The following is a 52,605-nucleotide window of genomic DNA, read 5'->3' on the forward strand; positions in this document are numbered from 1 at the left end:
CCGCTGATCCGTGCGCTCTTCGAATATCGGCAAAGCCTGCATGAAGCTCAGGTAAAGGCGATTGTGTCCGACAGCAGCGACCCGTTGGCATTGAAAGCGGTCGGCGGCAAGGCCAGCAGCATCAAGGTCAACACGAGCCTCCAGGTTGCGACAAACAGCGATGCGCGGGCGGTGCGGATGTCATCAACAGGTCCATCCAACCACAAGATCAACGTGGGTGTCGATTTACGGGGCGAAGTCCATGACGGCGTTCGCCGGATGGGTTTCTCAAGCCGTTCCGACCACCGCATCAAGACCCATTTGGACAAGGTTGGGCAAACTGATGCCGCGCTGCTGCGTCTCGGCTCTGAGAGCAGGTCGGATCATCGGGTCAAGGCTCACCTCGACAAGGTGGGGCAGACCGATGCCACGCTGCTACGCTTGGGTTCTTCAGGAAAGACCAGCCACCGCGTCAAAACGTATCTCGACAAGGTTGGCCAGACCAACGCCATGCTCCTGCGTCTCGGGGCCGATGACCGCTCCAATCACCGTATCAAAACATCGGTTGATCAGGTGGGCGGTGTGGGAAGTATCCTGTCGCGCGTGGCGCGTGGCCCGGTATCGCAGCACCTGGTTAACACAGGTGTCGATCTCAGAGGGTCAGTCCACAACATTGTGCGGCGTGTTGGCGCTTCAAACGCATCCAACCACCTAATTCGCGCTGGTGTCGACCTTACCGGCGGTGTCAATCGCATCATCTCCCGCCTCGGCGCGTCGGGCCTGACCAACCATCTGATCAATGCTGGCATCGACCTGCGGGGAGATGTTCACACCCTGGTGCGCAGGCTAGGCGCGTCAAGCGGGACCAATCACCGGATCAACACCCTCCTTGCGCTCAACCCACAGAGCAACGACCTGGTGTCTCGCTTGGGCGCGGTGGGCAGCACGTCGCACACCATCAGCACGCTGCTCGGCCTCAACCCGAACAGCAATCCTCTGGTAAGAATGATGGGTCACTATCGCAACAGCAGTCACACCATCAATACCCTGCTCGGACTCAACCAGAATAGTGATCCTCTGGTGCAAGCGATGGGTCGATATCGGAACAGCGCCCATACCATTAATACCCTTTTGGCTCTGAACCCGAACAGCAACCCGCTGGTAAGGACGATGGGGCACTATCGCAACAGCAGCCACACCATCAACACGCTGCTACGGATGGACCCAGGTTCAAACAGCACCATTGTTGACGTACTTCGTCGCCCGTTTTCGACGGTCAACTTGGATATGGAGACTTACTTCACCGAGCAGCAGCAGCACCTCCTGGACACGCTTCTGCTGGGTCCGAACGGGACAATCACGATCGGGGGGCAGTTCGAGTTCGAGCCTTCACAGCTGTTCTCCACCTGGTTCGAAAGCACGGCGCAGGATCTGTTCATGAACCCGATGAGCAACCTGTCGGCCATGCTTGATGAGTTGCGCGCCGCAGTGATTGCCGACACCCAGCAGAGGGAGGAGGAACTGGCCCGTCAGGCTCAGATCGCCAACCTGCAACGCTGGGGCATGATGGCCGAAAACCGTCTGGAACAGAACCTGGTCGGCGCGTTCGATGCCGCGCAAGCTATCCGAGATCTGGAGCAGGAGACCGGCGTTCACCTGATGACGGGCAACCAGCTGACTGATCTCTTTATGAATGAGGACGGGACGATCAACTACGACGCTACCAGTGTCGCTGTTGGTCCGGGTGGCAACCTGGCGGCGTTCAATGAGGCGTTCCGTGGTCCGAACGGTCTTGAGGCACAGCTTCTGGCAGCCAATCAAGGCATCACCACCGAAGGGCAAATGGTTGACGAGCTTGCCCGACGCCTGATGCTGATCGGCCAGCAGGCCAGCTTCTCGGTTTGGGCTGACTTCTTCGGTCAGGTAGGTTCTATTGACCCATCCACACCTGACGCCCCTCCGCCTCTCGTATATCAGTCACCACGACGGGAGGTTCAGATGTCTCCCATCACCAGTCTTGCCCTGAAGCAGCAGACGGATTCCGCAAAAGAGAGCGCGACCGAACTGAAAGCAGTCCGTACCGAACTGGCTGCGGCCCGGAAAGAGCAAGAAAAGCAGTCCGCCACCCTGCTGGAATATCAGAAGAAAATTTCAACCGTACTCACCAAATTTGATGTAGTGGGTCTTCCCCCTGAAAGGACGTAACCATGAAACTTGTCAAACCAGTTGCGATCTCAGATAGCGATATTCTTGAGGTCCAGGTGAACGATGTTGATCTGGTGGAGCCGGTGGACGAATGGGATGCAGGCACCGCCTACGAGGAAACCGATCAGGTAATCGCAACAGAGGACCAAACGATCTATGTCTACCAGTGCGTGAACCCGTCGGGGTCCACTGGTGATGATCCCATTTCTGATGACGGCACAAACTGGGTGATCTACGGGGTGAAGTCCCGGTTTCGTCCTTTCGACAATCAGCTTTCACCGCAACTGGTTGGCAACTCGAAAATCAGATACAAGCTCGACTTTATCAATAACCTTAAACCGGCTGGATACTACGATGTCATCTTCTTGAACGTCGATGCTGACACGGTGAGGTGCGCTACAAGGCTGATCTCAAATAACGGGGTTATAACAGACCGCTCAATTGACATCGGCAGTTCGGTTGACGACAGGTTTGCTGTCTTCGAGAACGTGTACATTGATGACACGATGTACCTTCAGGTAACTGCGCAGATAGCGGATTCCGCGGTAATCCGACTTGGCGAGATCGTCATTGGGATTCCAGTTGATCTTGGTGATATCGAAACTGGCTCGCAGACTTCGATTGTCGATTTTTCCACGAAGAATGTTGACGAGTTTGGTAATGTTTCCATCGTGGAGCGCGCCTACGTGGATACAAGCACGTTCAAGTTTTCTTTCCGAACAGATCAGACCAGGCGCGTCAGCTATGAACTGGCTCAGGTCCGAGCAACCCCTGCCTGCTACCATGGAGGCGAGGGCGAAGAAGACAAAGGCCTGCTGGTTTTCGGGTTCTGGCAGGACTTCCGCCTGACTGTGAACACCAACAGTTCTGAAGGCACCCTCGAAGTTCAGGGCCTCACCTAAACCCCTTCAATACGGAGTAGGACGAAATATGCCGAAGGAAGAAATGACCGACAGAAGAGAATTTTCGGTTCACGAATTGCTGAAATTGGTATTGTTGATTGGGGGTGTTGTGACCCTCCTTTCTGGCCTCATGGGCTGGTCTTTTCTTCGGTGGTCGGAGTGGCGAGAGGTTCCTGCGCGGCTGTTGGCTGTCGAGACCCGGCTTGCTGCATTACCAGATAAGCTGTCACCCAACATTTTGGATTTTCGCGGGATCGGCCTGGTCCCGCAGAGGACGGTCGAACGGGGTGGACTGCTGACAGTGGTGTATGTGGTGCGCCGCACCATCGACTGTGAGACTACCGTTCGTGTCCAATTTTTCAATCACGACAAGAACCTGACTGTCTACGGGTATGATATGCCCGCAGTGCGCAGCCCAGTCTCATCTGGTTTCAGCGCCTTCGCGGCGCGGGTTCGTATCCCATCTGATATACCCGCAGGCACCTACAGTTATTGGCCAATCATTATACCGAGGGAATGTGGCGTGTATGGGCCGACCACCCCGCCGATGTCCGAGCCTTTCGAAGTTCAGCAGCAAGTGATCGACTAAACCACATCACAATCTGAAACCCGGCCCGCCATCGCGCGGGCCTTTTGCATTGGAGATCCACAATGTCCATGAACCCGGCAATCCGGCTGCTGCAACTCGGCCTCAAATCCCTCGGATACGATCCTGGAAAGGTCGATGGCTGGTGGGGCCCTGTTACTGCGGCCGCCGCGCGGGGCCTGCTCGACCAGGGGCCGACCAAATCGACCGTGTGGGCCGTCAACCAGCTTCAGCGCGGCCTGGCGGGCCTTGGCTACTATGAGGGCAGGGTGGACGGCGCATACGGCACCCTGAGCCGCATTGCATTGCGTCAGGCCATCGACGCCGACGGCGTGCCGATGGCAGCCTATTCGCCAGACAGCGCTGTTCTGGTGCCGACCAAGCCGACGCTCGGCGCGGTGCAGCATGACAAGGTGCTGCGCCAGGGTGGGGCAAACACGATCATCGACACCTACTGCCTTCACTGCGCCGCGGTGCCGGGCAGTTGGGCATCCGACAAGAGCAATGCGGAAATCGTGAAGGCGATCCACCTGATGCACACGCTGCCGAAGAGCAAGGGCGGGCGAGGGTGGAGCGATACCGGCTATCACGCGATCACCTGCCCGGATGGTGAGATCATCTATGCCCGCCCGATGGACCGCTATGGCGCCGGGGCGGTGGGGTACAATCGCGGCGTGTTCCACCACCTGATGATCGAGGTCCGCACGATCACGGCCACACGGCATCCGGAGGACTATTTCACGCCGGAGACGCTTGCCAGCACCCGTGGCCATTTCGAGCAGATCGCGCAGCGCACACCGATCCGCCGACTGATGGGACATCGCGAGGTTGCAAATAAACTTTGTCCCGGCTTCGAGGTCATCGACCGCGACTGGACCGACCGGGCTGTTGCCTGATCCCCAACCATTCCGAGGCATGAGCCTCACCACCCCCGAAAGGAAATCCCATGTTTGACATTCTGAGCAGCCCCGAGCTGCAAACCGCCCTGCTGACGTTCTTTGGCGCCGTCCTCACCTTCATCCTTAACCGTGCCACCGGGGCGTTCCAGGCCGCGACCGGCATCCGCATCGAGGAAAAGCACATGCGCGCGCTGCACTCGGCCATCATGACCGGCGTGGAGGCGGCGATGATCGACGGACCGGAAGCTGGTATCGAGGTGATCAAGCACCGCGCGGTGAGGTATGCACAGCAGTCGGTGCCTGATGCGATCCGCGCGCTGGTGCCGGGCGACGGTGTGCTGGATCGGCTGGCAGAGCGGTACGTGCGCGAGGCGATGGCAGGGGTCGGCCTCTGACAATCAGTCGCTATTGCCGTCGCAATTGATAAGCCCGCGCTCCGTTAGTTCGGGGCGCGGGCCTTTTTGGTTTTTAGTGGGGTTAGTTGGATTGGTTCTCTTGCGCGGTTGCTCGGTCGAGGCGATCAATCTCGGCCGCGATCAGGGCGCCGGCACGCACGAGGTCGGCGCGTCGATCCTTTGGCTTCCACCATTCATCATCCCACGGCCAACCTAGCGGAACCTTTTCTGCGGTCAGTTCGCGAATTCTATCCGTCATGCAGGCATGGTCCGCATAACATCTGGCGGCCTTGAGGATCTGGCGGCGACTGGCGCAATCATCGTATGATGCATCGAAGTCTTTCACCTCAATCTGTCGTTTGCGCTCAGCCGCGATGCTTTCGATTCCGTTCATGGGTTCCTCCGGGGGATTGTTGGATTCAGTAGGGGTCTTCTTCATCCTCGCCGTCATGGTGCTCAATCTGAGACGCCGGACGGTATTCGGCGGGTCGCACCGGACGGGGATCGCGAGCGGACCAATGATCCCGCGCGACTTCTTCTGATATCGGGCGCAGCGCATAGATCGCGCTGGTGCCGTAGAATTCTGTCACCGTGTCCCCGTCGGCCCCAGCCGGGATGTCGATGCGGATCATCTTACCGCTACCGATGTATTCCTCTCGGGCCATGCCGACGCGCTGGCGATGTCCCATCAATTCGAGCAGAACCCAACCAAAGGACTGCGGCGCGGTGTCTGTTGTGGTCTCGGTCATAAATGTCTCCTTTCGAGCGGTGGGTTTAGCTGGACTGTGGCCCGAACGGGTCGCGCTCACGGGTGAAGTCGATATTCCAGGCTTCCATGACGTGCGGCTGTTGGCCGTCGACCGTCAGGAGTTCGTGCATCAGCTCTGCGCAGATATACGCCATAGCTGCCGCCTGTTCCTTGAATTTTAGATCGTCCGGTCCGGGGAGAGTCCGTTCGTCTATGACCCGCCAAGATCCAGGGCCGCCACGAATACGGAATGCCCGCCCCTCGTTCGTGATGATATCCCAGTGACCAAAATTCCTACGGCTCACGCGAAATGAGGTTGGGTATTGGTTTCGGTCGTCGTGATCAAACGCGTTGCTCATGTCTGGTCTCCCCGTGCGCGGATGGCGACCTGCGCATACTGTCGGGCCATCTTCCGCATTCTTTTCGCCGCCTCTTTGGTTTTGATCGTAGCCTCTGGCGTCAAAGGTGGATCGCTGTCCGGGCCGAGTGCGTTAAGCGCCGCAGCTTGCCTGTCCAGAAACACCGCCTTTGCATTCAAGAACTCAGGGCCAAGGTGAATTTCGTTCTGCAACTCCGCACACGCTTCCCGTTCCGCCTCAACAGCCGCCTGCTTCTCGGCTTCGGCGGTGACGCGGGACACGTAGCCCGCAGGCGGCGGCAACTCCAAGTCTTTGCGGGGCATGGGGTCAAGCAACGGCTTGTCGGTATCAGCCATCGGTGGTGTCTCCTTTGGTGAGGGCGCGGAGGGCGGCAGGATGGTGCCGCTCAAGCCATGAAACGATGTTCTCGGCATAGTCGATATCGCGCACATCCATCTCGTGTGTTTCGCTGATGATGTTTTCGATTTCGTCTACGATGTTTTCGCGGTCCTCTGCGCTCACAGGGGCGGGCGCGCTCCATGTGTCTGGGCATCCGCTATGTTGCTCCGATGTGGGCGCGGGCATGGCGGATAGAGCGGCGCGGGCCATTTCTCGGTAGTTCTCTTTGATGCCCTCATACTGGTTAGTCCAAGTAAGGTCTTGCCGCCAATCTTCATCGTTGATTGCGGAGGCCACCCGTTCCACCTGCTCATCTGTGTGGGTCATACTGCATACCTCATTACGGTTTGCCCTTCTGGCGTGAAGCGGATGCGCTTGTTGGCTGCGTCCAGTTCAGTAAGGTCAGGGTGTGATTGCTTGGCGATAAGAGGCCAGAGACTACCTGAAACCTGCCGCCATCCGTCGCCAATATCGGGGCTGCGCTCGATCAGCTTAAGCAGGATAATTTCGTTTTCAGTCAGTTTCGATACTGTCATACGTGTCTCGATCATTGGGCTATCTCCCCGCATGTGTCGCACTGAATCCAGCAATCGTCAGTTTCGTCGCCCGCAATGAACATCTCACCGGGGCAGGGCTTGGGCTTATACCCGTGCGGCGCATCCTCATCAGGCTCGTGGATGCGGTTGCATGGCTGGCCGTCCTCGGTGCCGATTTCGTGGCGCTCAGCGTCGGGGCTGGCGAGTTTCCATTGGTCATACGGTGTCATGCCGCCCCCCTTTTGGCATTCAACGCCCTATTGAAATTGAGAATTGCCAGGTATGGCGTGTCACCAAAACCAGCTATGCCTTCCGACAGATTTACGCCCCAAAGGACGCACCAAGAATCTCCATCCCTGAAAGGGACTAAATTAAGGAGTGACACCAGATTGTATTCTTGCCGCTCGATCTCACAGAAAAGGCGACTTTGAGCCGCTTCCCGCATTGTATTGACGTAGCCTTCTTCGGTGTTGCTCATTAGTTTTCCTCCTGATGATGCGTGAACCCTAGCTTCCGCCGCCACACCGTTCCGAATGTGTCTGCGAGTTGATAGTCAGACAGTTCCGCCCGCTTCATTTCCCTCGTGACAGCCGCAACGTCAGTGATTTCCTTTGCCAGAAGATCACGGTTGTCAGTGGCGGGATTGTCGGGATGGTGACTGTCGTATCCGTGGCGCAGTATCTTACCCACGATCTGGATAACTTCGGCGCATTCTTCGGCCAGCATAGCTAGGCGCTCAGCTTCGGCGGGGGTAAGGTTGTTGAAATGGGGGGTCATGTCGGGGTCTCCGTCTTGAGGGCGAGGATAACCGGGCGTAGTTCATCCCACAGTGCGGGGATGCGAATGCTTGCCAAATTTAACCGCCGCTGGTTTTCCCGGTCTCCCGCCTCCGCAGCCGCATCCAGCGCATCATTCCGGGCGGTGGCAAGCTGAGCCTCCAACTCGATGATGCGGGCGGCTTGGGCGCGGAGAGTGGCGGCAATTTCTGTGCCGGTTCCCGCCAATACCGTGAACGTGGAAACCTGCGGGTGGAGCGGGATAAATCGCTTTGCCATCCGCTCCACAGCCTCCGGTGAAATATCAGTCATGTCCGTTCCTTCCATCTGAACAGCCCCAGAGCGCCCTTCACGGGGATAAACGGCACGGGCTGGATGTTTTCCAGCACGAGGCCATAGGGACCGAAGAACCAGGGTTCATCGCTAGTCTCGATGCAATCCACGATATCGGCGGTGCCGATGATCCCGCCGCGCGCGCGACCCTCGTTGCTGTGGTGCATAGACGCGATGTTTCCATCTTCGCGCGTGATTTGCCGTTCGCCATGGTCGCCATGTTTCACTCTGAGAACGTGTAGGACCGACTCGTAGTCAATTGCCTTCGGCTCATAGAGGCTGGCATGCAGACAGATCGGGCCGCGATAGTTGAACCGCCTCGGCCTGTTCTCAATCCGCTTCCCTGCGTTCAGGATGGCCCAAACCCACGGCTGGCGGATTGATAGGGCGCGCTCTGGTAGATCGCTCATCTCCGTTCCTCCCCAAGCGCCGCGTGGATCATATCCTCGGCCTCGTCCCAATCGGCGCAGTCGGTGACTTCTTCGAGATCAAGTCCCTCGAACGCCAGCCCGGCAGCCTCAATCAGCGGCAGAACCTTGCGGCAGGCGGCTTCATAGGCTTTGAGCCTGTCCTGCGCGCGGGACAGGTTGTCGGTCATCATGTCAGGTGTCATGCTACCCTCCTCGGCAGATAGAATTTCCCATCAGGCGAATAGACCTCGAACAGTTGCGGCAAGGTCAGATCACGGTGGCCCGGATGGACCCGCTCAGGGTCGTTGCGGAACTCCTTGCGACGACCACCGACTTGCTTTTCCGTCGGCTTTTCGCCGGAGAAGGTGGCCGGGCTCCACCCGCCGAACGGGTTGCGCTCTTCGACAAACCAGAGGTCAGGCATGTTCGGCCTCCGCGATTGTGGCGGAGATCAGAGGGCCTAGGCCTATCGGCGCGGTTTGATCACGGCGCTGGTCTGGGTGAAAGTCTGGGGGTGTGGTTCCAGAATCGCCCCAGACGTTCCCGATTTTTCCCAGCGCGAGTGCTGGAATGCATGACGATACCACGCGCAAAATTGCGAAGAATAGCCATATAATCAAGGGGTATTGGGGGTGTTTTTTTAGTGGAGCGGGTAACGAGAATCGAACTCGTAACTAAAGCTTGGGAAGCTGCCGTGATACCTTTTCACCATACCCGCGCGCCTTGGATTGGATATGCGCGGGACGCAGCGCCGTCAAGGGGGCGGCGCGCACAAAGCGGAGGGCAGGATGAGTTATAAACCCGACGGATACAACAGCGCGTCACCCTATCTGATGGTGCAGGATGCCGAGGCGACGCTGGCCTTTCTGGAAACCGCATTCGGCGCGACCCGGTTGCGGGTGATCGCGCGGGAGAACGGAGAGGGGATCATGCATGCAGAGGCGCTGGTGGACGATACGGTGATCATGATGGGCGAAATGCCGGACGGCCCCAAAGCCCATGTGCATGTCTACGTGCAGGAACCGGAAATGGCCTTTCGCCGCGCGCTGGCAAGTGGCGGGACAGAGGTACAGGCCCTGACGGACAAGGGCGATGGTGACCTGCGCGGCGGGGTGCGCGATGCCAATGGCACCACCTGGTGGATCGCACGGCAGCTGGACTGACCGATCTCAGCTTGGGCCCGGTGTCGTTGCCGTGAACAGGTTGATCAGCGCGGGAATGCGGATGCCCTTTGGTGTCTCGAAAGTTTGCAGGCCTTCACTCAACGCGGCAACCAGCCGTGCGCGGTCGGCGTCATCCGCCTCGAAATGGGTCAGGGCGCGCTGCGCCGGGCCGATCTCGCACAGCAATTCCGCCACCTGCGCCGCATCGCCCGGTGGGGTGAGGTCCATCGCGGTGGCGCGGGCGGTGATGTTTTTCAGGCCCGCCGCACCCAGCTGCGCCACGACCTTTTGTCTGTCCCGCAGGGCAAAGGGGCCGGGCAAATCCGGGTCGGTTTTGGGGACCGCACCGATCACCGCCTTGGCGATGCCCGCCGGCATGGTGAAAAAGGGGTTCTCAGCAATGTCGCCCCATGTTGCAAAGGTCAGCTGCGCACCGGGGCGCAACCCGCTGGCGATATTGGCAAACGCCGCCGTGGTATCCTCAAAGAACATCACGCCAAAGCGGGAAATCATTGCATCGAACCGATGCGGTTGAAAGTCAAAGGTCTGCGCATCGCCGTGGATGAACGACAGGCCGGGCGCGTCTGCCGTAGCCAAACGGGCATGCGCCAGCAGCGAACGGGAGATGTCCAGACCGCAGGCGCTGCCATCGTGTCCTGCCAGCCGTGCCGCCGCCGCTGTGCTGGTGCCTGCGCCACATCCGATGTCGAGCACATTGTCGCCCGGCTGGAGATGCGCCGCGGCCAGCACCTGATCAAGCACCGGCGCAAGGGTCCGGTCCATGGTCTGCATCTGGGCCACCCAGATCGGGCCTGCCTCCCCATCCCAGAATTCCTGTTGGTCCGCGTTGCTCATGCCCGGCGTCTCCTGCGTCTGCCGCCCGCATCGCCACCGTGATCGCCCCCGGTGTTGAATGTGGCCGTGGGCAGGGTGACGATGGAGCGCAGGATGGGGAAGGGCTCAACCGCATTGGGGATCGCAGAAGCATTGACGAAATGCTCTTGAAAACGCGGCTCGATGGCGGTTTCGACCTTGTGAATCTCGCGTACCGTCTGTTCGATCTCTGCCCGTGCGTCGGTGTTCAGCAGGGCAATCCGCGCGCCGGTCCCGGCGGCATTGCCTGCCGATGTGACCTTGTCCAGCGGTGCGTCGGGGATCATGCCCAGCACCATCGCGTGTTTGGTGCTGATATGCGCGCCAAAGGCCCCGGCCAGCACAATGCGGTCCACCTTGTCCACGCCGAACTTGTCCATCAGCAGCCGCGCGCCCGAATAAAGCGCCGCCTTGGCCATCTGGATCTCGCGGATGTCGCGGTTGGTGACGGTGATCAGGGGGCCGCCACTGCCGGTGCCGTCATAGACCAGATAGGAATTGGTGCGCCCGTCGGCAAAGACCGCAGATGACCCTGTCTGTTCTGCCGTGCCAATCAGGCCGGGGGCATCCACGATGCCATGAATGCGCATTTCCGCCACCATCTCGATGATGCCGGAACCGCAGATGCCGGTGACGCCGGTGGTGGCGATCGCCGCCTCGAAGCCGGGATCATCGGACCACAGGTCGGAGCCGATGACCTTGAAACGTGGCAGCTTGGTCACCGGGTCGATTTCGACCCGTTCGATGGCACCGGGCGCGGCGCGCTGGCCAGAGCTGATCTGCGCCCCCTCAAAGGCCGGACCGGTGGGCGAGGAACAGGCCAGCACCTTGGTCTTGTTGCCCAGCAGGATTTCCGCGTTGGTGCCGACATCCACAACCAGCAAGAGGTCGTCGGATTTGTCCGGTGCCTCGCTCAGCGCCACGGCGGCGGCATCCGCGCCGACATGGCCTGCGATGCAGGGCAGGAAATAGATCCGCGCGGCAGGGTGGATGTTCAGCCCGATGTCGGTGGCGCGCAGCCGCATGGCGTTGGACGTGGCCAGTGCGAACGGGGCCTGGCCCAGCTCAAAGGGGTCGATGCCCAGAAACAGGTGGTGCATCACCGGGTTGCAGACAAAGACCGCATCCACGATCAGGCCTGCATCGACCCCGGCCTCACCCGCGATCTGGTCAAACAGCGCGGTCATGCCCTCGCGCACCGCACGCGTCATTTCGTCCGCGCCGGAGGGGTTCATCATCGAATAGCTGACCCGGCTCATCAGGTCCTCGCCAAATCGGATCTGGGGGTTCATCACGCCGGAGGAAGCCAGCACAACGCCGGTCTGCAGGTCGCACAGATGCGCAGCGATGGTGGTGGAGCCGAGGTCCACCGCAAGGCCATAGACCGTCCCGTCATAGTAGCCCGGCCAGATGTGCATGATCCGGGGAGGGTTTTCGGCATCGCCCAGGTTGACCGCGACGGTGACCTTCCAGTCGCCCTTGCGCAGGATCGGCTGCATGGTTTGCAGGATGTGAAGATCGGCGGCGACGTTGTCGATTTCCCATTGGTCGCGCAGCGCGTCGCGCAGCCGCTCCAGATCGCCGGAGGGGTCGTGCATGTCCGGCTCTGCCACATCCACATAGAACAGGCGGGTAGAGGGGTTCAGCACGATGTCGCGCGCCTCGGCCCGTTTGCGCACCACCTGTTTGTGCACCTGGCTTTCGGGGGGCACGTCGATCACCACGTCGCCCTGAACGGTGGCCTGACAGCCCAGCCTGCGGCCTTCCTTGAGACCGCGTTTGTCCTGATAGCGCTGCTCGACCGCGTTCCATTCGGACAGGGCGTCGGGTTTGACTTCAACATTGTGCTTGGAAAAGCTGCCGTAGCTGGGCGTGATCTGGCATTTCGAACAGATGCCGCGCCCGCCACAGACCGAATCCAGATCAACGCCAAGCTGGCGTGCCGCAGTCAAAATAGGTGTGCCGACGGCAAATCGCCCCCGTTTGCCAGAAGGGGTAAAAATCACCAGGGGATCGCTGCTCATCTCGTGCCGTCCTTAACTGCTTTTGGCCACCATAGCGGCCCGTGCGGCAGGTGGAAGCCAAAGGGCGGCAATAAATGAACGCTGGGCGTCATTTAGGCAATCCCGATGCACGACGGCACCCTTATTCGTGGCGCGTTTGACCGTCCGGCGGCGTGAAACGCGCAATCAGACCCGGCGAAACGTGATAAGGTCACCGGGCTGTCACTCAAGGTAATCGCAGATTTTTGCCAAGGTATCGAAACGCCGACCAAAGAAAGGTGGATGCAGCGGCGATGATCGTTGGGTTTGTCCGCCATCAAAATCCATGCGGCTGACGTGCCGATGCAAGACCCGCCGCAAAAGCGGCGCAATAGGTCTTTCCAATCCAGGCCATCCGTGAAATATGAAACCGCCAAATGAACCCATCCAAGCCGAGGTGCAAAATGGAGATTCGTGAGGCCCTGACCTTTGATGATGTACTGCTGGTGCCGGGGGCGTCCTCGGTCTTGCCTTCAACGGCGGATACAAGGACATTCGTCACCCGCAGCATCGCGTTGAACATCCCGCTGCTGAGCTCTGCCATGGACACTGTGACCGAGGGGCGCATGGCCATCGCCATGGCGCAGGCAGGCGGCATGGGTGTGGTACACCGCAACCTGACCATAGATGAACAGGCCCGCGAAGTGCGCCGCGTCAAACGGTTTGAATCCGGCATCGTCTATAATCCGATCACGCTGACCCCTGATCAGACCCTGGCCGATGCCAAGGCGTTGCAGGAACGCTATAACGTCACCGGATTTCCGGTGGTCGATGGCACCGGGCGTGTCGTCGGGATCGTGACCAACCGCGACATGCGCTTTGCCAGCGATGACAAGACCCCGGTGCGGGTGATGATGTCTTCCGACAATCTCGCCATCCTGCACGAACCGGCGGACCGGGAAGAGGCGATCAGCCTGATGAAGGCGCGCCGCATCGAAAAGCTGCTGGTGACTGATGCAAAGGGCAAGCTGACCGGCCTGCTGACGCTCAAGGATACCGAACAGGCCGTGCTGAACCCGACCGCCTGCAAGGACGCGCTGGGGCGGCTGCGGGTCGCTGCGGCCACCACCGTGGGCGACGCGGGATTTGAACGGTCGCAGGCGCTGGTGGATGCCGGTGCCGACATGATCGTGATCGACACCGCCCACGGCCATTCCGAAGGGGTGGCACTGGCGGTCAAGCGGGCCAAGACCCTGTCCAATGAAGTGCAAGTGGTTGCGGGCAATGTCGCCACCGCCGAGGCGACCCGCGCCCTGATCGACGCCGGTGCGGACGCGATCAAGGTGGGAATCGGCCCCGGCTCCATCTGCACCACGCGCATGGTGGCGGGGGTAGGTGTGCCGCAACTGACCGCGATCATGGATTGCGCGGCGGCAGCAGGTGACATTCCCGTCATCGCGGACGGCGGCATCAAGTTTTCCGGCGATTTTGCCAAGGCGATCGCCGCCGGGGCCTCTTGTGCCATGGTCGGCTCCATGATCGCGGGCACGGATGAATCCCCCGGCGAAGTCATTCTTTATCAGGGGCGTAGCTTCAAGTCTTACCGTGGCATGGGCTCGCTCGGCGCGATGGCCAGCGGGTCGGCTGACCGCTATTTCCAAAAGGATGCCGCCAGCGACAAACTGGTGCCCGAAGGGATCGAGGGTCAGGTGGCCTACAAGGGCAGCGCGGCAGCGGTTGTACACCAGATGGTCGGCGGTCTGCGGGCCGCGATGGGCTATACCGGCTGCGCCACCGTCGAAGAGATGCGCAAGAACTGCAACTTTGTCAGGATCACTGGTGCGGGGCTGAAGGAAAGCCATGTCCATGATGTGCAGATCACCCGCGAGTCGCCCAACTATCGCGCTGGTTGAGAGCATAGAAATCATGAGTTTCAACATGTTCATGGGTGTTCTTAATGTGACTCCGGCCCGATGACACCGGGGGCGCGGGTCGCGGCGGCGATTGAAATTCTTGATGACATCCAGGGCGGTCAGGCGGCGGAACAGGCGCTGACCCGCTGGGCGCGGCGCAGCCGCTTTGCCGGTTCCAAGGACCGTGCCGCGATCCGGGATCATGTCTTTGACGTGCTGCGCTGTCGCCCGCTGGCGGCCCATTTCGGGCGCGGTGAGACCGGGCGCATGCTGATGCTAGGTCTGCTTCATCTGCAAAAGGCCGACATTGCCGCGCTTTTCTCGGGCGAGGGCCACGCGCCCGAACCTGCATCGGCGGCAAAACTGGATTTTCCCGCACCGCCCCAGGATCGTGCAACCCTGTGGTGCCTGCCGGAATGGCTGCTGGCGCCGTTCGAAGCCTCTCTGGGCGATGATGCCGCGCGCACCGCCGACGCGCTTCAGGCACGCGCGCCAACGGTGCTGCGCGTCAACCTCGCCCGTATCGAGCGGCAGGCCGCAGGCGAATTGCTGCGTGAACAGGGCATCGACACGGCGGTGAACCCGCTGGCCGATGCCGCCCTGACCGTGATCGAAGGGCAGCGCCGCATCCGCAATTCCGCAGCCTATGCCGAAGGGTTGATCGAGCTTCAGGACGCCGCAAGCCAGGCCGTTGTCGCCGCCCTGCCGACGGGTGGCCGGGTGCTGGATTACTGCGCCGGGGGCGGGGGCAAGTCGCTTGCCCTGGCGATGGATCCGGCGCGGCAGGTCACGGCCCATGATGTTGCCCCGGCCCGCATGGCCGATCTGCCCACCCGCGCGGCGCGGGCAGGCGTCACCGTGGAAATGGCCGAAACCGCCACTCTGGCCGATGCAGCGCCCTATGACGTGGTTCTGTGTGATGCGCCCTGTTCCGGCTCGGGGGCCTGGCGGCGCGCCGCCGAAGGCAAATGGACGCTGACACCCGCACGGCTGGACGAACTAACCGCGATCCAGGACGATATACTTGACCGTGCCGCCGCGCTGGTCGCGCCCTCGGGCGTGTTGGCCTATGCCACCTGCTCTGTGTTGCGGGCGGAAAACGAGGATCGGCTGGCAGCCTTCCTGTCCCGCCATCCCGGCTGGACCTGTGTGTTCGCGCATCGTTTCACCGTCGATGCGGCGGGGGACGGCTTTTATACAGCGCATTTACAGCGTGTATTAGATTAATCAGACTCAACCTGAGAATGCATCTGGGCCTTGGTTAAGGTCCAATTAACCCTCCGGACCCTTAATGGACGACGATTCGAGGACCGTCGGAGGATAAATCTTGTCTGTATCGCTGGGGCAGAACGCGCCGGACATCATTCCCGAACCGCACCCACCTGCGGGGCCGGTGGGTGCTGGGCCGTTAAGGGTGCGCAGCAGGCAAAGATGGTTTCTGATGGCACTCGGGGCATTGCTGGTCGCAGTCGGGATGTTCGTGTCGCAGCGCCTTCTTGCGCTGGGTCTGTTTGGTTCCGGGGCGACGCTGGTGGTCTTTGGCACCGTGCTGAGCCTGCGCGCCGCGGGCCAGGCGGTGCGCCGTACGGGGGCCGTCGATACCATCGGGACCTTCATCGAATATGATATCACACCCTGTTTCATCGCAGAAAAGGACGGTCTGATTCACGGCTCGAACCGTGCCGCACATCGCCTGTTCGAACGCGACAGTTTCACGACACTGGGGGCGGCCCTGGCCGAAACTTTTGCCAATCCGGCGGGCATTCTCTACCGCTTGCAATCGCGCGCCGACGCCACCGGTGCCGCGCAGGAGGACGTGGCGACCCGGGCCGGGCATCTGCGTCTGACCGTCCATGAGATCGCGCAGGATCGGTTCCTTTGGCGGCTTGAGAACATCGGCGCGCGGGCCGCTGCGCGCAGCCCGCAAGAGGGGGTGCAATTGCCGATGCTGATGCTGGGGCGCGGTGGCGCGATACTCTTTACCAACGACGCCGCGCGGCGGCTTCTTGGCGGCCGGGTCAAAACGCTTGACCGCATTTTCACGGAGCTGCCGGTGGTGCCGGGGGCGCTGGCTGAAGTGTCCTGCCCGGACGGGCCGCGCCGGATGCTGGTGGCGGAAATGGATGCCGGGGCAGGCCGCCGCGTCATCTATCTGCTGCCGCCGCCCGAGAGGCCGGCAGAGACACCATTGCAGGGCTGGCAGGCGTTTCAGGACATGCCTGTTCCCATGATAAAGGTCGCGCCGGACGGCGCCGTGCGGTCCTTCAACCGGATGGCGGCGGGCCTGATCGGCACGAAACTGGTTGAAGGGATCAACATCTCGCAGTTGATGGAGGGGTTGGGCAGGCCGATAGCGGATTGGCTGAACGACACCCTTTCGAACCGGATGGTCCAGAAGTCGGAATTCCTGCGGCTGACCCGCTCGGACAAGGAAACTTTCGTGCAGGTGGTGCTGAACCGGATCACGGAAGACGGCGAACCGGCGCTCATTGCGGTGCTGCACGACGCCACGGAATTGAAATCACTGGAGGCGCAATTCGTGCAGAGCCAGAAAATGCAGGCGATCGGCCAGTTGGCTGGCGGTGTCGCGCATGATTTCAACAATCTGCTGACGGCGATTTCGGGCCATTGCGACCTGCTGCTGTTGCGCCATGACCAGGGCGATTCCGACTATGGTGACCTGGTCCAGATCAACCAGAACGCCAACCGCGCCGCCGGTCTGGTGCGACAATTGCTGGCCTTTTCCAGAAAACAGACCCTGCGGCCGGAAACGCTGGATCTGCGTGACACGCTGGCGGACCTGACCCATCTGCTGAACCGGTTGGTTGGCGAAAAGGTGACCCTCACACTCAGCCATGATCCGGTGTTGCGCCCGATCCGCGCGGACAAACGGCAGCTTGAGCAGGTCCTGATGAACCTTGTGGTCAATGCCCGTGACGCCATGCCGGCGGGTGGTGAGATCAGGATCGTGACGGAATGCCTGTCGCTGGACGAACCGCTGACACGGGACCGCGTCACCGTGCCGGCGGGCGACTACGTGACCGTCGAGGTGATCGACAGCGGCCAGGGTATCCCTTCGGACAAGCTGCAAAAGGTGTTTGAACCCTTTTTCACCACCAAGCGCACCGGCGAGGGCACCGGCCTGGGCCTGTCCACCGCCTATGGCATCGTCAAGCAAACCGGCGGTTTCATCTTTGTCGATTCGCAGCCCGGCACCGGCACCACCTTTGTTCTGTACTTCCCGGTGCATGATCACCGCCCGGTGGTGACGGCGCGGCCGGAGATTGCGGAGCGGACAAATACCTCCGGCGCATCGGATGGCGTGATCCTGCTTGTGGAAGACGAAGCGCCGGTGCGTGCCTTTGCCAGCCGGGCGCTGCGCCTGCGCGGCTTTACGGTTCTTGAGGCTGAATCAGCGGAGGCCGCGCTGAAAACCCTTGAAGATGAGGAACTTAAAGTGGATGTCTTTGTCACTGATGTGGTCATGCCGGGCATGGATGGCCCCAGCTGGGTGCGCGAGGCGCTGAAGGAACGGCCGGATGTGCGGGTTGTCTTTGTCTCCGGCTATGCCGAAGACAGTTTCGGTGAGGAGCAAAGCAGGATACCGAATTCCGTTTTCCTGCCGAAACCGTTTTCACTGAACGAACTCACCGAGACGGTGCACAGGCAGATGCATTGAGCCGGATGCGTTGAACATAGCAGCATTCCTGAGCTGGACACCCGGATCTGGCTGGGTGGCTGCCTGAGACCCACGAGCAGGTCATCACGGGATCCGACATGCCTGGGCACCCGCTTTCGTCATGGTGGTCCGCCAGAACCGTTACCCTCCGAAAGGTCGAAAGCCGACGCTCAGACTGAGCAGTTCAGGTGTCTGCTGTGCGGGACACAGTTGCCATTCGATCAAGACGGGCACAGCAAACTAGCTCTCGTCAAAGCGTTCCCAGCCAAATGCGGACAAATCCGTCCATGACAATTTTCTCCGAGCCATCTCTTCAATATCCTTCATTTGTTTTTCCGAAATGGAAAGCGCCGTTTCGGCAAAGAACTCGTAGGTTAAATCACCGTCTTTTCTAAGCGATACGTGCAGAAACGGTCCTAAGCCACGGTCGGACACTTCAAGGATGGAGGTAGACCCCTCAGGCGGATAAAGCATCTGAAACTCAAGGTCGCCAGCTTTATGGATTTTATTTTTCAGCGGCTTCATCCTTTTGGATCGGATCGAAAATATGACGCGATCGAATATGCCTCACGCATTTATCAGTGGTCAATAAGGGCTCAGACCGGACCTGCGCTGCAACTGGATGATCAGTTTGGAGCCGACCAGCAGGCCCGCCAATGATGCAGGTCGCGCGGGGCTATGGGATGGACTGGTAAAGCGCGAATTCCTCGGCGCATTTGCGGCGAAACCGTTCCTCGACACCGGGCGAAAGCCTGAGCGCTATCGCGGGGGAGACGTTTTCGCGGGCAAGGGACAATGTAACCTCCAGACGTTCTTCGAGAAAGGCATTGAGCCTCGGCTGGTCTTCGTAGCGGAAGAAATGGGTGATGCCGGTGCCATTCGGCTGGCTTTTCATGAACTGGACCTGGCTGCCGACATCGGCAAATCCGGGTTTGTCGCTTTTCATATAGGCCAGGACAAAATCATCGAAGCTGATGCCATGGGTCGCATTCGGCTTGCCCTCCATGAAGGGGCGCTGGCGGTAGCGATACCAGCTGCCCAGCCAGGAGATCGGCTCGCGCATCACGGCCATGACTTCAAGTTCCACGCCGCAGACCCGTTCAAACATCGGGCGAATGAAGCGGTTATAGCGATAAACCGGCGCATGTTTCAGCATCGGCGGGTCGGAGATCACCATGTCCGCCCGCGCGGCAAGCGCACTTTCATAGGCGGTTGTCCCGGTTTTCGGCACCGATAGGAAGGCCAGGCGTTCCTTAAAGAAAACAAGCATTTAAGACGACCTCCCGCGCAGTTTCATCCGGAATTCCCGCTGTAAACTACTTCTTAACCCATTCCCATAAAAGATGGGGAAAGAAATAAAGTGATTGAAATGTTCCACTTTTGGTCTCATAGAGAACATTAGAGGAACAAAAACCGGCACAGGACGGCGATTGCCGATCCCGCGCCACTATGACACTAAGGGAACGGGCATATGGCAACGGCAGATTTATTGACAATGGACAACAAGAAGTCAGCGGACAAACAGAAGGCGCTGGACAGCGCCCTGGCCCAGATCGAACGCCAGTTCGGCAAGGGGTCGATCATGAAACTGGGCGCTGAAGGTGCGATTCAGGACATCACGGCGAGTTCCACCGGATCGCTGGGGCTGGACATTGCGCTTGGCATCGGCGGTCTTCCGATGGGCCGGATCGTTGAGATCTACGGCCCTGAATCCTCCGGCAAGACGACGCTGACGCTGCACTGCCTTGCGGAGCAGCAGAAAGCGGGCGGCGTCTGTGCCTTTGTGGATGCGGAACACGCGCTCGACCCGCAGTACGCCCGCAAGCTGGGTGTGGACATCGACGAGCTGTTGATTTCCCAGCCCGATACCGGCGAACAGGCGCTTGAGATCACTGATACGCTGGTCCGGTCCGGCGCGGTCAATATGGTTGTCGTCGATTCGGTCGCCGCGTTGACGCCGAAATCCGAACTCGAAGGCGACATGGGCGACAGCTCTGTCGGCGTGCAGGCCCGTCTGATGAGCCAGGCCATGCGCAAACTGACCGGGTCGATCAGCCGTACCCAGTGCACCGTGATCTTCATCAACCAGATCCGGATGAAAATCGGCGTCATGTTCGGCAGCCCCGAAACAACCACGGGCGGCAATGCGCTGAAATTCTACTCTTCGGTCCGGCTCGACATCCGCCGCATCGGCGCGCTCAAGGACCGCGACGAGGTCGTGGGCAATGCAACCCGCGTCAAGGTCGTCAAGAACAAGGTCGCGCCGCCCTTCAAACAGGTGGAATTCGACATCATGTATGGCGAAGGAATCTCCAAGATGGGTGAGCTGCTGGACCTTGGCGTCAAGGCGGGCGTGGTCGACAAATCCGGCTCCTGGTTCTCTTACGGGGATGAGCGGATCGGGCAGGGCCGCGAAAACGCCAAGACGTTCCTGAAGGAAAATACAGCCATGGCGATGGAGATTGAAGACAAGATCCGCGCAGCGCACGGGCTGGATTTCAACGGTTCCGACAATGACGATGCGGACATTCTTGAGGCCTGAGGCCCGGACCAATCGCAATTGCTGCAAGACAGAAGGGGCGCGCCGAAGGGCGACGCCCCTTTTTCCATGCCGCCCCTGTGGACAGGCAAGGCTGCCAAGGCTATCTGACAACGACGCGCATTTGCCCCGGAAGGCCTGACCGATGAAGACCCTGAATGAAATCCGCTCCAGCTTTCTGTCCTATTTCGACAAGAACGGCCACCAGATTGTCCCCTCCAGCCCGCTGGTGCCGCGCAATGACCCAACGCTGATGTTCACGGCGGCGGGCATGGTGCAGTTCAAGAACCTGTTTACCGGCGTCGAAACCCGTGACTACACCCGTGCGACCACCGCGCAGAAATGCGTGCGCGCAGGCGGCAAGCACAACGATCTGGACAATGTCGGCTATACCGCGCGCCACCACACGTTTTTCGAAATGCTGGGCAACTTCAGTTTCGGCGATTATTTCAAATCCGAAGCGATCCCGCTGGCCTGGGACCTGCTGACCAAAGTGTTCGGCATCGACCCCGACCGCCTGCTGGTGACGGTCTATCATACCGATGATGAGGCGGTGGCGATCTGGAAAAAACATGCGGGGCTGAGCGATGATCGGATCATCCGGATTGCGACGGATGACAACTTCTGGTCGGCGGGCCCCACCGGCCCCTGCGGCCCCTGCACCGAAATCTTCTATGATCACGGCGATCACATCTGGGGTGGCCCTCCGGGCAGCCCGGAGGAAGACGGCGACCGCTTTGTCGAGATCTGGAATCTCGTTTTCATGCAATATGAGCAGTTCGAGGATGGCACCCGCCGCGACCTGCCGAACCAGTCGATCGACACCGGCATGGGGATCGAACGGGTTGCCGCCCTGTTGCAGGGCACCAATGACAATTACGCTACCGATCTGATGCGCGCGCTGATCGAGGCCTCGGCGGATGCCTCCAGCACCGATCCGGACGGACCGGGCAAGACCCACCACCGGGTCATCGCGGACCATCTGCGGTCCACTTCCTTTTTGATCGCGGATGGGGTCATGCCTGCCAATGACGGGCGCGGCTATGTGCTGCGCCGGATCATGCGCCGTGCCATGCGCCATGCGCATCTGCTGGGCGTCCAGGACCCGCTGATGCACCGGCTGGTGCCATCGCTGGTAAGCCAGATGGGTGCCGCATACCCCGAGCTGGGTCAGGCGCAAGCGCTGATCACCGAAACCCTGCTGAGTGAGGAAACCCGCTTCAAACAGACGCTGGACCGGGGCCTGCGGTTGCTGGAAGACGAGGTCAGCGGGTTGCCGGAAGGCGCGAACCTGTCAGGGCAGGCGGCCTTCAAGCTTTACGATACCTTCGGCTTCCCGCTGGACCTGACGCAGGATGCGCTGCGCGAGCAGGGGCGCGCGGTGGATACCGACGGCTTTGACACCGCCATGGCGGAGCAGAAGGCCAAGGCGCGCGCGGCCTGGGCCGGGTCAGGCGAAGCGGCGGATGCAACCGTCTGGTTTGATGTGGCCGAAAAACACGGGCCGACCGAGTTCCTGGGCTATGACACCGAAACCGCAGAGGGCCAGATCAAGGCGCTGGTGATGGACGGTGTCCTGACCGAGATGGCCAAGCAAGGCGACAGCATTCAGGTGGCGTTCAACCAGACACCGTTCTACGCCGAATCCGGTGGCCAGGTCGGGGATACCGGTGTGATCCGCACCGACACCGGCGAGATCACGATCACCGACACCCGCAAGGCGGCGGGCGTCTTTGCCCATTTCGGCAAGGTGACACAGGGCGAGGTCAAGGCGGGGCAGGCGGCTGTGCTGATTGTCGATCACGCGCGCCGCACCGCGATCCGGGCCAACCATTCGGCAACGCACCTGCTGCACGAGGCGCTGCGCGGCGCATTGGGTGATCACGTCGCACAGCGCGGCTCGCTCAATGCGCCGGATCGGCTGCGGTTTGATTTCAGCCATGCCAAGGGGCTGTCTGCCGCCGAACTGGCGCAGGTCGAAGCGGAGGTGAACAGCTACATTCGCCAGAATGCGGCGGTCGATACGCGGATCATGACACCGGACGACGCGCGCGCGCTTGGGGCGCAGGCGCTGTTTGGCGAGAAATACGGCGACGAGGTGCGCGTGGTCTCGATGGGCCGTCAGGACGGTTCGGGCAAGGGGGCGGACAAGAACACCTATTCGCTCGAACTCTGCGGCGGCACCCATGTGCGCCAGACCGGTGACATCGGGGCTTTTGTGCTGCTGGGCGACAGCGCCAGCAGTGCCGGTGTGCGCCGGATCGAGGCGCTGACAGGGGGGGAAGCGCTGACCTGGCTGCGTGCGCAGCAATCGGCGCTGTCACGCGTTGCCGAAGCGCTCAAAACCGCGCCGGGTGACGTGCCGGATCGGGTGCGCGGCCTGATGGACGAACGCAAGAGCCTTGCGAACGAAGTGGCGCAGTTGCGCCGCGAACTGGCCATGTCCGGCGGCGGTGCTGTCGCACCTGAGACGCGCGATGTGGGCGGGATCAAGTTCATCGCGCAGGTGCTGACTGGCGTGACCGGCAAGGACCTGCCCGCGCTGGTGGACGAGCACAAGGCCCGGCTTGGCTCAGGTGCGGTGCTGCTGATCGCGGATGCAGGTGGCAAGGCGGCTGTTGCCGCGGGCGTGACCGCGGATCTGACCGAAAAACTATCCGCCGTGGATATCCTCAAGGCCGCAGTTGCGGAACTGGGCGGCAAGGGCGGCGGCGGACGGCCCGATATGGCGCAGGGCGGTGGTGCCAGCGCTGAAAACGCCGAGGCGGCCATCGCCGCGGCTGAAACTGTATTGAAAGGATAATACCGATGGGCGCACTCTGGATCGCACATGTCACCGTCACGGACGAAGAAGCTTACAAGAAATACGCCGCTGGTGCGACGGTTGCCATCGCCGATCATGGCGGCGAATTCATCGCGCGGGGCGGCCGTTTCGTGCAGCTCGAGGGCAAGGCGCGCCCGCGCAATGTGGTGGCCCGTTTTCCGGATGTGGAATCAGCGGAAAAATGTTACCATTCAGACGCGTATCAGGCGGCCTTGAACCACGCGCGCGGCGCATCGGAACGTGAATTGGTGATCGTAGAGACCAGCGAATAACGCTGGTCTGCTTTCTTTTTGGCCTTAAATATTCCCGGGGTCCGGGGCAGCGCCCCGGAATCCGCCGTCAGGCGGATTTGGCCATCCGCTTGCGTTCATGCGGGTCCAGGAAGCGCTTGCGCAGCCGGATTGCATTTGGCGTGACTTCGACCAGTTCATCGTCGTCGATATAGGCAATTGCCTCTTCCAGTGAGAGCGTGATCGGCGTGGTCAGGCGCACGGCCTCATCGGTGCCGGAGGCGCGCACGTTGGTCAGTTTCTTGCCTTTCAGCGGATTCACTTCCAGGTCGTTGTCGCGCGAATGTTCGCCGATGATCATGCCGGTATAGACATCGGCCTGAGCGCCAATCATCATCCGGCCGCGTTCTTCGAGGTTCCACAGGGCATAGGCCACCGAGGTGCCGTTTTCCATCGAGATCAGCACGCCCGCGCGGCGTCCGGGGATCGGACCCTTGTGCGGTGCCCAGCTGTGGAACACACGGTTCAACACGCCGGTGCCGCGCGTATCGGTCAGGAATTCGCCGTGATAGCCGATCAGCCCGCGCGAGGGGACATGGGCCACGATGCGGGTCTTGCCCGCGCCTGCCGGTTTCATCTCGACCAGCTCGCCGCGCCGCACGCCGGTGATCTTTTCGATCACCGCGCCGGAATATTCGTCATCCACGTCAATGGTGGCTTCCTCGATCGGCTCATGCCGCACGCCGTCGATGTCCTGGAACAGCACCTGCGGGCGCGAGATCGACAGTTCGAAGCCTTCGCGGCGCATGTTTTCGATCAGAACACCCATCTGCAATTCGCCACGTCCGGCAACCTCGAATGCCTCGCCGCCGGGTGTGTCGCTGATCTTGATGGCGACGTTTGATTCCGCTTCCTTGTGCAGGCGTTCACGGATGACGCGGGACTGCACCTTTTTGCCATCGCGCCCGGCCAGCGGGGAATCGTTGATCCCGAAGGTCACGGTGATGGTGGGCGGGTCAATCGGCTGTGCCGGGATCGCCTCGGTCACGGTCTGGTCGGCCAGCGTGTCGGCCACGGTCGCCTTGGTCATGCCGGCAATGGAGACGATATCGCCCGCTTCCGCCAGGTCGATGGCGGTCTGGTCCAGCCCGCGATAGGCGAGGATCTTGGTGCAGCGGAAGTTTTCGATCAGCTTGCCGTCGCGCGACATTGCCTTGATCGTCTGGCCCGCTTTCAGCGTGCCGGATTCGACCCGGCCGGTCAGCAGGCGCCCCAGGAAAGGGTCACCGCCAAGGGTGGTGGCCAACATGGTAAAGGGCTGGTCGATATCCGAAAGTTGCTTGGGTGCCGGGACATGTTCGAGGATCAGTTCGAACAAGGCGTCCAGACCCTTGCGCGGCCCGTCCAGCGTGTGATCCGCCCAACCAGCGCGGCCAGAGGCGTACATGGCCGGGAAATCAAGCTGTTCTTCACTGGCGTCGAGGTTTGCAAACAGGTCGAACACCTCGTCCAGGGCGCGATCCGGTTCACCGTCGGGCTTGTCGACCTTGTTGATCACCACGATGGGCCGCAGGCCCAGTTTCAGCGCCTTGGAGGTCACGAATTTGGTTTGCGGCATCGGGCCTTCGGCGGCATCCACCAGCAGCACCACGCCGTCCACCATGGACAGGATACGCTCCACCTCGCCGCCAAAATCGGCGTGGCCGGGGGTGTCGACGATGTTGATCCGCGTGCCTTTCCACTCGACCGATGTCGGCTTGGCAAAGATCGTGATGCCGCGCTCGCGTTCCAGATCGTTGCTGTCCATGGCGCGTTCAGTGGTCGCCTGGTTTTCGCGGTAGGTGCCCGATTGTTTGAGCAATTCGTCCACCAGTGTCGTCTTGCCGTGGTCAACGTGTGCGATGATTGCGATATTGCGCAGGTCCATGGGGTCAGCCTTTTTGCGGGAGTTGCGCGCGCCATACCGTGCAGACGCAGCAAAGGCCAGCCCTAATGCGTTTGGGGCCGTTTCATCTTGGTGCCCTGTTGCCCTGTTCCGCTGCGTCAGTGCGTCTCGGCGGCGGAAAAGAGGTGGATCACCAGGATGCCCGCGATGATCAGGGCCAGCCCCAGAACGGCGGCCAGGTCAAGGCGCTGACCAAACAGCACATAGCCGATGCCCGCGATTAACACGATCCCCAGACCGGACCAGATTGCATAGACGATGCCCACCGGCATCACCTTGAGCACCAGCGCCATGAAATAGAACGACGCGCCATAGAACAGCACCACGCAGACAGAGGGCCAGAGCCGGGTGAATTGCTGACTGGCCTGAAGCGCGGTTGTACCAACGGTTTCGGTCAGGATGGCGATAAAGAGCCAGACATAATGCAGCGGCATGGCGGAGGTCCTTACAGGGGCGGGGCGGTTGTTTCCTTGATCTCTTCCATGACGAAACTGGCCGAGACATCGGACAGCGGCACCTTGCGGATCAGGCTTTGGTAAAGGCGGTCGTACCCCGCCATATCCGCAACCTGCGCCCGGATCAAATAGTCCAGTTCGCCGGACATCCGGTAGACGCCCATGATCTCCGGCATGGCGCGGGTGGCGGTGGAAAACCGCTCCAGCCAGTCGGGCGCATGGGCATTGGTGCGGACCTGGATAAAGACAGTCAGCGGCAGGCCGAGCCGGGCGGCATCCAGCAGGGCCACGCGCCCCTTGATCACGCCTGCCTCTTCCATCTGGCGGATGCGTCGCCAGCAGGCGTTGCGCGACAGGCCCACGGCGGTGCCAAGTGTTTCCAGCGACTGTTCCGCGTCGCGTTGCAGTTCTGCCAGGATACGGCGGTCTATGTTGTCGATATCATTCATGGAATGACAATGATGGGATAATTTCCCAACATCAAGGCGAAATCTGATACCTTTGGGATAACTTCTCGCGCCAGATACCGTAGGTTGCCCGCAACCCATAAAAAGGAGAGACGGATGTTTTCCCGCGTGTTTCTGGACCACCCCGCCAAGGTCGATGAAGGCTTTTTCGAGCATATGCTGTTCGCGCTGCGGTTTTCAGGCTTGTTGTTTGCTGCCGCCGGTGCGGCTTTGGTCCACGCCCTGATCCCCTGCCTGTTCGAAAAGACCGCCAGTGGCATCATCGCCAGGCTCTATGCCCGCACCCACAACCGGGGCAGCTGAACATGTGTCGATGGGCAGCCTGGCAGGGCGCATCCTTGCAGCTCAGCCAGATATTGACCGCACCGGATCATTCGCTGATCCGCCAATCGCGCGAAGCGGCGCATTGCAAGACAGCGATCAACGCGGATGGCTTTGGCCTGGCGTGGTACGATCAACAGCCCCATCCGGGCCTCTACCGCGATGTTTATCCGGCATGGTCTGACCCGAACCTGCATTCCCTTGCCGATCAGGTCAGCGCGCGGCTGTTTCTGGCGCATGTGCGCGCCTCCACCGGCACCGCGACCAGCCGCAACAATTGCCACCCTTTTGTTCAGGGCCGCTGGAGTTTCATGCACAATGGGCAGGTCGGCGGTTTCGAGCAGTTTCGCAAGGACGCCGATATGATGATCCCGGCAGAGCTTTACGCGCACCGCAAGGGTGCCACGGACAGTGAAGCCCTGTTTCTGGTGGCCTGTGGGTTTGGGCTGGCAGAAGATCCGCTGCCAGCGATGCGCAAGGCGGTGACCCGCTTTGAAGCCCTGGCACGCGCCCATGGGCATTCGCCGCATATGCGGCTGGCCGCAGCCTTCAGCGATGGTGAAACGCTTTATGCCATTCGTTACGCTTCTGATGATCTGGCACCCTCACTGTTTTACCGCTGGAACGCAGACTGGCAGGGCTGGTCGGTGGTGTCCGAACCCTATGATCAGGTGCAGGGCGACTGGATCGAAGTGCCCAAGGGCAGTTTCTGTCGCTTTACCCGCGACCAATGCGAGATCACGCCGTTTGCCTGCAACAGCCATGTAATTGCCGCGTGACACCCTCTGTTGTGGAATATGGCTGTGGCTGCTGCGGGTTACAAAGCGCCCGTCATCGGGGGGCGTCACACCATACTGGCCCAGACGTCAAGCATTTCTGAACCGAAGCGGACCTTGGGTGCGCAGCCTGTGAAGGTCTGCTGCGCGGGGACTTTGCTGCCGTTGATCAGTGGAACGCGAAGCCCGGAACAAGCCGAAGGCGCCGGGCCATCGCCTGCCCGCCGGTCGCACCAAAGGTGCGCCCTTGATCGTCGGCATGCCTTTGGCATGACGGTAGGCGATTTGGTGAGGCTGGGTATGTCTCTGATAGGGATCATCATGGCTGAGAAATAAAGTGGCATGGACAGAGGTCAGCATCGCCCACCCCGGGCAGGCGATGGCCCGGCTTGCGCTTCACGTCCGGGATGTAAGATTGACTCTCTCACGCCATTCGCCGCGATCTGCATTAAGGTCCGGTTTGCCATTTTGGACAGGCTCACGACGTGACAGTCAAAAGCGTGTGATGTTCGACACCTGTCGGCAGGATTGAAAAAGGCCGCATCGCTGCGGCCTTTTTGTCGCTTAACCCTTGAGGGCCTTGTTCAGGTTTTCGTCGACTTTCTCAAGGAAGCCCATGGTGGTCAGCCACTTTTGATCGGGGCCGACCAGCAGCGCCAGGTCTTTGGTCATGAAGCCGGATTCGACCGTGTCCACCACGGTTTTCTCCAGGGTTTCGGCAAAGTTGGTCAGCGCAGTATTGCCGTCCAGCTTGCCACGGTGCTTGAGGCCCCCGGTCCAGGCATAGATCGACGCGATGGAGTTGGTCGATGTCTCTTCGCCCTTCTGGTGCTGGCGGTAGTGACGGGTCACGGTGCCATGCGCCGCCTCGGCCTCGACGGTCTGGCCATCGGGGGTCATCAGGATGGAGGTCATCAGACCCAGCGAGCCAAAGCCCTGCGCCACGGTGTCGGATTGCACGTCGCCGTCGTAGTTCTTGCAGGCCCAGACATAACCGCCGTTCCACTTCATCGCACAAGCGACCATGTCGTCGATCAGGCGGTGCTCATAGGTGATGCCCGCTTCCTTGAACTTGTCGGCGAATTCTTCGTCAAAGACCTGTTGGAACAGGATCATGAACTGGCCGTCATAATTCTTGAGGATTGTGTTCTTGGTGGACAGGTACACCGGCCAGCCGCGCTGAAGGCCATAGTTCATGGAGGCGCGGGCAAAGTCCTTGATCGATTCATCAAGGTTGTACATCGCCATGTAGACACCCGATGCAGGGGCCTTGAACACTTCTTCCTCGATCACGGTGCCGTCTTCGCCGACGAACTTCATCGACAGGGTGCCGGCACCGGGGAATTTCATGTCGGTGGCGCGGTACTGGTCACCGTAAGCGTGACGGCCGATGACGATGGGCTTGGTCCAGCCGGGCACAAGGCGCGGCACGTTCTTGCAGATGATCGGCTCGCGGAACACCACACCGCCCAGGATGTTGCGGATGGTGCCGTTGGGCGAACGCCACATCTTCTTGAGGCCAAATTCCTCAACCCGGGCTTCATCCGGTGTGATGGTCGCGCATTTGACGCCAACGCCATATTTCTTGATCGCTTCGGCGGCGTCGATGGTGATCTGGTCGTCCGTTTCGTCGCGCGCCTCGATGCCCAGATCATAGTATTTCAGGTCAATGTCGAGATAGGGCAGGATCAGCTTTTTCTTGATGAAATCCCAGATGATCCGGGTCATTTCATCGCCGTCCAACTCGACGACGGGGTTTTCTACCTTGATCTTTGACATGAAGCCTATCCCTTTCGGTTATGAAGATGCGTTGCGCCGCGCATAGCGCAAAACGCGGGCAGGGGAAAGCGGTATACGATAGTATACAGAACTTGATTTGTATATTCCGGTGTAAATGCCGGGAATATGTGCCGTGCAGGCGGTCAGGTGGATTTTTGCGTGGCGAAAAACGCCGCAATCCGGGCTTTTGCGTAATCCCACAGACCGGGGGCACCGATGACGATCTTGCTGCCGACGCGGTCATGGATCTGCTGTTCACTCACGTCGTAATCGGTCCAGCTGCCGCCGCCGCTGGCGAGGTTCTGCATCGGCGGCTGGAACCTGTCCAGCGACTTGGCGAACTGGGCAGAAGGGGTCCGGGCGGCTTCGAACTCCTCCCAGATGGCGCGCAGATGATCGCGCTGATCCTCCGGCAGCAGGCCAAAGATGCGGTCGGCGGCGGCCTGTTCGGCGGCTTCGATCGCGGCGTGGTCCAGGTCGCCGAAGATCGGATTGTCACCTGCGTCGATTTCCACCAGATCGTGCAGGATCAGCATCTTGATCACCAGGGAGAGGTCAACCTCCGGACCGGCCTGATCCGCCAGCACAAGGGCATAGAGCGTCAGATGCCAGGAATGTTCGGCGGAATTCTCATTGCGCGAGCCGTCGCAGAGTTCGGTCGCCCGGATGGTGTTCTTGAGCTTGTCGGCCTCGACCAGAAAGTCGATCTGCCGGTCGAGACGGCTTTTCTCCGTCATGCCTTGGGATGCGCTTCGCGGTGGGACTTGAGCTTTTTGCGCAGGAAGGCGCGGCCCTGATCATTGGCCATCCGGGTGCGGATGGCGGTCAGGAAGGCTTCTTCGAGGGTCTGCGAGGAGGCCCCCAGCACATTCCCGACCTCCATGAACAGGCGGTCCTCGCCGGTCTCGGTCTGGACGGCCAGACATTCCTCGGCCAGCTTGTTGGCCATTTCGATGACGACCGGGTCGGCCATGCGGGTGCTCCTGTCAGCGGGTGGTTTCGGTCAGGCGGCGTTTGACGTAGTCGGTTGTTGTCCCGATCAGCGTGTCCATATGCGGCTCTTCAAAGAAATGCCCGGCACCTTCGACCTGCTCATGGGTGATGGTGATGCCCTTCTGCTCGTGCAGCTTGCTGACCAGATTGACGGTATCCGCGGGCGGTGCCACGCGGTCCGCGGTGCCGTTGATCACCAGACCGGATGACGGGCAGGGCGCGAGAAAGCTGAAGTCATACATGTTGGCGGGGGGCGCGACCGAGATGAAGCCGGTGATTTCCGGGCGCCGCATCAGCAGTTGCATGCCGATCCATGCGCCAAAGGAAAAACCGGCGACCCAGCAGTGTTTCGAGTTGTTGTTCATCGACTGCAGGTAGTCCAGCGCCGAAGCGGCATCCGACAATTCACCGATGCCCTGGTCGTATTCCCCCTGGCTGCGGCCGACGCCACGGAAGTTGAACCGCAGCACGGTGAAACCCATATTGTAAAAGGCGTAATGCAGGTTGTAGACAACCTTGTGATTCATCGTTCCGCCGAATTGCGGATGTGGATGCAGCACAATGGCGATGGGCGCGTCGCGTTCTTTTTGCGGGTGATAGCGGCCTTCGAGCCGGCCTTCTGGTCCGGGAAAGATAACCTCTGGCATGGGCGTCCCTGTTTGCGGGTTCCAAATGGCTGGGCAGAATGGCGCGGTCTATAGTTGACGACTTCACTCAGGCACTTTAGAACGGTTCTAATCTGTATGGGCCGGGCCGTAGGACCGGATCAGAAAAGGGATGTATGCGCATCACGCGCCCGCGTCAATCAATGCGGGCAGAATGGGGACGGTCGGATATGAAACTATCGACAAAGGGACGCTATGCGATGGTGGCGCTGGCCGATATCGCACTGCAACCGGGAGACAAGCTGGTGTCGCTGGGCGATATCGCGGAGCGGCAGTCGATTTCCTTGCCCTATCTGGAGCAATTGTTCGTCAAGCTGCGCCGCGCCGAACTGGTGGCATCGGTGCGCGGGCCCGGAGGCGGCTACAGGCTGTCGCGGCCGCCGTCGGATATCCGGGTGGTCGATATCCTGGCCGCAGTCGATGAAAAGGTCGATGCAATGCACAAGGGTGCCGGGGCCTCAGGCGGGTTGTCGGGCAGCCGCGCGCAATCGCTGACCAACCGGTTGTGGCAGGGGCTGAGCGCACATGTCTATGTGTTCCTGCACCAGACCCGGCTGTCGGACGTGATCTCGAACGAATTGGCCCCCTGTCCGGCGGTGCCGAACCTTTTTGCGGTGGTGGACGAGTGATGTCGTGTGATCTGAAGGCCGCGCAAGCGCGACACGATCCATGGCTGGATGGGGGACGCTGTCCCCCAAACCCCCTGGGAATATTTGGGGCCAAAAAGAAACGATGAGAACCTACCTGGATCATAATGCCACCACGCCTTTGCGGGCGGAGGCGCGGGCGGCCATGGTTGCGGCGATGGAGGTTGTGGGCAATCCGTCCTCCGTGCATGCCGAGGGGCGCGCGGCGAAAGGTCTGGTGGAGCGCGCAAGGGCGCAGGTTGCGGCGCTGGTCGGCTGCAAGGTGTCACAGGTGATCTTTACCGGCAGCGCGACCGAGGCGGCAGCGCTTGCGGTGGCGCAGAAGGCGCGGCACGGCGGCAGCTTTTCGGCGCTGCCAACAGAGCATGACTGCCTGGGCGTGTGGGGCGAGCAGGCTTTGCGGTCGGTATTTGACCTTGAGGGGCGATTGGCACCGGATTGGCGCGCGGCGCTGCCCGAGGGGTTGGTGGCGGTGTCGGCGGCCAACAGCGAGACCGGCGTGATGCTGTCCGGAGGCCATGTGGCGGGCAGCTGGGCCGGGCATTCGGTGGTCTGCGATATCACCCAGGTCGCGGGCAAGATGCCGGTGGTCTATGAAGACGAAACGCCGTCCTATGCCATTCTGTCGGCGCATAAGCTGGGCGGGCCAAAGGGGGTGGGCGCATTGATCAACTTTACCGCCCAGGACCCTGCACCGATCCTGCGCGGCGGCGGGCAGGAGATGAACCGCCGCTCGGGCACCGAGAACATCATCGGGATTGCCGGGTTTGGTGCCGCGGCAGAGGCAGCGGCACAGGATGTTGCGCGCGGGGCCTGGGACCAGGTCGCACAGTTGCGCGATCTTATGGAGGAGGCCCTTGCGGGGGCGTCAAAGAAGACTATTTTTGTCGGGAAAGAGGTGCCGCGCCTGCCCAATACCTCCTGCGTCCTGACCGACGGCTGGAAGGGCGAAACCCAGGTCATGCAGATGGACCTTGCAGGATTTGCCATTTCCGCAGGGTCGGCCTGTTCCAGCGGCAAGGTCAAGGCAAGCAACGTGTTGCGTGCCATGGGATATGAAGGCACTGAGGCAGCAAGCGCCATTCGAGTCTCGCTGGGGCTGGAGACAACTGAGAACGATGTTTTGCGCTTTGCCGATGCATGGGCTGCGAAACTGAAACGACACGAACAACGAGCGGCTTGAGTGCTGCGGGAAAGGGTGATGACTTTGGACATCGTGAAAGAACATGACAACGTCAAGGAAGGCGTCGATCAGGATACCGTGGATGCGGTGCGCGAAGTGGGTGGCAAGTACAAGCACGGCTGGTCCACCGACATCGAGATGGACTATGCGCCCAAGGGCCTGTCGCCCGACATCGTGCGGCTGATTTCCGAAAAGAACGAAGAACCGCAATGGATGACCGACTGGCGGCTGGAAGCCTATGACCGCTGGCTGACCAAGAAGGAACCCACCTGGGCGATGGTGGATTACCCTGAGATCAATTTTCAGGATCAGTTCTATTATGCCCGGCCCAAGAGCATGGCGGAAAAGCCCAAATCCTTGGGCGACGTGGACCCCAAGCTGCTGGAAACTTACAAGAAACTGGGTATTCCGCTGAAAGAGCAGATGATCCTGGCCGGTGTCGAAGGGGCGGAGGACGCGCCCGCCGAGGGCCGCAAGGTGGCGGTGGATGCGGTGTTTGATTCCGTCTCTGTCGGCACCACGTTCCAGGCGGAGTTGAAGAAGGCTGGCGTGATCTTTTGTTCGATCTCCGAAGCGATCCGCGAACATCCCGAGCTGGTCAAGAAATACCTCGGCTCGGTCGTGCCGGTGTCGGACAATTTCTATGCCACGCTGAACTCGGCTGTGTTTTCCGACGGCTCGTTTGTCTATGTGCCGCCCGGTGTGCGCTGCCCGATGGAACTGTCGACCTATTTCCGCATCAATGCCGAAAACACCGGCCAGTTTGAGCGGACTCTGATCATCGCCGACAAGGGGTCCTATGTGTCCTACCTCGAAGGCTGCACCGCGCCGCAGCGCGATGAATCGCAGCTGCACGCAGCGGTGGTTGAGATCATCATCGAAGAAGATGCGGAGGTGAAATATTCCACCGTGCAGAACTGGTATCCCGGTGACGAGAACGGCAAGGGCGGGATTTACAACTTTGTGACCAAGCGCGCCGATTGCCGGGGCGACCGGGCCAAGGTGATGTGGACCCAGGTGGAAACCGGCTCTGCCGTGACCTGGAAATACCCGTCCTGCATTCTGCGCGGCGACGACAGCCAGGGCGAATTCTATTCCATCGCCATCGCCAACAACATGCAGCAGGCCGACACCGGCACCAAGATGGTGCATCTGGGCAAGCGCACGAAGTCGCGGATCGTGTCCAAGGGGATCAGCGCGGGCCGCGCGCAGAACACCTATCGCGGGCTGGTGTCGATGCACCCCAAGGCGAAGGAATCGCGGAACTATACCCAGTGCGACAGCCTGTTGATCGGCGACAAATGCGGGGCGCATACGGTGCCCTACATCGAGGTCAAGAACAACTCCTCTCGCGTGGAACACGAGGCGACGACATCGAAGGTCGATGATGACCAGATGTTCTATTGCCGCTCGCGCGGGATGGACGAGGAAGAGGCCGTGGCACTGGTGGTCAACGGGTTCTGCAAGGACGTCTTGCAGGCCCTTCCGATGGAATTCGCCATGGAGGCGCAGGCGCTGGTGGCGATCTCGCTTGAAGGGTCGGTCGGCTGATGCGTCAGGTGACCCTTCGCACCGCTGTCTCAAGCGCGATCTTCTTCGTGATCATTCTGCTTTGGCGTGGTGAAGGGTTCGGGCAGGAGCAGATGATACAGGCAATGTTCAGCACGATCATGTTCGCGCTGTTTTACGCCGCCATCCAAGTGGCCCTGATCATGTTTCGCGGTTCAGATCGTGACGACAGTTAAATCCAGTTGGTGAGAGAGTTCCTTTCGCAATGAAAGACAGCGCAACGTCGAATAAGAAAGCGTCCATGCGAACGCTTGAGGGCCGCTTGGCCCAACTGCGCGAGGTCATCCGCCCGGCGCGGCCGCTGCGGATTGTGGATGTGGGCGCAAATCCGATCAACACGCCATCTTACGTCTCGCTTCTCCAGATGGGTGGGGCCGAAATCTGGGGATTCGAGCCCGATGAAGGGGCCTTTGCCGCTCTGATGGAAAACCGGCAGGAAGGGACGCACTACGTGCAGGAAGCCGTGGGCAAACCGGGCAAGGCAGTGTTCTATCCTCACCTGCGGTCCGGTCTGGGCTCACTTCTGAAAGTCGATGCCGAGGCTGTGGCCTTTCTGGGTCATCCCGGTTGGTCGGCCAATCAGGGCGACGGGGTCGAAATTGATGTCGTTGCGCTGGATGATCTGGATGATCAAACCCTGCCTCGCCCCGATGTGCTGAAGATTGATATTCAGGGCGGTGAAATGGACGTGTTTCAGCACGGGCGCACCAAATTGTCCGACGCTGTCGCAATCATCACCGAAGCCCGCTTTGCGCGGATATATGAGGGTGAGGCGCTGTGGGCGGATATTGATATCGAACTGCGCAGCCAGGGATTTGCCCTGCACAAACTGATGTTTGTGAAATCCAACGCGGTTGCCAATTCACAACGCGGCAAAATGCACAATCCACGCCTGCGCAACCAGATGCTGGACGGGGACGTCGTCTATATCCGCGATCCGCTTACCCTGCCGCAATGGAGCGACGAACAGGTCAAACAGCTTGCCATTGCGGCTGCGGGCGTATTCGACAGTCTGGACCTGACGATCTGGTGTATGGACGAACTTGTGCGGCGCGGCCTTCTGCCCGAGGCAGCACCGACAGAATTTTTCGACAAACTTCCCAAATGGCTCCGCGCCAAAGGGAAACCCGACATCGCGGCCCGTCCGCAGACCATCTAGGAGAACGAAATGCTGAGCATCAAGAATTTGAACGTAAAACTCGAGGAAGAAGACAAGCAGATCCTGAAAGGGGTCGATCTTGAGGTGCAGGCCGGCAAGGTTCATGCGATCATGGGGCCAAACGGGTCTGGCAAATCGACACTGTCCTACGTGCTGTCGGGCAAGGACGGCTATCAGGTGACTGAAGGTTCGGCCACGTTGGAAGGCAATGACCTGCTGGATATGGAACCGGAAGAGCGTGCGGCAGCGGGCCTGTTTCTGGCGTTTCAGTATCCTGTTGAAATCCCCGGCGTTGGCAACATGACGTTTCTGCGGACCGCCGTGAACGCGCAGCGCAAGGCGCGAGGCGAAGAGGAAGTCTCCGCCGCCGATTTCCTGAAAGAGGTGCGGGCCAAGGCGAAGGACCTCAAGATCGACGCGGAGATGCTCAAGCGGCCCGTCAATGTTGGCTTTTCAGGTGGTGAGAAAAAGCGCAATGAAATCCTGCAAATGGCGATGCTGGAACCGAAGATGTGCATCCTGGACGAGACCGATTCAGGTCTGGACGTGGACGCGATGAAACTGGTCGCCGAAGGGGTCAACGCATTGCGGTCCGAAGGGCGCGGCTTTCTGGTCATCACGCATTATCAGCGCCTGCTGGATCACATCAAACCGGACGTGGTGCACATCATGGCCGATGGCCGCATCGTCAAGACCGGTGGCCCCGAACTGGCGCTTGAGGTCGAAAACAACGGATATGCCGACATCATGGCCGAGGTGGCGTAATGGCCCAGACTGCGGAAAAACCAAACCTGACAGAAGCGCGGATTGCCGCGCTGAGCATGCCGGGCAAGGGCTGGTCGGTTGCGGCGCGCGAAGATGCGGTGCGCCGCCTGCGGGCCACGGGGCTGCCGGAACGCCGGGATGAATACTGGAAGTACACCCGTCCCGATACGCTGACCCAGGTCGCGCCGGAACCGGCGGCAGTGTTCGAGAACGACGAGGCACCGCTGTTTGACGGTTTGGACCGGTTGAAAATCGTCTTTGTCGATGGTGTCTTTGATGCCGAGGCCTCCGATGATCTCAGCCTTGAAGGGGTGCGCATCGAACGGCTGGCGGAGGCGGACAGCGATCTGCACTGGGCGCGCGATCTCTACGGGACGCTGGAGACCAATGGGCAGACACCCGTGGCCCGCCCCCTGGCGGCGCTGAACACGGCCTTTGCAACTGACGGTATGCTGATTCATGTGACCGGCGTGACAAGCAAGCCGATCAATATCGTTTATCGCCACGAATCAACCACTTCCGATGCGATCCTGCACCATCTGATCAAGCTGGACGCTGGGGCCGAACTGACGGTTCTCGAAAACGGACCTGCGGCGGCACGGTTCAACAAGGTGATGGAAGTCGATGTGGGCGACGGCGCATCCTTTCACCAGGTGCGCGCGCAGGGCCGCGACCACGAACGGCGTGCAGCCACGCATATCTTTGCCCGGCTGGGTGCGGAATCGACCTTCAAGAGCTTCACGCTGACCGCCAACGGCGTCATGACGCGCAATGACTGCGTGATCGAACTGACCGGCGATGACGCATCGGCCCATGTGGCCGGGGCCTGCGTGGGTGACGGGGCGTTTCATCACGATGACACGGTCTTTATCACCCATGACGCTGTGAACTGCGAAAGCCGTCAGGTGTTCAAGAAGGTGCTGTGCAACGGGGCCACCGGCGTGTTCCAGGGCAAGATCCTGGTCAAGGCAGGTGCCCAGAAGACCGACGGCTACCAGATCAGCCAGTCGCTGCTGCTGGACGAAGACAGCCAGTTCCTGGCCAAGCCCGAGCTTGAGATCTACGCCGATGACGTCGCCTGTTCGCATGGCTCCACCTCGGGCGCGATTGACGAGGATGCACTGTTCTACCTGCGTTCGCGGGGGGTGCCGCTGGCCGAGGCGACGGATATGCTGACCCTGTCCTTTCTTGCCGAAGCGGTAGAGGAAATCGAGGCGGAGAACCTGCGCGAAGAGATCAACACCCGCATGGCCGCCTGGCTGGGCCGTCGCCGCGGCTGATGGCGGCGACACGCGATATCGTGGCAACCTACCGGGGGCCGGGGCGTGTGGTGCGTCGGCTGCTGGGGCAGGGCGCGCGCGAGGACCGGGCGCTGATCTATCTGATGATCGGCTGTCTGCTGGTCTTTGTGGCCCAGACCCCGCGTCTGGCGCGGCAGGCCTATGTCACCGGTGAAGATCTGGGGATGTTGATGGGCGGCACATTGATGGCCTGGCTGTTCATCGCGCCCCTGATCCTTTACGCCGTCGCCGCGCTGAGCCATCTGGCGGGCCGTGCCTTTGGGCGCGGGCCGGGGGGCTATGGTGCGCGGATCGCGCTGTTCTGGGCGCTCCTGGCGGCGGCACCGGTGATGTTGCTCTGGGGTCTGACGGCGGGTTTTGTCGGGCCGGGGATCGAGCTGAACCTCGTGGGGCTGTTGTGGCTGGGCGTCTTCGGATGGTTCTGGGCCGCCGGATACCGCGCCGCGATGGTGGAGCAGGCGGGATGAACCCGGCATTGGTACAGCTGGTGCAGACCACCCTGCGCGCGCCGCGTGATGCGGCAGGGCAGATCATGGCGCTGGGGCTGACGCGTGACGTGCTCTGGACGGCACTTGCGCTGGTTGCTGTCGGCAATGCCGCCTTGCTGTTTGTGATATTCCAGACTTCCGATACCGAATTTCCCTTGCCGGGCTATGTCGAACGGCCACTTGCGCTGTTCGTGATCATCGCCGGGATGATGGTGATCTACGTGCATGGCATGTATTGGGCGGGGCTGGCCCTGGGCGGGTCGGGGTCGCTGAACGATGTTCTGGCCCTGGTGATCTGGTTCCAGATCCTGCGCGCCGTGGCACAGCTTGCGATCATCGTGCTGTCCTTTGTGTTGCCGGCGCTGGGTTTGTTGCTGTCGCTGGCTGTCGCGGTCTGGGGTTTCTGGATTTTTCTGAATTTCGTGGCCGCTGCCATGCACCTTGCCTCTGTCTGGCAGGCGCTTGCGGTGCTGATCGCGGCTGCGGTCGGGCTGATATTCGGCCTTGGGATCCTGTTGACGTTAATCGGGCTGGGCGCCCAGGGAGTCACGTGATGTATGATGTAAACGCGCTGCGCCAGGATTTTCCGATCCTCGCGCGCGAGGTGAACGGCAAGCCGCTGGTCTATCTGGACAATGGCGCATCGGCGCAGAAACCTCAGGTGGTGATCGACGCGGTCACGCAGGCCTATTCGATGGAATATGCCAATGTGCACAGGGGCCTGCATTACCTTTCCAACCTCGCGACAGACAAGTACGAGGCGGTGCGCGGCACTCTGGCACGGTTCCTGAATGCCGGGTCCGAGGATGAAATCGTGCTGAACTCCGGCACCACGGAAGGGATCAACCTGGTCGCCTATGGCTGGGCCATGCCGCGCATGGAAGCGGGCGACGAGATCGTGCTGAGCGTGATGGAGCATCATGCCAATATCGTGCCCTGGCATTTCCTGCGCGAACGGCAGGGCGTGGTGCTGAAATGGGTGGATACCGACAGCACCGGCGCGCTGGACCCGCAGGCGGTGATTGATGCCATCGGCCCCAAGACAAAACTGGTGGCGATCACGCAGCTGTCCAACGTGCTGGGCACCAAGGTTGACGTAAAGACGATCACGGCCGCCGCCCATGCCAAGGGCGTGCCGGTGCTGGTCGATGGCTCGCAGGGGGCGGTTCACATGCCGGTCGATGTGCGCGACCTTGGCTGCGATTTCTACGCCATCACCGGTCACAAGCTTTATGGTCCGTCCGGCTCCGGTGCGATCTACATTCGCAAGGAGCGGATGGCCGAGATGCGCCCCTTTATCGGGGGCGGCGACATGATCCGCGAGGTCAGCAAGGAAAACGTCACCTACAACGATCCACCGATGAAGTTCGAGGCGGGCACACCCGGCATCGTGCAGACGATTGGTTTTGGTGTGGCGCTGGACTATATGATGGCCATCGGCATGGAGAACATTGCCGCGCACGAAGATCATTTGCGCGACTATGCGGTGTCGAAACTGGGTGGGCTGAACTGGTTGCAGCTGCAGGGCACAACACCGGACAAGGCCGCGATCTTCAGCTTTTCGCTGGACGGGGCGGCCCATGCCCATGACATATCGACCATTCTGGACAAAAAGGGCGTCGCGGTGCGTGCGGGTCACCATTGCGCGGGGCCGTTGATGGATCACCTTGGCCTGACGGCGACCTGCCGGGCCTCGTTCGGTATGTATAACACCACGCAGGAAGTCGATGTTCTGATCGAGGCGCTTGAACTGGCCCACGATCTGTTTGCCTGATCTCGGGGGCGGACCCCCGAGACCGGGAGTTTCGGGTCACGCGGTTGGCGTATTTGCCTTCCATGCCGCCTCGGTCGGACCGCAGCGCAGGTTCTTGGCGTATTCAACGTCGCCATAATGCTTTTCGACAAAGGCGATGATGCCCGCCAGCAAGCTTTCGTTGCCACCAAACCCGTGCCAGGGTTTGAAATGCGGCACGTGGTACACGCTGGCCTTGTCCCGCTTGAGCAGGTTGGCGAATACCCCCGCAACAAGGTTGCCGCCCACACCCGTCAGCTTGCCTGCGCCAAAGTCCTCGGCCTCCTGCAGGCAGTAGAACCACAGCGGGGTTTTCTTGAACCCCTTGTCCTTGAGCGGGTCGGGCACCGCTGGCCGCTGGCTCACCTTGAAATGATCCGCCGCCATCTGGCCGCTGGCCAGCTCATAGGTATAGCGGTCGCGGATCATGTTGCGCAGCGCCAGGTTGCGGGACTGGTCCAGCGTCAGGGTAATGTCGATGTCCTTGAGGTGGATGCGGTCATGCACGAAGGGCAGGTTGAGCAGCGGCAGCCCCAGGCCGGTCCCGACAGGGCGCGCATGTTGATGGGCCGTGCCGCCCTTCATGTGGAACATGATGTCATAGTCCATGTTGGCACTTTCGGGCCGCGGCCCGAACCCCAGGGTAGAGAACAGGCCCATTGGCGTGTCACCCTTGCGCAGCTTGTATTGGAACTGCGTTGTTGCATGGCCAAAGCGATAAGCCGCACCGGTGAACTCCACGGGCATGACCGGCGCCATCGGCGGCAGCAGATCACCGTGCCATGCCGCTTTCAGGCAGGCCTGATCGACAAAGGCGGGCAGCAGTTCGTTCCAGACAATGTACTGGTAATGCAGCCGGATAAAGCGCCGGACCTGTTCAAAGTCCTCCAGCGCGGGGACAACGTGGTCTTTCCAGACCTGCGGCTCCATGCCCGCCATGGCACAGGCCTTGATCTCCTTGGCCTTGTCGCCTTCCTCCTTGCGGTAGGACATCAGGATGTTGTGCAGGCGGATGAAAATGCTCTGGATCTGGGCCACGATCACATTTTCATCATTGCGCGGATCACCGATCAGCGCCTTGCCGGAACAGGTGCGCGCGAGATCGAGGTGGTTTTCCTCGCGGCCGAACATCAGGAACTCGCCGGCTTTGCCATTGCCGTAGAGATGCGGCGAGGCTTCGGGCCCCGCGCCATAGACGCAGTCAAGGTCGAGGTTGGGCGTGCGCACATTGGTGATGGTCGCAGGATCAATCCGCGATCCCAGCGCGCTGGTGGCGTCCAGCGTGATGTCATGGTCCACGAACTGACCAAGAAAGGTCATCCCGGCCTCGGCAGGGCCATCGGCCTGATCGTCCTTGCCCATGGTGACGGACAGGTCGGTCAGCGCGTCGATCACGTCGGCGTGGCTGATGTTCTCGATATGCACCGGATTGCGTTTCAGCATCCTGTCCAGCACGCGGGGAAAGACGGCATTCGGGCCGTTCCCTTCAAGACAGGTCTTGGCGAGTTGGTCGAGCCGTGACAGCCCGTGATATTGCTTTGTCATTTTAATCTCCATTTTTGTGAAAAATTGAGGCACTGACTGCTACTGGTTAACAGATTCCCTTAATGCGGGTATCCTGACCCATACTGGCCGCGCTGCATAAGTCCGGAAAACCATACCCGGAGGCATTGCGGGGGCTGGGCGGCTTATGTATAGGAGCATCTGTGGACCATTAGCTCAGCTGGATAGAGCGCTGCCCTCCGAAGGCAGAGGCCGCAGGTTCGAATCCTGCATGGTCCGCCATATTTCCTTGACCTTTCAGCCATCACGACTTTTCCGCCGGTTTGGTTTCGGTTTGGAAACGGCCCAAAATCATCCCCTTTTGTTCACGGCTTCAACCGCGCTGCTTTGGTAATCGGGGCTGTGGTGCCCGTAGACCTTCTCGATCGTCGCAGTCGTCGTATCGAAGTAGCCGGCGGCATCCCAGATGGTCGCGCCTTTCTGGAGCGCCCATGTGATGGCGGTGTGTTTCAGGACATGAGGGGTGATCGGCTTGCGGCCCGATTCCGTGTCCATCGTCAGGTCAATCTGGATCTCGGCTTTCTTGGCCATGGCCTCGGCTATCTCCACAGCCCGCTTCCAGCCTTTCTTGATGTCACCCACCATGCCGCGCTGGATGACGGTTTCGCCGTCCACCTTCTTCTGGACAGTCCGCTCCACCACGTAGCGCCGCCCGTTCGTTGCCTGGCGCCGCAGCTGGGCCAGATACCTTGGCGGGATGCGGGATGTTCCCTGCCGCTTCTTCGTGGCCTTCTTGTCGTAGGGCTTGCGGTAGAGCACGCCGTTCACGGTATCGACCCGGCCACCGTGGACCGATGCGATGTCGATGTGCATTGCGAGGATCGTTGCTTTGCGGGATCCGGTATAGAGGCCGTGCATGATGAAGTCGGCCAGGTGCTTTCCGTCCGCGTTGAGTGCGCGGGCCCCACGCAATAGCCATGCCGCCTCCTGACGGGTGAGCCAGCGATGGGTCGGCTCTGCCGCGTCGGGCAGGTGAACCTTTTTCGGGCTGAGCAGGTAGCCCTCGTCAAAGCAGAAATTGATTGCGGCCTGCAGCACGCCAAGCTCCCGTCGGCATGTGCCAGAAGCAACGCCGCGCCCGGCGACGTATCGCTTGCAGGTGGCCCGAGAAATTTCGTTGACGGCGAGGTCGCCCCAGAACCGATCGAGGGATTCGATGGCGTAGCCGATGCGGGCCGGATCTGCCACGGATGGGGCATGTTCCTCGCCGTATATGCTCAGGGCTTCGCTCACTGTCATTTCGTCCGGTTGAACGGGACCACCTGCGCGGCGCTTCCGCGCGAGGTACGCTTCGAACTGGATTTCAGCTTCTGCGCGGTCATTTGTGCGGGTCGAGATCGGCAGGATTCCGGTGTCCCGGATTTCCCAGACTGAGGGACCATCTTTTCTGTCCCGCCAATGGAGGCGGGCACCTTTGGCTTTACGCGGCATAGTTCGATCAACTCCGGTATGTCATCAGGATGCAGCTTTACCGCCCGACCCATGATGATGGTCTTGCCGTGCAGATCGGCGACCTTGCGCAGGGAGTCGCGCGGTACGCCAATTTCACTTGCGGCTTCCTTTATGTCCAGCAGGCGTACCAGGCTCATATCTCGACCCCTGATGCTTTCTCGGCCCGTTGTTCGTTGCGGGCCAGTGTCGCAAGCCGGGCAATGACAGAATTGTTCGCCCGGCCCAGGCGGCGCGCCATCTTATAGCGAGACATCCCCGCCAGCGCCCAATCGAGGATTTTGCGGTCCTCTTCCGGGGTGAACTCACGCACCATCACACCATTGCGAAAGTAGGTGCGAGGATTGCTGTTGACCGTTGGCTTGTCAGCGGTACTTGGGCTGTCCACGCCTCGCATCAGGCAATGGTGCGAGACCGCTTTCGCTGTCATCTCGACCCTCGTGGCGATCTGCCCGTAGGACAGGCCCCGCTCACGTAGGGCCATGGCGTCTTGGATCTGGGTCTCAGTGTACTTCTGCGCGGTCATGTCAAACTCCCATCTTCCAGATCCGATAGATCACGCTGACGATCATGGCGGCGCAGTAGAGGGCTGTCAGAACCAACACCGCGGCCAAAAGTTTCAGCACGATCATCTGGGCTTTGTCCCGCCAGTCATCCTCGTGCACCGGCTCCCGCAGGCTGGCGAAGTGCGGGAGGTCATCTCTCCGTCCCATCTCAGAACACCATCTGAACGTGCGGGATCTTGCCGTCGCAAATGGCCTGGGCCATTTCCTCGATCGGATATTCAGCCAGGGCAGCTGTAACTTCTTTCAGCATCCGGTCGCGACGGGCCTGATCGGATCTGCGCCTTTCCAGATCCTCGGCAGTCAGACGGGCTACCTCAGCCTCCCGCTCTGCCGCTTCCTCCAAGGCGCGCTCGGCGGCCTCACTCTCAGCACGCTCCCGCTCGGCCACCCGTTGGCGTTCCGCCTCTTCCTCGGCGACCTTGAGCCGGTGGGTGACGATTTCGAGCGTGGCAAGGCGGTGCTGCTCGACGCGCTTCCTGTCTTCGTCCAGCAGCTTTTCGATCTCGGGCGGAATCTTCTTTTCCAACTCGTACCGGATCAGGCCCAACGGTTGATCGTCGGGACCGATCTTTCCGGCACCGCACCCGCTGATGTGATCCATGATGTCGGAAGCGGCCTGCTGCTTGTCGGCGCGTTCTTCGGCAAGCCGTTGCCGCTCAGCCTCTTCTTGCTGGATCCGGGCCTGCTTTTCCTGATCAATCCGGGCCTGCTCTTCGCGGGCGGCGCGCTCTTCGGCTTCCTTCTGCTCTCGGGCCTGGCGTTCCTCGGCCTCTTTGGCCTCCCGAGCCTGCCGCTCTTCGGCCTCGCGCGCCTCGCGTTCGGCGGCTTCCTGCTTCAGCTTTTCGATCTGGCGTTGCTGCTGTTCGCGGACCTCTGCGGAGTCGAGATCGACCCGGTACTTCGTCAGCGCGTCGGCCTTGGCGTCGACCGCCATCGGCTTCAATTCGTCCCAGCCCTCTTCGACCTCGACCGCTTCGACTTCGGTGATCACGGCTGTGATTTCCGATGATGCCATGTTGAAATGTGTCCGGTCCTTGTCGAACACCTTCATCCGTTCGCGAAGCGCGGCTTTGCGCTCTTCCTCGGCGGTTTCCCAGACCTCCAAGGGCTTCCGAACTTGCTGCTTCAATTCGTCCAGCGTTTCTCGGATCTTCCGACGCTCCACATTCACCTGGTCGATCTGTTTTTGGGCCTCGGCTGTCAGTTCCTTGCCCGCTTCATCCAACAGCGTTTTGGACCGGGCCACCTTGTAGGCGAGGGACTTGATCGCATCACGGCCCTTCCTTGTGCTGACATCGGGCGTGTGTAGCGCGACCTCTTCCTTGATCCGGGTCAGGATGGGGTCGACGTTGCCCTCAGAGAAGGCTGTCGCGATCTGGTTCGGCTCGATGACGACCAGCGCGGTTTCGGTTGTTTCAATTTCGTCTTTCATCAGTCGGTTCCTTTTCAGTCGACGCCCATGATTTTGCGATAGGCCAGCATTTCAGTGAGATTTTCGGCCGCAGCCTGCAGGTGCTTGATGGCCTGGCGAATGTCCTGCGACGTTCCATCCAGAGCATCAGCCGGCAGCAGATCGTCAGCGTTCTCGATTGCCTGCGAGGCTTTCATGTGTCTGGAGCGCGCGCCCTGCGGCAGGATGACGTCCAAACTTTTGTACCGTTCGTTCATATCAGGCTTGCTCCTTTGACTGTGATGATGCCGTCCTGAACCAGCATCGCTTGGGTTTCGTGCGTTGCCGCCAGAATCCGCTGAAACATTTGGGCGCGGAGATCCGGGTCGGTATGAAGAGTGCGCCAGCCGGTCTGAACCCGGTCCCAAAGCGCATGGCAGGTCATGCACCCCGCGATGGCAGATAAGTCGGAGACCTTCGTGGACATGCCCTTGCCAAGGTTGCCGGAATGGCATCCGACCACTGTGCGCCGATCAGCGCAGCGCAACCCGACCAGCCCCGCGATCCGCATGGTGCAAGGCATCGGCAGGGATACGTGCCGGCCGGAAAATGTACCCCCGATGGCGTTCATCAAGTCTTCCGAACGGACCTTCGGAAGCATGTGCGGGCGGTACTCGTACTCGCTCACGCGAAGGCCTCCGCAGCGATGGTGATCGTCCGCACCTGTTCAATCGCCTCAATGGGGTCAATCAAACCGTCATCGTAGGTCGCGATGACACGCGCCAAGTCCCGTTCCATCGGCGACACGAGTTCGACGCTGCGGTGCCGGCCTGGGATGAAGCGGATCTTGCCCAAATTCTGCAACTGCGTGAGAATTGGACGGATCTGGCCGACGCTCTTCAAACCGATGCCTTTGGAAATATCGCGGTAGGCTGGGCTGTGGCCGTGCTTTTCGATGTATTCCCGGATGAAACGGAGGGCGAATTTCTGCTGCTCGGTCATCACTCAGAGTCCTCGCTGTGGTCGCTTTCGACGGAATCCCACCCGGCGAACCAGTTGGAGGCGGAAACGGGGTCTTTGGGGTAGGGGCAATCGCCGCGAGACAGACCACCTTCCCGAGCCTCGACACCGTTCTGGTAGGCCGGCGATTCCGTATCTACTTCGGGCTCTTCGACCTGCACATTCGTGCGGCTTTGATCGGCCTCTTGGGGGGTCTCGCCTTCCGTTTGGGCTTGATCTTCCTCGGTCGTCTCGGTCGCGGCGTGGCGCGCGTCCTCCGCCAGCTGAGCGAAAGCCCCACGCTTCGGCGTGACGTCGCGCATTGGCTCCATGCTTTCGACTTCATCAGCCGAATAGGCGCCCATCATCACGCTGGGTTTATGGCGCCTCACCCAACCGCGCGCAGCGTAATAGGTAAGCTGCTGATCGGGGTCCAAATGCCAGAGCGGTGAGTTCTTGACGGTGATTTCATCAAGGCGGGGGCTGACGTATTCGAAGCGGCGCCCCTTCAATTCGACCCATGCGATGCAGCGCCGATCTCCGACTGCCGCACGTTGCGCAACGACGTTGCCCTTGGAGCTCTTGGCCGGCTCGTTGGTAATGGTGAAATTGCCCTCGTACTCGTAATTCAGCTGAATGCCGGCACATGCTTCGAGAGCGGACACAAACACCTTCGCCTGATACCCGATGGGCCCGTTCTCCTTGGCCTGATAGGTCTCCATTGCCAGCGCGAAGGGATCGACCTTCCACTGTATCGCCCGCATAGTGACCGCCAGACAGATTGCAGGCTTGTGGCGCAGGTGCGGCGGCAGCATGACGTCAGCCTTCGACATCAGATCCGAAAACTGGACCAGTTCGCCAAGGTTCTCGAACTGATACGCGCCAAGGCCGGGGTCGATACTGGAGATGCCTTCAACCTCCTTGGCGACCTGAATGTTTGTGATCGACGTAGCTCTAGCCTCTTCGTTCATGGTGCAACTCCCGCAAAGTTCATTTCTTCGAGCAGCCGTTCGCGCTGCGCCTTGTTTCGCCGATAGGCTTCGACGTGTTCGCCGGGACCGGGCCAATCTCCACTGGCAATGCAGTTGCTGATGGTCTGGAGCGCGCGATTGTTTCGGAACTCACCAATGCGCAGATCCTCTTCCTCGATCTCGCGCAGGATGACGTGGTGAGGCTTCGCATCGCACTGGAACACCAGCCCCACCTGATCGGGCTTGTTTCTGGTCAATATTTCGAAGCCCATGGCAGCGAAGGCCATTTGCATGTCGTAGCCGTGCTGGGTAATCCGGCCATCGACCAGCCAGCCGTTGAACGGTCGACCTTGGGTGTTGACCTTCTTGTAGTCGGAGATCATGCCTGAGAAGGAAATCTGGTCAGGCCGAGCGAGGCACCAGATGCCTGTGCGGTCGTCCTGCCATGCCATTGTGATTTCAGGAATACCGCCAAGCGCAGCGCAGGCTGCGGGGTCCGCGGCCAAAGCCCGGCCCATACCTGCGATCATCTCCCACTCTTTTTCGGAAACCTTTTCCCTGGGATCTCTGTCGATGTCGTACCAGTATTCGACAGCGCGCGCCCCGGCAGGTGTCGGGTTGCCTTCCACATACCGGACGATCTGATCGAAGGTCGGGCGCTGAGGTGGCGCTTTCGGCCTTACGCTGCCTGACTTCGCCAGTTTCATCATTTCCGGGACGGACATGGAGGCTGGAGCAGAAGGGAGGATCCTTACAAATTCCTCCATGCCTTCGGGTCCGCGTTCGATGTATGCGGCCATGACCCTGCCAAGCCGAAACGCGGTCTTGTCATCCTCGACTTCGCGGTCGGGATTGTCCGGGTGCCGGAGCCAGAGATCGGCGGGGCTGTTCAGCTCGACTGTCCGCAGCACCGAGCTTGTCACGCTGTAGCCATCACAGGGCTGGTTGTGGTGTCTCTCCATCGGAATGTTGTAGAAACCGGGCTCGGTAATCAGTTCGTCAGGCTCGAGCGTCCTGATCTCGTGATCGAAGTGATCGCGCATTTGGGGTCTCCGTGTGGCGGTTTTGTTCTGACCCCTTATAGCGATAAACGATACTTTTCGACAAGCCTAAAAGTAGTGAAAAAGACTACAAAACCCGCAAACGGTGTAGCTTGCTGAAACGTAACGCAAAAAAGAACCCGCTCAGAGCGGGTGCGATTGCTTAAATTTTAGGGTGTTCAGACCTTGCGTCCGTACCAGAGAACCTTGCCAACGGGCGTGATGTCTTTGGTCGGCGCCTCGATCGGCGGGTAGATGTCGCGGTTGTCGGATAGGATGGTCACATGATCTTTGCGTCCAGATCTCCCGATCCGCTTGACGTGTAGAACGTCGTCAAACCGCAAGACGAACAAGCCGTCAAAAGCCAGGTTCGTTTTGCTCAAGTCGAGCAGCACCACGTCGTCGTCCAGGAGCGTTGGCTCCATGGAGTCGCCCTTGACGCTGATGATGGCCAAATCGCCCATCTGGCTACTGGTCAGCTTCTTAAGATACTCGGCAGGAAACGCGAGGCTGTGCGTGACCTCTTCCTCCAGCACGACGGAACCACCGCCTGCGCTGGCATCCACGGAGTAGACAGGTATCAGCGATTCGAGCGCCCGCGTATCTTCGGAAAATCCGGGGATCGTCGTTTGCGATTCTTGATCGCCGAAGAATTTCAGGACGGCCGGTATCTCTTCTGGCTGAACTCGACGGTCGCCACGCAAGACCTTCGACATCTTGTCATTGTCGATGCCCATAGCCTCAGCCAGGCGGGCCTGCTCGCCGCGCTTGCCCGTCATCCTCGCCTTGATCCAGTTGCTATCAATCACGTCCATTGCCTGACCTAAGCGAAAAGATCACCACCTGAATATGGTGAAATACGATACAAAATGCTTGACAGTTGTAGGGATTTTCGCAAGTTGAGGTGTCATGGAACCAGCAAACAGCATCATAAAAGCCTTTGGCGGCACGAAAGCCGTTTCCGATCTGACCGGGGTTCACTCCTCCCAGGTCTGGAAATGGACGCAGCCCAAAGAGCGCGGCGGTACGGACGGGCTTATTCCAATGAAGCGCTCGGTCGTTCTGTTGCGAGAGGCGAAGCGTCTGAATATCGAGATCACGCCAAATGATTTCTTTCCAGATGACGAAGCCGAAGAAGAGTTGAAGGCGGCGGCACAATGACCGCCGCCTTTCGAACCCCCTCAAGTTTTGAACCTGTTTCATCTTCACATGTGAAACATGGAGACAAAGCCTTGAAAAATCTTGCAAGAACTGGCCGGGATCAGGCCGAAGCCTCCCGTAAATGGTTTGCCGCCCTTTTGTGGCGTGCCTTCCCGACGCATTCCGAGGCCGATTTGGCCCTGCGTGCAGCCCGGGTCCTGGACGTGTCACCGCGTCAGGTCACCAATTGGTTGCGCTGCAACAACGACGCGAGCCTGCGCTACGTGATGGCCGTCATGGCGATCGCAGGGGCTGAGGTCGTGTTCGACAAGATCGAGGGCCGGAGATGAGGCTGTTCGATTATCTCCGCGCACGCTTTTACGAGGCGCGCGCGGAGCGTGCCTTCAAGGCCTACATCCGACTGAAAACCAAGGCGGAAAAATATTTCAGACGCCTTGGGATGTGACTGCTTGCCTTCGGGCAGAGCCGGTCACCCGACTTCCACCATCGGCATAAGGAGAAACATCATGCCCAAGGACGACAAGACCATCGGCGACAACTCGCAACTTGAGGTCGACTATGCAGATCTCGAAACATTCATTTCAGACATGGAGAACAAGCAGAAGGCCATATCTGAAGCAACCGGCTCTCTGCGATCTCATTTGAAGTCGGTTCTGGCTGACACGGGTTGGCACAAACGGGCAGCCGGCATGATCCGCGAGATCAACGCCATGAGCGAGACGACGCGTGCCGATTTTCTGCGCACCTTCGAGCCGATGTTTGATGTGATGCTGTCGAAGAAATGGCGTGACGAAGCGCAGGACATCTTCTCCGATACCACCAAAACTGAGCCTGCGAAGTGAGCTTCTCCAGCCAACACAATACTGGTGAAACGCTTTTGACCCCAAAAGACCTGCGCAGGTTGTTGCTTTGCGACCCTGACGCAGGGACTTTATCTTGGCTGCCTCGTCCTCTTGAAATGTTTAAGAGCACAGGCGCAGGCAAGGCGTGGAACACAAAATACGCAGGTTGCGAAGCTCTGTATTCCATTGATGGCAATGGATACCGAAAGGGTTACATCTTTGCGCGTCCCTTTAAGGCCCACAGAGTAGTTTGGGCGTGGGTTCACGGGTGTTGGCCGGATACCGACGTCGATCACCGCAATGGAAATCCAGGTGATAACCGCCTCTCCAATTTGAGGCTCGCAACCAAATCTCAGAACCTGAGCAATCGGGGGCCCCAGATAAACAATACCTCTGGGTTTAAGGGGGTATATCGGCGAGGTGCCAAGTACCGAGCCATCATCACTCATAACGGCGTTCAGGTTCACATCGGCACGTTCGAAAGCAAGATCGATGCTGCGCGTGCCTACAATGAATGTGCCATTCGAATGAACGGAGAATTTGCTGTTCTGAACGTCCTCGAAGGGCGTGAACATTGAAGGTCCTGGCGTTCGATATGGGTCGCGTCACTGGCGTTGCGTTCGGCGAAGTTAGGGGGATTCCTGTTTGCCACACTGAGATCATCGGTGAGCCAGGCGACCCACAAGATGTCCGCTTTTGTCAGGCACTAAGAATGACCGCGCGACTGATCGACAAGTGGAGGCCTGATGCCGTGGTGATCGAAAAGGGGATTGCCGCTGGTGTCGCTGGAAAGGAAGCCCGCGTGCAGCAGGCCTTCGGTTACCGTGGCTGCATTTTCGGGGTGGCCCGGATGAAGGGCGTCAAGGTTGCTGAATATTCCGTCGGTGACATTCGTGAATATCTGATCGGTGAGCGCAGCCTGCGCACCGACATGGCTAAACCGCGGGTCTTCGAGGCCTGCAAGCGCCTCGGATGGAAGGTTGCCAACTTCGATGAAAGCGATGCGGCGGCGGCTTGGCACTTGGGCCGCGTGCGTCTGTTCGGGGTCTCGATGGTCCCAGGCCTATTCGGTGATGAACTTCATGCCAGAGATCAATAGCCTAGCCCAGAAAGACCTGTCGTCTTGCACGAGCAGCCCCGAAGCCGAGCAGCAGTTGCTGGGGGCTTTGCTGACGAACAACGAGACCTATTCCAGAGTTCTGGGGGTCATCGACACGTCGGACTTCTACGACCCGGTTCACCAGCGGATTTTCGACAAGATCAAGGAGCGGATCGACGCCGGTCAGCTGGCGTCTCCGGTGACCTTGAAAGCCGCGATGCAAAACGATGAAGGCCTGGCTGAGCTGGGCGGACCGAAGTATCTCGTGCGTCTTGCCGGGGCTGCCATCAGTTCGTTTGCAGTTGTCGATTACGCTTCGATTATTTCGGACCTGTCGGCCAAGCGACAGATGCTTGCGTCGTTTGATGATGCCCGACTGCGGATCGAAGGCGGGGATGCCGCTGCGGCAATTGCAACCGACGTCGAAACCGCCGCGGGGGGCCTTCTGAACAAGACCAGCGTGAAGCCCCTGATCCGGTCCCACCTGAGCGCCATCATCGGCGCCGTGCAGCAGATCAATGATGCCTACCAGGGTGTGAGCCCGCCTGGCGTTCCGACCGGCCTCGGTCGGCTGGATGCCGCCATTGGCACGATGCGCGGCGGCGACATGATCCTGATCGGGGCCAGGCCTTCGATGGGTAAGACCACGTTGGCCCAGAACTTCATTTTCAACGCGGCCGAGGCCGGGACCGGGGTGTTCTTTCCGTCGTTGGAAATGAACGCGGAAGCGGTCGCCACGCGGTTCCTGTCCTTGGGGCTTGCGCGGCGGAAGGCGACGATCCCTTACAATCGGATGCTCAAGGGTGACTTGAGCGAGGCCGAAATGCGCGCCCTTGTCGAAGAGAGCAAGCGGCAGGAGTCCTTGCCGATCTACATGGGTGAGCGCGATGTGCGCGAGGTGTCCCGGCTACGAGCGGCGGCGAAGCGCGCGAAACAGCGCATGGACGATAGCGCCTGTCCGTTGGGCCTGATTGTCCTCGATTACCTGCAGCTGATCCAGTCATCCCGAGCAAAGTCCACCTACGACCGCGTGTCCGAGGCGTCCGACCTCTGCAAGAGCCTTGCGACCGAGATGAACGTGCCGGTCGTGGCCCTGGCCCAGCTGAGCCGACAGGTCGAACAGCGGGATCCTCCCACGCCGATGCTGGCTGATCTCAGGGAGTCCGGGAAGCTGGAAGAAGACGCTGATGTCGTGATGTTCACCTATCGCGAGGCCTATTACCTTGAGCGGCGCCTGAACAACCTCGGCGGCGGTGATGTCGAGAAGGAAGCCGACCTGCGCGCAGCGCTAGAGCGTTGCCACGACAAGATGGACGTGATCATCGCCAAGCAGCGTTCTGGCCCCCTGAAAACCGTTCCCCTTTATGTCGATCTGGCGACGTCGAACGTCTACGACGACCGGTCCCATGTCGCGGATGGACTGATATGAGCCAAGCCCCATCAATGCCGATGTTCTGGGATGCTTACATCGCAGATACGACCCACCTGAG

Annotated in this window: 67 protein-coding genes and 2 tRNA genes (1 of these 69 only partly in view); 32 read left to right on the plus strand and 37 right to left on the minus strand. The window is 60.3% G+C overall.

The window, feature by feature from the left end; genetic code table 11:
* The 5 genes from A8B82_RS24170 to A8B82_RS24500 all read left to right on the plus strand — a co-directional run.
* Positions 1–2,184 (plus strand): hypothetical protein (locus A8B82_RS24170; RefSeq protein ID WP_161489439.1); only part of this gene is annotated, 2,184 nt, incomplete at its 5' end.
* A 2-nt stretch (positions 2,185–2,186) separates the two neighbouring features.
* On the plus strand, positions 2,187–3,086 hold the full coding sequence (locus A8B82_RS09195) for a hypothetical protein (protein ID WP_067291158.1): 900 nt from the start codon (positions 2,187–2,189) through the stop codon (positions 3,084–3,086).
* Between the two features lie 28 nt (positions 3,087–3,114).
* Positions 3,115–3,675, plus strand: a complete 561-nt coding sequence (locus A8B82_RS09200) for a hypothetical protein (protein WP_067291161.1) — start codon at positions 3,115–3,117, stop codon at positions 3,673–3,675.
* A 62-nt stretch (positions 3,676–3,737) separates the two neighbouring features.
* Positions 3,738–4,568 (plus strand): peptidoglycan recognition protein family protein, encoded by an 831-nt coding sequence (locus A8B82_RS09205; protein ID WP_067291162.1) that lies wholly within the window; start codon positions 3,738–3,740, stop codon positions 4,566–4,568.
* Positions 4,569–4,618: 50 nt separating this feature from the next.
* The gene (locus A8B82_RS24500) at positions 4,619–4,966 is read left to right on the plus strand and encodes a hypothetical protein (protein WP_067291165.1); all 348 of its coding nucleotides are present in this window, start codon (positions 4,619–4,621) and stop codon (positions 4,964–4,966) included.
* A gap of 82 nt (positions 4,967–5,048) precedes the next feature.
* Here the strand turns inward: A8B82_RS24500 and A8B82_RS09215 are convergent, their stop codons facing one another.
* From A8B82_RS09215 to A8B82_RS09280, 14 genes are all read right to left on the minus strand, one after another.
* On the minus strand, positions 5,049–5,360 hold the full coding sequence (locus tag A8B82_RS09215) for a hypothetical protein (protein ID WP_067291169.1): 312 nt from the start codon (positions 5,358–5,360) through the stop codon (positions 5,049–5,051).
* 25 nt (positions 5,361–5,385) lie between these two features.
* Positions 5,386–5,715: a hypothetical protein gene (locus A8B82_RS09220; protein WP_067291171.1), complete on the minus strand. Its 330-nt coding sequence runs from the start codon at positions 5,713–5,715 to the stop codon at positions 5,386–5,388.
* A gap of 25 nt (positions 5,716–5,740) precedes the next feature.
* The gene (locus A8B82_RS09225; RefSeq protein WP_067291173.1) at positions 5,741–6,073 is read right to left on the minus strand and encodes a hypothetical protein; all 333 of its coding nucleotides are present in this window, start codon (positions 6,071–6,073) and stop codon (positions 5,741–5,743) included.
* A complete protein-coding gene (locus A8B82_RS09230; protein ID WP_067291175.1) occupies positions 6,070–6,429 on the minus strand; it encodes a hypothetical protein in 360 nt (119 codons plus the stop codon). Before A8B82_RS09230 ends, A8B82_RS09225 begins: the two co-directional genes overlap by 4 nt.
* Positions 6,422–6,799 carry a hypothetical protein gene (locus A8B82_RS09235; protein WP_067291178.1) on the minus strand — a complete coding sequence of 126 codons (378 nt, stop codon included), beginning with the start codon at positions 6,797–6,799 and terminating at the stop codon, positions 6,422–6,424. The genes A8B82_RS09230 and A8B82_RS09235 overlap by 8 nt, the downstream gene beginning before the upstream one ends.
* Positions 6,796–7,023 carry a hypothetical protein gene (locus A8B82_RS09240; protein WP_201120775.1) on the minus strand — a complete coding sequence of 76 codons (228 nt, stop codon included), beginning with the start codon at positions 7,021–7,023 and terminating at the stop codon, positions 6,796–6,798. The genes A8B82_RS09235 and A8B82_RS09240 overlap by 4 nt, the downstream gene beginning before the upstream one ends.
* The gene (locus tag A8B82_RS09245) at positions 7,020–7,238 is read right to left on the minus strand and encodes a hypothetical protein (protein WP_067291182.1); all 219 of its coding nucleotides are present in this window, start codon (positions 7,236–7,238) and stop codon (positions 7,020–7,022) included. Before A8B82_RS09245 ends, A8B82_RS09240 begins: the two co-directional genes overlap by 4 nt.
* On the minus strand, positions 7,235–7,486 hold the full coding sequence (locus A8B82_RS09250; RefSeq protein WP_067291185.1) for a hypothetical protein: 252 nt from the start codon (positions 7,484–7,486) through the stop codon (positions 7,235–7,237). Before A8B82_RS09250 ends, A8B82_RS09245 begins: the two co-directional genes overlap by 4 nt.
* Complete coding sequence (locus A8B82_RS09255; RefSeq protein ID WP_067291188.1) at positions 7,486–7,785, minus strand: hypothetical protein; 300 nt, start codon at positions 7,783–7,785, stop codon at positions 7,486–7,488. The genes A8B82_RS09250 and A8B82_RS09255 overlap by 1 nt, the downstream gene beginning before the upstream one ends.
* Positions 7,782–8,096 carry a hypothetical protein gene (locus A8B82_RS09260; RefSeq protein ID WP_067291197.1) on the minus strand — a complete coding sequence of 105 codons (315 nt, stop codon included), beginning with the start codon at positions 8,094–8,096 and terminating at the stop codon, positions 7,782–7,784. The genes A8B82_RS09255 and A8B82_RS09260 overlap by 4 nt, the downstream gene beginning before the upstream one ends.
* On the minus strand, positions 8,093–8,527 hold the full coding sequence (locus tag A8B82_RS09265; protein ID WP_067291200.1) for a hypothetical protein: 435 nt from the start codon (positions 8,525–8,527) through the stop codon (positions 8,093–8,095). Before A8B82_RS09265 ends, A8B82_RS09260 begins: the two co-directional genes overlap by 4 nt.
* The gene (locus tag A8B82_RS09270) at positions 8,524–8,730 is read right to left on the minus strand and encodes a hypothetical protein (protein WP_067291203.1); all 207 of its coding nucleotides are present in this window, start codon (positions 8,728–8,730) and stop codon (positions 8,524–8,526) included. Before A8B82_RS09270 ends, A8B82_RS09265 begins: the two co-directional genes overlap by 4 nt.
* Positions 8,727–8,951, minus strand: coding sequence for a hypothetical protein (locus tag A8B82_RS09275; protein ID WP_067291205.1), 225 nt, complete (start codon positions 8,949–8,951; stop codon positions 8,727–8,729). The genes A8B82_RS09270 and A8B82_RS09275 overlap by 4 nt, the downstream gene beginning before the upstream one ends.
* Positions 8,952–9,171: 220 nt before the next feature.
* Positions 9,172–9,245: transfer RNA gene (locus tag A8B82_RS09280), tRNA-Gly, on the minus strand.
* A 70-nt stretch (positions 9,246–9,315) separates the two neighbouring features.
* Between A8B82_RS09280 and A8B82_RS09285 the strand changes: the two genes are divergently transcribed.
* Positions 9,316–9,690 carry a VOC family protein gene (locus A8B82_RS09285; protein WP_067291208.1) on the plus strand — a complete coding sequence of 125 codons (375 nt, stop codon included), beginning with the start codon at positions 9,316–9,318 and terminating at the stop codon, positions 9,688–9,690.
* Positions 9,691–9,696: 6 nt separating this feature from the next.
* Here A8B82_RS09285 and A8B82_RS09290 read toward each other — a convergent pair whose 3' ends face one another.
* Both A8B82_RS09290 and A8B82_RS09295 read right to left on the minus strand, forming a co-directional pair.
* On the minus strand, positions 9,697–10,545 hold the full coding sequence (locus A8B82_RS09290; RefSeq protein WP_067291211.1) for a class I SAM-dependent methyltransferase: 849 nt from the start codon (positions 10,543–10,545) through the stop codon (positions 9,697–9,699).
* Positions 10,542–12,587, minus strand: a complete 2,046-nt coding sequence (locus A8B82_RS09295; RefSeq protein ID WP_067291214.1) for an ASKHA domain-containing protein — start codon at positions 12,585–12,587, stop codon at positions 10,542–10,544. Before A8B82_RS09295 ends, A8B82_RS09290 begins: the two co-directional genes overlap by 4 nt.
* Before the next feature lie 422 nt (positions 12,588–13,009).
* Between A8B82_RS09295 and guaB the strand changes: the two genes are divergently transcribed.
* The 3 genes from guaB to A8B82_RS09310 all read left to right on the plus strand — a co-directional run bounded on the left by guaB (position 13,010) and on the right by A8B82_RS09310 (position 18,137).
* Complete coding sequence (gene guaB / locus A8B82_RS09300; RefSeq protein WP_067291217.1) at positions 13,010–14,458, plus strand: IMP dehydrogenase; 1,449 nt, start codon at positions 13,010–13,012, stop codon at positions 14,456–14,458.
* Positions 14,459–14,518: 60 nt separating this feature from the next.
* Positions 14,519–15,685 carry an RsmB/NOP family class I SAM-dependent RNA methyltransferase gene (locus A8B82_RS09305; protein ID WP_067291219.1) on the plus strand — a complete coding sequence of 389 codons (1,167 nt, stop codon included), beginning with the start codon at positions 14,519–14,521 and terminating at the stop codon, positions 15,683–15,685.
* Positions 15,686–15,899: 214 nt separating this feature from the next.
* The gene (locus A8B82_RS09310) at positions 15,900–18,137 is read left to right on the plus strand and encodes a hybrid sensor histidine kinase/response regulator (RefSeq protein ID WP_082899214.1); all 2,238 of its coding nucleotides are present in this window, start codon (positions 15,900–15,902) and stop codon (positions 18,135–18,137) included.
* A 240-nt stretch (positions 18,138–18,377) separates the two neighbouring features.
* On the opposite strand, the gene A8B82_RS09315 is transcribed toward A8B82_RS09310, so the two are convergent.
* Complete coding sequence (locus A8B82_RS09315) at positions 18,378–18,662, minus strand: hypothetical protein (RefSeq protein ID WP_067291222.1); 285 nt, start codon at positions 18,660–18,662, stop codon at positions 18,378–18,380.
* 151 nt (positions 18,663–18,813) lie between these two features.
* Complete coding sequence (locus A8B82_RS09320; protein ID WP_067291224.1) at positions 18,814–19,407, minus strand: gamma-glutamyl kinase; 594 nt, start codon at positions 19,405–19,407, stop codon at positions 18,814–18,816.
* Between the two features lie 201 nt (positions 19,408–19,608).
* On the opposite strand from A8B82_RS09320, the gene recA reads away from it, so the two are divergent.
* The 3 genes from recA (at position 19,609) to A8B82_RS09335 (ending at position 23,772) form a co-directional block, all read left to right on the plus strand.
* Entirely contained in the window at positions 19,609–20,679 is a 1,071-nt protein-coding gene (gene recA / locus A8B82_RS09325) for a recombinase RecA (RefSeq protein WP_067291227.1), read from the plus strand.
* 142 nt (positions 20,680–20,821) lie between these two features.
* Positions 20,822–23,479: an alanine--tRNA ligase gene (gene alaS / locus A8B82_RS09330; RefSeq protein ID WP_067291230.1), complete on the plus strand. Its 2,658-nt coding sequence runs from the start codon at positions 20,822–20,824 to the stop codon at positions 23,477–23,479.
* 5 nt (positions 23,480–23,484) lie between these two features.
* Positions 23,485–23,772 carry a DUF1330 domain-containing protein gene (locus A8B82_RS09335; protein ID WP_067291233.1) on the plus strand — a complete coding sequence of 96 codons (288 nt, stop codon included), beginning with the start codon at positions 23,485–23,487 and terminating at the stop codon, positions 23,770–23,772.
* A gap of 67 nt (positions 23,773–23,839) precedes the next feature.
* Here the strand turns inward: A8B82_RS09335 and typA are convergent, their stop codons facing one another.
* The 3 genes from typA to A8B82_RS09350 all read right to left on the minus strand — a co-directional run bounded on the left by typA (position 23,840) and on the right by A8B82_RS09350 (position 26,579).
* On the minus strand, positions 23,840–25,657 hold the full coding sequence (gene typA, locus A8B82_RS09340) for a translational GTPase TypA (protein ID WP_067291235.1): 1,818 nt from the start codon (positions 25,655–25,657) through the stop codon (positions 23,840–23,842).
* A 116-nt stretch (positions 25,658–25,773) separates the two neighbouring features.
* Complete coding sequence (locus A8B82_RS09345) at positions 25,774–26,109, minus strand: DMT family transporter (protein ID WP_067291236.1); 336 nt, start codon at positions 26,107–26,109, stop codon at positions 25,774–25,776.
* 11 nt (positions 26,110–26,120) lie between these two features.
* A complete protein-coding gene (locus A8B82_RS09350) occupies positions 26,121–26,579 on the minus strand; it encodes an Lrp/AsnC family transcriptional regulator (protein ID WP_067291238.1) in 459 nt (152 codons plus the stop codon).
* Positions 26,580–26,693: 114 nt separating this feature from the next.
* Here A8B82_RS09350 and A8B82_RS09355 point away from each other — a divergent pair, with 114 nt between their 5' ends.
* Both A8B82_RS09355 and A8B82_RS09360 read left to right on the plus strand, forming a co-directional pair.
* A complete protein-coding gene (locus A8B82_RS09355) occupies positions 26,694–26,900 on the plus strand; it encodes a DUF6356 family protein (RefSeq protein WP_067291240.1) in 207 nt (68 codons plus the stop codon).
* 2 nt (positions 26,901–26,902) lie between these two features.
* A complete protein-coding gene (locus tag A8B82_RS09360) occupies positions 26,903–27,697 on the plus strand; it encodes a class II glutamine amidotransferase (RefSeq protein WP_067291243.1) in 795 nt (264 codons plus the stop codon).
* A 561-nt stretch (positions 27,698–28,258) separates the two neighbouring features.
* On the opposite strand, the gene A8B82_RS09365 is transcribed toward A8B82_RS09360, so the two are convergent.
* The 4 genes from A8B82_RS09365 to A8B82_RS09380 all read right to left on the minus strand — a co-directional run bounded on the left by A8B82_RS09365 (position 28,259) and on the right by A8B82_RS09380 (position 31,113).
* Positions 28,259–29,473: an NADP-dependent isocitrate dehydrogenase gene (locus A8B82_RS09365; protein ID WP_067291245.1), complete on the minus strand. Its 1,215-nt coding sequence runs from the start codon at positions 29,471–29,473 to the stop codon at positions 28,259–28,261.
* A gap of 143 nt (positions 29,474–29,616) precedes the next feature.
* Positions 29,617–30,210, minus strand: coding sequence for an HD domain-containing protein (locus tag A8B82_RS09370; RefSeq protein WP_067291247.1), 594 nt, complete (start codon positions 30,208–30,210; stop codon positions 29,617–29,619).
* Entirely contained in the window at positions 30,207–30,446 is a 240-nt protein-coding gene (locus tag A8B82_RS09375) for a hypothetical protein (RefSeq protein WP_067291250.1), read from the minus strand. The genes A8B82_RS09370 and A8B82_RS09375 overlap by 4 nt, the downstream gene beginning before the upstream one ends.
* 13 nt (positions 30,447–30,459) lie before the next feature.
* A complete protein-coding gene (locus A8B82_RS09380) occupies positions 30,460–31,113 on the minus strand; it encodes an alpha/beta hydrolase (protein WP_067291253.1) in 654 nt (217 codons plus the stop codon).
* A gap of 188 nt (positions 31,114–31,301) precedes the next feature.
* Here A8B82_RS09380 and A8B82_RS09385 point away from each other — a divergent pair, with 188 nt between their 5' ends.
* The 10 genes from A8B82_RS09385 (at position 31,302) to A8B82_RS09430 (ending at position 40,017) form a co-directional block, all read left to right on the plus strand.
* Complete coding sequence (locus tag A8B82_RS09385) at positions 31,302–31,760, plus strand: Rrf2 family transcriptional regulator (RefSeq protein WP_067291412.1); 459 nt, start codon at positions 31,302–31,304, stop codon at positions 31,758–31,760.
* Between the two features lie 103 nt (positions 31,761–31,863).
* On the plus strand, positions 31,864–32,961 hold the full coding sequence (locus A8B82_RS09390) for a cysteine desulfurase family protein (RefSeq protein ID WP_067291256.1): 1,098 nt from the start codon (positions 31,864–31,866) through the stop codon (positions 32,959–32,961).
* Positions 32,962–32,979: 18 nt separating this feature from the next.
* Entirely contained in the window at positions 32,980–34,512 is a 1,533-nt protein-coding gene (sufB, locus tag A8B82_RS09395) for a Fe-S cluster assembly protein SufB (RefSeq protein WP_067291415.1), read from the plus strand.
* Positions 34,512–34,706, plus strand: a complete 195-nt coding sequence (locus tag A8B82_RS09400; protein ID WP_067291259.1) for a hypothetical protein — start codon at positions 34,512–34,514, stop codon at positions 34,704–34,706. Before sufB ends, A8B82_RS09400 begins: the two co-directional genes overlap by 1 nt.
* Before the next feature lie 65 nt (positions 34,707–34,771).
* Positions 34,772–35,689 carry an FkbM family methyltransferase gene (locus A8B82_RS09405; RefSeq protein WP_067291261.1) on the plus strand — a complete coding sequence of 306 codons (918 nt, stop codon included), beginning with the start codon at positions 34,772–34,774 and terminating at the stop codon, positions 35,687–35,689.
* Positions 35,690–35,698: 9 nt separating this feature from the next.
* Positions 35,699–36,454, plus strand: a complete 756-nt coding sequence (gene sufC / locus A8B82_RS09410; protein ID WP_067291263.1) for a Fe-S cluster assembly ATPase SufC — start codon at positions 35,699–35,701, stop codon at positions 36,452–36,454.
* A complete protein-coding gene (gene sufD, locus A8B82_RS09415; protein ID WP_067291265.1) occupies positions 36,454–37,734 on the plus strand; it encodes a Fe-S cluster assembly protein SufD in 1,281 nt (426 codons plus the stop codon). Before sufC ends, sufD begins: the two co-directional genes overlap by 1 nt.
* Positions 37,734–38,222, plus strand: coding sequence for a hypothetical protein (locus A8B82_RS09420; RefSeq protein ID WP_067291268.1), 489 nt, complete (start codon positions 37,734–37,736; stop codon positions 38,220–38,222). Before sufD ends, A8B82_RS09420 begins: the two co-directional genes overlap by 1 nt.
* Positions 38,219–38,797 carry a YIP1 family protein gene (locus A8B82_RS09425; protein WP_067291270.1) on the plus strand — a complete coding sequence of 193 codons (579 nt, stop codon included), beginning with the start codon at positions 38,219–38,221 and terminating at the stop codon, positions 38,795–38,797. The genes A8B82_RS09420 and A8B82_RS09425 overlap by 4 nt, the downstream gene beginning before the upstream one ends.
* Positions 38,797–40,017 carry a cysteine desulfurase gene (locus A8B82_RS09430; protein WP_067291273.1) on the plus strand — a complete coding sequence of 407 codons (1,221 nt, stop codon included), beginning with the start codon at positions 38,797–38,799 and terminating at the stop codon, positions 40,015–40,017. The genes A8B82_RS09425 and A8B82_RS09430 overlap by 1 nt, the downstream gene beginning before the upstream one ends.
* Positions 40,018–40,053: 36 nt before the next feature.
* Here the strand turns inward: A8B82_RS09430 and A8B82_RS09435 are convergent, their stop codons facing one another.
* On the minus strand, positions 40,054–41,580 hold the full coding sequence (locus A8B82_RS09435; protein WP_067291276.1) for a peroxidase family protein: 1,527 nt from the start codon (positions 41,578–41,580) through the stop codon (positions 40,054–40,056).
* A gap of 163 nt (positions 41,581–41,743) precedes the next feature.
* Here A8B82_RS09435 and A8B82_RS09440 point away from each other — a divergent pair.
* Positions 41,744–41,820: transfer RNA gene (locus A8B82_RS09440), tRNA-Arg, on the plus strand.
* Between the two features lie 69 nt (positions 41,821–41,889).
* Here the strand turns inward: A8B82_RS09440 and A8B82_RS09445 are convergent.
* The 11 genes from A8B82_RS09445 to A8B82_RS09490 all read right to left on the minus strand — a co-directional run bounded on the left by A8B82_RS09445 (position 41,890) and on the right by A8B82_RS09490 (position 48,828).
* The gene (locus tag A8B82_RS09445; protein ID WP_235604653.1) at positions 41,890–42,837 is read right to left on the minus strand and encodes a tyrosine-type recombinase/integrase; all 948 of its coding nucleotides are present in this window, start codon (positions 42,835–42,837) and stop codon (positions 41,890–41,892) included.
* Entirely contained in the window at positions 42,834–43,187 is a 354-nt protein-coding gene (locus A8B82_RS24505) for a hypothetical protein (protein ID WP_235604654.1), read from the minus strand. The genes A8B82_RS09445 and A8B82_RS24505 overlap by 4 nt, the downstream gene beginning before the upstream one ends.
* Positions 43,184–43,573, minus strand: a complete 390-nt coding sequence (locus tag A8B82_RS09450; protein WP_067291281.1) for a hypothetical protein — start codon at positions 43,571–43,573, stop codon at positions 43,184–43,186. The genes A8B82_RS24505 and A8B82_RS09450 overlap by 4 nt, the downstream gene beginning before the upstream one ends.
* Position 43,574: 1 nt before the next feature.
* On the minus strand, positions 43,575–43,760 hold the full coding sequence (locus A8B82_RS09455) for a hypothetical protein (protein WP_067291284.1): 186 nt from the start codon (positions 43,758–43,760) through the stop codon (positions 43,575–43,577).
* Position 43,761: 1 nt separating this feature from the next.
* The gene (locus tag A8B82_RS09460; protein WP_067291286.1) at positions 43,762–45,045 is read right to left on the minus strand and encodes a hypothetical protein; all 1,284 of its coding nucleotides are present in this window, start codon (positions 45,043–45,045) and stop codon (positions 43,762–43,764) included.
* Between the two features lie 14 nt (positions 45,046–45,059).
* The gene (locus A8B82_RS09465; RefSeq protein ID WP_067291289.1) at positions 45,060–45,281 is read right to left on the minus strand and encodes a hypothetical protein; all 222 of its coding nucleotides are present in this window, start codon (positions 45,279–45,281) and stop codon (positions 45,060–45,062) included.
* Positions 45,278–45,691, minus strand: coding sequence for a DUF1364 domain-containing protein (locus A8B82_RS09470; protein WP_138069727.1), 414 nt, complete (start codon positions 45,689–45,691; stop codon positions 45,278–45,280). Before A8B82_RS09470 ends, A8B82_RS09465 begins: the two co-directional genes overlap by 4 nt.
* Entirely contained in the window at positions 45,688–46,005 is a 318-nt protein-coding gene (locus A8B82_RS09475) for a LexA family protein (RefSeq protein ID WP_067291295.1), read from the minus strand. The genes A8B82_RS09470 and A8B82_RS09475 overlap by 4 nt, the downstream gene beginning before the upstream one ends.
* Entirely contained in the window at positions 46,005–46,973 is a 969-nt protein-coding gene (locus A8B82_RS09480) for a ribosome modulation factor (protein ID WP_067291296.1), read from the minus strand. Before A8B82_RS09480 ends, A8B82_RS09475 begins: the two co-directional genes overlap by 1 nt.
* Positions 46,970–48,016, minus strand: coding sequence for a PD-(D/E)XK nuclease-like domain-containing protein (locus A8B82_RS09485; RefSeq protein WP_067291299.1), 1,047 nt, complete (start codon positions 48,014–48,016; stop codon positions 46,970–46,972). The genes A8B82_RS09480 and A8B82_RS09485 overlap by 4 nt, the downstream gene beginning before the upstream one ends.
* Before the next feature lie 176 nt (positions 48,017–48,192).
* Positions 48,193–48,828, minus strand: coding sequence for a LexA family transcriptional regulator (locus A8B82_RS09490; protein ID WP_067291301.1), 636 nt, complete (start codon positions 48,826–48,828; stop codon positions 48,193–48,195).
* A 94-nt stretch (positions 48,829–48,922) separates the two neighbouring features.
* Between A8B82_RS09490 and A8B82_RS09495 the strand changes: the two genes are divergently transcribed.
* From A8B82_RS09495 to A8B82_RS09525, 7 genes are all read left to right on the plus strand, one after another.
* Positions 48,923–49,174 (plus strand): hypothetical protein, encoded by a 252-nt coding sequence (locus A8B82_RS09495; protein ID WP_067291304.1) that lies wholly within the window; start codon positions 48,923–48,925, stop codon positions 49,172–49,174.
* Complete coding sequence (locus A8B82_RS09500; protein ID WP_443069334.1) at positions 49,171–49,503, plus strand: hypothetical protein; 333 nt, start codon at positions 49,171–49,173, stop codon at positions 49,501–49,503. The genes A8B82_RS09495 and A8B82_RS09500 overlap by 4 nt, the downstream gene beginning before the upstream one ends.
* A 177-nt stretch (positions 49,504–49,680) precedes the next feature.
* A complete protein-coding gene (locus A8B82_RS09505; RefSeq protein WP_067291306.1) occupies positions 49,681–50,016 on the plus strand; it encodes a hypothetical protein in 336 nt (111 codons plus the stop codon).
* A 116-nt stretch (positions 50,017–50,132) separates the two neighbouring features.
* Positions 50,133–50,594, plus strand: a complete 462-nt coding sequence (locus tag A8B82_RS24785) for an HNH endonuclease (protein WP_082899218.1) — start codon at positions 50,133–50,135, stop codon at positions 50,592–50,594.
* A 134-nt stretch (positions 50,595–50,728) separates the two neighbouring features.
* Positions 50,729–51,115, plus strand: a complete 387-nt coding sequence (locus tag A8B82_RS09515) for a hypothetical protein (protein ID WP_067291310.1) — start codon at positions 50,729–50,731, stop codon at positions 51,113–51,115.
* Complete coding sequence (locus A8B82_RS09520) at positions 51,090–52,544, plus strand: DnaB-like helicase C-terminal domain-containing protein (protein ID WP_235604656.1); 1,455 nt, start codon at positions 51,090–51,092, stop codon at positions 52,542–52,544. The genes A8B82_RS09515 and A8B82_RS09520 overlap by 26 nt, the downstream gene beginning before the upstream one ends.
* A protein-coding gene (locus A8B82_RS09525; protein ID WP_082899220.1) for a DUF1376 domain-containing protein crosses the window boundary here: on the plus strand, positions 52,541–52,605 show its start. Its footprint extends 775 nt past the window's final position; 65 of the gene's 840 nt are visible here — the first part of the coding sequence; it begins with the start codon at positions 52,541–52,543; its stop codon lies off the right edge, out of view. The genes A8B82_RS09520 and A8B82_RS09525 overlap by 4 nt, the downstream gene beginning before the upstream one ends.

This window comes from Sulfitobacter sp. EhC04 (genome assembly GCF_001650875.1).
In the GTDB taxonomy this organism is placed as follows: Bacteria; Pseudomonadota; Alphaproteobacteria; order Rhodobacterales; family Rhodobacteraceae; genus Sulfitobacter.

Coding starts and splice junctions, on each gene's coding strand:
- A8B82_RS09195 (WP_067291158.1), top strand. CDS start 2,187: ATGAAACTTGTCAAACCAGTTGCGATCTCAGATAGCGATATTCTTGAG.
- A8B82_RS09200 (WP_067291161.1), top strand. CDS start 3,115: ATGCCGAAGGAAGAAATGACCGACAGAAGAGAATTTTCGGTTCACGAA.
- A8B82_RS09205 (WP_067291162.1), top strand. CDS start 3,738: ATGTCCATGAACCCGGCAATCCGGCTGCTGCAACTCGGCCTCAAATCC.
- A8B82_RS24500 (WP_067291165.1), top strand. CDS start 4,619: ATGTTTGACATTCTGAGCAGCCCCGAGCTGCAAACCGCCCTGCTGACG.
- A8B82_RS09215 (WP_067291169.1), bottom strand. CDS start 5,360: ATGAACGGAATCGAAAGCATCGCGGCTGAGCGCAAACGACAGATTGAG.
- A8B82_RS09220 (WP_067291171.1), bottom strand. CDS start 5,715: ATGACCGAGACCACAACAGACACCGCGCCGCAGTCCTTTGGTTGGGTT.
- A8B82_RS09225 (WP_067291173.1), bottom strand. CDS start 6,073: ATGAGCAACGCGTTTGATCACGACGACCGAAACCAATACCCAACCTCA.
- A8B82_RS09230 (WP_067291175.1), bottom strand. CDS start 6,429: ATGGCTGATACCGACAAGCCGTTGCTTGACCCCATGCCCCGCAAAGAC.
- A8B82_RS09235 (WP_067291178.1), bottom strand. CDS start 6,799: ATGACCCACACAGATGAGCAGGTGGAACGGGTGGCCTCCGCAATCAAC.
- A8B82_RS09240 (WP_201120775.1), bottom strand. CDS start 7,023: ATGATCGAGACACGTATGACAGTATCGAAACTGACTGAAAACGAAATT.
- A8B82_RS09245 (WP_067291182.1), bottom strand. CDS start 7,238: ATGACACCGTATGACCAATGGAAACTCGCCAGCCCCGACGCTGAGCGC.
- A8B82_RS09250 (WP_067291185.1), bottom strand. CDS start 7,486: ATGAGCAACACCGAAGAAGGCTACGTCAATACAATGCGGGAAGCGGCT.
- A8B82_RS09255 (WP_067291188.1), bottom strand. CDS start 7,785: ATGACCCCCCATTTCAACAACCTTACCCCCGCCGAAGCTGAGCGCCTA.
- A8B82_RS09260 (WP_067291197.1), bottom strand. CDS start 8,096: ATGACTGATATTTCACCGGAGGCTGTGGAGCGGATGGCAAAGCGATTT.
- A8B82_RS09265 (WP_067291200.1), bottom strand. CDS start 8,527: ATGAGCGATCTACCAGAGCGCGCCCTATCAATCCGCCAGCCGTGGGTT.
- A8B82_RS09270 (WP_067291203.1), bottom strand. CDS start 8,730: ATGACACCTGACATGATGACCGACAACCTGTCCCGCGCGCAGGACAGG.
- A8B82_RS09275 (WP_067291205.1), bottom strand. CDS start 8,951: ATGCCTGACCTCTGGTTTGTCGAAGAGCGCAACCCGTTCGGCGGGTGG.
- A8B82_RS09285 (WP_067291208.1), top strand. CDS start 9,316: ATGAGTTATAAACCCGACGGATACAACAGCGCGTCACCCTATCTGATG.
- A8B82_RS09290 (WP_067291211.1), bottom strand. CDS start 10,545: ATGAGCAACGCGGACCAACAGGAATTCTGGGATGGGGAGGCAGGCCCG.
- A8B82_RS09295 (WP_067291214.1), bottom strand. CDS start 12,587: ATGAGCAGCGATCCCCTGGTGATTTTTACCCCTTCTGGCAAACGGGGG.
- guaB (WP_067291217.1), top strand. CDS start 13,010: ATGGAGATTCGTGAGGCCCTGACCTTTGATGATGTACTGCTGGTGCCG.
- A8B82_RS09305 (WP_067291219.1), top strand. CDS start 14,519: ATGACACCGGGGGCGCGGGTCGCGGCGGCGATTGAAATTCTTGATGAC.
- A8B82_RS09310 (WP_082899214.1), top strand. CDS start 15,900: ATGGCACTCGGGGCATTGCTGGTCGCAGTCGGGATGTTCGTGTCGCAG.
- A8B82_RS09315 (WP_067291222.1), bottom strand. CDS start 18,662: ATGAAGCCGCTGAAAAATAAAATCCATAAAGCTGGCGACCTTGAGTTT.
- A8B82_RS09320 (WP_067291224.1), bottom strand. CDS start 19,407: ATGCTTGTTTTCTTTAAGGAACGCCTGGCCTTCCTATCGGTGCCGAAA.
- recA (WP_067291227.1), top strand. CDS start 19,609: ATGGCAACGGCAGATTTATTGACAATGGACAACAAGAAGTCAGCGGAC.
- alaS (WP_067291230.1), top strand. CDS start 20,822: ATGAAGACCCTGAATGAAATCCGCTCCAGCTTTCTGTCCTATTTCGAC.
- A8B82_RS09335 (WP_067291233.1), top strand. CDS start 23,485: ATGGGCGCACTCTGGATCGCACATGTCACCGTCACGGACGAAGAAGCT.
- typA (WP_067291235.1), bottom strand. CDS start 25,657: ATGGACCTGCGCAATATCGCAATCATCGCACACGTTGACCACGGCAAG.
- A8B82_RS09345 (WP_067291236.1), bottom strand. CDS start 26,109: ATGCCGCTGCATTATGTCTGGCTCTTTATCGCCATCCTGACCGAAACC.
- A8B82_RS09350 (WP_067291238.1), bottom strand. CDS start 26,579: ATGAATGATATCGACAACATAGACCGCCGTATCCTGGCAGAACTGCAA.
- A8B82_RS09355 (WP_067291240.1), top strand. CDS start 26,694: ATGTTTTCCCGCGTGTTTCTGGACCACCCCGCCAAGGTCGATGAAGGC.
- A8B82_RS09360 (WP_067291243.1), top strand. CDS start 26,903: ATGTGTCGATGGGCAGCCTGGCAGGGCGCATCCTTGCAGCTCAGCCAG.
- A8B82_RS09365 (WP_067291245.1), bottom strand. CDS start 29,473: ATGTCAAAGATCAAGGTAGAAAACCCCGTCGTCGAGTTGGACGGCGAT.
- A8B82_RS09370 (WP_067291247.1), bottom strand. CDS start 30,210: ATGACGGAGAAAAGCCGTCTCGACCGGCAGATCGACTTTCTGGTCGAG.
- A8B82_RS09375 (WP_067291250.1), bottom strand. CDS start 30,446: ATGGCCGACCCGGTCGTCATCGAAATGGCCAACAAGCTGGCCGAGGAA.
- A8B82_RS09380 (WP_067291253.1), bottom strand. CDS start 31,113: ATGCCAGAGGTTATCTTTCCCGGACCAGAAGGCCGGCTCGAAGGCCGC.
- A8B82_RS09385 (WP_067291412.1), top strand. CDS start 31,302: ATGAAACTATCGACAAAGGGACGCTATGCGATGGTGGCGCTGGCCGAT.
- A8B82_RS09390 (WP_067291256.1), top strand. CDS start 31,864: ATGAGAACCTACCTGGATCATAATGCCACCACGCCTTTGCGGGCGGAG.
- sufB (WP_067291415.1), top strand. CDS start 32,980: ATGACTTTGGACATCGTGAAAGAACATGACAACGTCAAGGAAGGCGTC.
- A8B82_RS09400 (WP_067291259.1), top strand. CDS start 34,512: ATGCGTCAGGTGACCCTTCGCACCGCTGTCTCAAGCGCGATCTTCTTC.
- A8B82_RS09405 (WP_067291261.1), top strand. CDS start 34,772: ATGCGAACGCTTGAGGGCCGCTTGGCCCAACTGCGCGAGGTCATCCGC.
- sufC (WP_067291263.1), top strand. CDS start 35,699: ATGCTGAGCATCAAGAATTTGAACGTAAAACTCGAGGAAGAAGACAAG.
- sufD (WP_067291265.1), top strand. CDS start 36,454: ATGGCCCAGACTGCGGAAAAACCAAACCTGACAGAAGCGCGGATTGCC.
- A8B82_RS09420 (WP_067291268.1), top strand. CDS start 37,734: ATGGCGGCGACACGCGATATCGTGGCAACCTACCGGGGGCCGGGGCGT.
- A8B82_RS09425 (WP_067291270.1), top strand. CDS start 38,219: ATGAACCCGGCATTGGTACAGCTGGTGCAGACCACCCTGCGCGCGCCG.
- A8B82_RS09430 (WP_067291273.1), top strand. CDS start 38,797: ATGTATGATGTAAACGCGCTGCGCCAGGATTTTCCGATCCTCGCGCGC.
- A8B82_RS09435 (WP_067291276.1), bottom strand. CDS start 41,580: ATGACAAAGCAATATCACGGGCTGTCACGGCTCGACCAACTCGCCAAG.
- A8B82_RS09445 (WP_235604653.1), bottom strand. CDS start 42,837: ATGACAGTGAGCGAAGCCCTGAGCATATACGGCGAGGAACATGCCCCA.
- A8B82_RS24505 (WP_235604654.1), bottom strand. CDS start 43,187: ATGAGCCTGGTACGCCTGCTGGACATAAAGGAAGCCGCAAGTGAAATT.
- A8B82_RS09450 (WP_067291281.1), bottom strand. CDS start 43,573: ATGACCGCGCAGAAGTACACTGAGACCCAGATCCAAGACGCCATGGCC.
- A8B82_RS09455 (WP_067291284.1), bottom strand. CDS start 43,760: ATGGGACGGAGAGATGACCTCCCGCACTTCGCCAGCCTGCGGGAGCCG.
- A8B82_RS09460 (WP_067291286.1), bottom strand. CDS start 45,045: ATGAAAGACGAAATTGAAACAACCGAAACCGCGCTGGTCGTCATCGAG.
- A8B82_RS09465 (WP_067291289.1), bottom strand. CDS start 45,281: ATGAACGAACGGTACAAAAGTTTGGACGTCATCCTGCCGCAGGGCGCG.
- A8B82_RS09475 (WP_067291295.1), bottom strand. CDS start 46,005: ATGACCGAGCAGCAGAAATTCGCCCTCCGTTTCATCCGGGAATACATC.
- A8B82_RS09480 (WP_067291296.1), bottom strand. CDS start 46,973: ATGAACGAAGAGGCTAGAGCTACGTCGATCACAAACATTCAGGTCGCC.
- A8B82_RS09485 (WP_067291299.1), bottom strand. CDS start 48,016: ATGCGCGATCACTTCGATCACGAGATCAGGACGCTCGAGCCTGACGAA.
- A8B82_RS09490 (WP_067291301.1), bottom strand. CDS start 48,828: ATGGACGTGATTGATAGCAACTGGATCAAGGCGAGGATGACGGGCAAG.
- A8B82_RS09495 (WP_067291304.1), top strand. CDS start 48,923: ATGGAACCAGCAAACAGCATCATAAAAGCCTTTGGCGGCACGAAAGCC.
- A8B82_RS09500 (WP_443069334.1), top strand. CDS start 49,171: ATGACCGCCGCCTTTCGAACCCCCTCAAGTTTTGAACCTGTTTCATCT.
- A8B82_RS09505 (WP_067291306.1), top strand. CDS start 49,681: ATGCCCAAGGACGACAAGACCATCGGCGACAACTCGCAACTTGAGGTC.
- A8B82_RS24785 (WP_082899218.1), top strand. CDS start 50,133: ATGTTTAAGAGCACAGGCGCAGGCAAGGCGTGGAACACAAAATACGCA.
- A8B82_RS09515 (WP_067291310.1), top strand. CDS start 50,729: ATGACCGCGCGACTGATCGACAAGTGGAGGCCTGATGCCGTGGTGATC.
- A8B82_RS09520 (WP_235604656.1), top strand. CDS start 51,090: ATGAACTTCATGCCAGAGATCAATAGCCTAGCCCAGAAAGACCTGTCG.